47 protein-coding genes, 1 pseudogene and 1 riboswitch are annotated in these 57,671 nt (G+C 35.0%); of the genes and pseudogenes, 16 read left to right on the top strand and 32 right to left on the bottom strand.

Features of this window, described 5'->3' with window-relative positions; genetic code table 11:
- Positions 1–194: 194 nt before the first annotated feature.
- On the bottom strand, positions 195–395 hold the full coding sequence (locus FHP05_RS09810; protein WP_147667576.1) for an alpha/beta-type small acid-soluble spore protein: 201 nt from the start codon (positions 393–395) through the stop codon (positions 195–197).
- A 144-nt stretch (positions 396–539) separates the two neighbouring features.
- Complete coding sequence (gene fumC / locus FHP05_RS09805) at positions 540–1,925, bottom strand: class II fumarate hydratase (protein ID WP_147667573.1); 1,386 nt, start codon at positions 1,923–1,925, stop codon at positions 540–542.
- Positions 1,926–2,452: 527 nt separating this feature from the next.
- Here fumC and FHP05_RS09800 point away from each other — a divergent pair.
- A complete protein-coding gene (locus FHP05_RS09800) occupies positions 2,453–3,373 on the top strand; it encodes a zinc dependent phospholipase C family protein (RefSeq protein WP_147667570.1) in 921 nt (306 codons plus the stop codon).
- Between the two features lie 40 nt (positions 3,374–3,413).
- Here the strand turns inward: FHP05_RS09800 and FHP05_RS09795 are convergent, their stop codons facing one another.
- The 4 genes from FHP05_RS09795 to FHP05_RS09780 all read right to left on the bottom strand — a co-directional run bounded on the left by FHP05_RS09795 (position 3,414) and on the right by FHP05_RS09780 (position 6,384).
- On the bottom strand, positions 3,414–4,694 hold the full coding sequence (locus FHP05_RS09795) for an MFS transporter (RefSeq protein WP_147667568.1): 1,281 nt from the start codon (positions 4,692–4,694) through the stop codon (positions 3,414–3,416).
- Between the two features lie 145 nt (positions 4,695–4,839).
- Positions 4,840–5,073: an IDEAL domain-containing protein gene (locus tag FHP05_RS09790; protein WP_147667565.1), complete on the bottom strand. Its 234-nt coding sequence runs from the start codon at positions 5,071–5,073 to the stop codon at positions 4,840–4,842.
- Between the two features lie 292 nt (positions 5,074–5,365).
- Positions 5,366–5,671, bottom strand: a complete 306-nt coding sequence (locus FHP05_RS09785) for an AzlD domain-containing protein (protein WP_147667563.1) — start codon at positions 5,669–5,671, stop codon at positions 5,366–5,368.
- Positions 5,668–6,384, bottom strand: a complete 717-nt coding sequence (locus tag FHP05_RS09780; RefSeq protein ID WP_147667560.1) for an AzlC family ABC transporter permease — start codon at positions 6,382–6,384, stop codon at positions 5,668–5,670. Before FHP05_RS09780 ends, FHP05_RS09785 begins: the two co-directional genes overlap by 4 nt.
- A 400-nt stretch (positions 6,385–6,784) precedes the next feature.
- On the opposite strand from FHP05_RS09780, the gene nhaC reads away from it, so the two are divergent.
- Positions 6,785–8,155, top strand: coding sequence for a Na+/H+ antiporter NhaC (nhaC, locus tag FHP05_RS09775; protein WP_147667557.1), 1,371 nt, complete (start codon positions 6,785–6,787; stop codon positions 8,153–8,155).
- 232 nt (positions 8,156–8,387) lie between these two features.
- On the opposite strand, the gene map is transcribed toward nhaC, so the two are convergent.
- The 4 genes from map to FHP05_RS09755 form a co-directional block, all read right to left on the bottom strand.
- A complete protein-coding gene (map, locus tag FHP05_RS09770; RefSeq protein ID WP_147667554.1) occupies positions 8,388–9,158 on the bottom strand; it encodes a type I methionyl aminopeptidase in 771 nt (256 codons plus the stop codon).
- A 155-nt stretch (positions 9,159–9,313) separates the two neighbouring features.
- A complete protein-coding gene (locus tag FHP05_RS09765) occupies positions 9,314–10,075 on the bottom strand; it encodes a (S)-benzoin forming benzil reductase (RefSeq protein ID WP_147667551.1) in 762 nt (253 codons plus the stop codon).
- Between the two features lie 22 nt (positions 10,076–10,097).
- The gene (locus tag FHP05_RS09760; protein WP_147667548.1) at positions 10,098–11,465 is read right to left on the bottom strand and encodes a dipeptidase; all 1,368 of its coding nucleotides are present in this window, start codon (positions 11,463–11,465) and stop codon (positions 10,098–10,100) included.
- A gap of 89 nt (positions 11,466–11,554) precedes the next feature.
- Positions 11,555–12,238 (bottom strand): YhcN/YlaJ family sporulation lipoprotein, encoded by a 684-nt coding sequence (locus tag FHP05_RS09755; protein ID WP_147667545.1) that lies wholly within the window; start codon positions 12,236–12,238, stop codon positions 11,555–11,557.
- A 170-nt stretch (positions 12,239–12,408) separates the two neighbouring features.
- On the opposite strand from FHP05_RS09755, the gene FHP05_RS09750 reads away from it, so the two are divergent.
- A complete protein-coding gene (locus FHP05_RS09750) occupies positions 12,409–12,654 on the top strand; it encodes a YhdB family protein (protein WP_147667542.1) in 246 nt (81 codons plus the stop codon).
- Between the two features lie 360 nt (positions 12,655–13,014).
- Here FHP05_RS09750 and FHP05_RS09745 read toward each other — a convergent pair whose 3' ends face one another.
- The 3 genes from FHP05_RS09745 to FHP05_RS09735 are packed head-to-tail and all read right to left on the bottom strand — an operon-like array spanning position 13,015 to position 17,615.
- A complete protein-coding gene (locus tag FHP05_RS09745; RefSeq protein WP_147667539.1) occupies positions 13,015–13,824 on the bottom strand; it encodes a S1C family serine protease in 810 nt (269 codons plus the stop codon).
- A gap of 21 nt (positions 13,825–13,845) precedes the next feature.
- Positions 13,846–15,873 carry an ABC transporter ATP-binding protein gene (locus FHP05_RS09740; protein WP_147667537.1) on the bottom strand — a complete coding sequence of 676 codons (2,028 nt, stop codon included), beginning with the start codon at positions 15,871–15,873 and terminating at the stop codon, positions 13,846–13,848.
- Positions 15,870–17,615: an ABC transporter ATP-binding protein gene (locus FHP05_RS09735; RefSeq protein ID WP_147667534.1), complete on the bottom strand. Its 1,746-nt coding sequence runs from the start codon at positions 17,613–17,615 to the stop codon at positions 15,870–15,872. The genes FHP05_RS09740 and FHP05_RS09735 overlap by 4 nt, the downstream gene beginning before the upstream one ends.
- A 293-nt stretch (positions 17,616–17,908) precedes the next feature.
- Between FHP05_RS09735 and FHP05_RS09730 the strand changes: the two genes are divergently transcribed.
- A complete protein-coding gene (locus FHP05_RS09730; protein ID WP_147667532.1) occupies positions 17,909–18,460 on the top strand; it encodes a beta-class carbonic anhydrase in 552 nt (183 codons plus the stop codon).
- Positions 18,461–18,532: 72 nt separating this feature from the next.
- Here FHP05_RS09730 and FHP05_RS09725 read toward each other — a convergent pair whose 3' ends face one another.
- Entirely contained in the window at positions 18,533–18,799 is a 267-nt protein-coding gene (locus tag FHP05_RS09725) for a CBS domain-containing protein (RefSeq protein ID WP_230973979.1), read from the bottom strand.
- Between the two features lie 296 nt (positions 18,800–19,095).
- Between FHP05_RS09725 and FHP05_RS09720 the strand changes: the two genes are divergently transcribed.
- Both FHP05_RS09720 and FHP05_RS09715 read left to right on the top strand, forming a co-directional pair.
- Positions 19,096–19,539 (top strand): MarR family winged helix-turn-helix transcriptional regulator, encoded by a 444-nt coding sequence (locus tag FHP05_RS09720; protein WP_147667529.1) that lies wholly within the window; start codon positions 19,096–19,098, stop codon positions 19,537–19,539.
- Between the two features lie 45 nt (positions 19,540–19,584).
- Positions 19,585–22,770, top strand: a complete 3,186-nt coding sequence (locus tag FHP05_RS09715; RefSeq protein WP_147667526.1) for an MMPL family transporter — start codon at positions 19,585–19,587, stop codon at positions 22,768–22,770.
- 36 nt (positions 22,771–22,806) lie between these two features.
- Here the strand turns inward: FHP05_RS09715 and FHP05_RS09710 are convergent, their stop codons facing one another.
- Complete coding sequence (locus tag FHP05_RS09710) at positions 22,807–23,883, bottom strand: undecaprenyldiphospho-muramoylpentapeptide beta-N-acetylglucosaminyltransferase (protein ID WP_147667523.1); 1,077 nt, start codon at positions 23,881–23,883, stop codon at positions 22,807–22,809.
- Between the two features lie 134 nt (positions 23,884–24,017).
- On the opposite strand from FHP05_RS09710, the gene FHP05_RS09705 reads away from it, so the two are divergent.
- Positions 24,018–25,385 carry an MATE family efflux transporter gene (locus FHP05_RS09705; RefSeq protein WP_147667522.1) on the top strand — a complete coding sequence of 456 codons (1,368 nt, stop codon included), beginning with the start codon at positions 24,018–24,020 and terminating at the stop codon, positions 25,383–25,385.
- A 27-nt stretch (positions 25,386–25,412) separates the two neighbouring features.
- Here the strand turns inward: FHP05_RS09705 and FHP05_RS09700 are convergent, their stop codons facing one another.
- The 7 genes from FHP05_RS09700 to FHP05_RS09670 form a co-directional block, all read right to left on the bottom strand.
- Positions 25,413–26,702, bottom strand: a complete 1,290-nt coding sequence (locus FHP05_RS09700; RefSeq protein WP_147667520.1) for an NCS2 family permease — start codon at positions 26,700–26,702, stop codon at positions 25,413–25,415.
- 814 nt (positions 26,703–27,516) lie between these two features.
- Entirely contained in the window at positions 27,517–28,770 is a 1,254-nt protein-coding gene (gene odhB / locus FHP05_RS09695; RefSeq protein ID WP_147667517.1) for a 2-oxoglutarate dehydrogenase complex dihydrolipoyllysine-residue succinyltransferase, read from the bottom strand.
- Positions 28,767–31,619: a 2-oxoglutarate dehydrogenase E1 component gene (locus FHP05_RS09690; RefSeq protein ID WP_147667514.1), complete on the bottom strand. Its 2,853-nt coding sequence runs from the start codon at positions 31,617–31,619 to the stop codon at positions 28,767–28,769. The genes odhB and FHP05_RS09690 overlap by 4 nt, the downstream gene beginning before the upstream one ends.
- 606 nt (positions 31,620–32,225) lie before the next feature.
- Complete coding sequence (gene trmL / locus FHP05_RS09685) at positions 32,226–32,699, bottom strand: tRNA (uridine(34)/cytosine(34)/5-carboxymethylaminomethyluridine(34)-2'-O)-methyltransferase TrmL (protein ID WP_147667512.1); 474 nt, start codon at positions 32,697–32,699, stop codon at positions 32,226–32,228.
- A gap of 54 nt (positions 32,700–32,753) precedes the next feature.
- Positions 32,754–33,617 (bottom strand): amidase domain-containing protein, encoded by an 864-nt coding sequence (locus FHP05_RS09680; RefSeq protein WP_147667509.1) that lies wholly within the window; start codon positions 33,615–33,617, stop codon positions 32,754–32,756.
- A 50-nt stretch (positions 33,618–33,667) separates the two neighbouring features.
- Positions 33,668–34,213 (bottom strand): methylated-DNA--[protein]-cysteine S-methyltransferase, encoded by a 546-nt coding sequence (locus tag FHP05_RS09675; protein ID WP_147667508.1) that lies wholly within the window; start codon positions 34,211–34,213, stop codon positions 33,668–33,670.
- A gap of 458 nt (positions 34,214–34,671) precedes the next feature.
- On the bottom strand, positions 34,672–35,361 hold the full coding sequence (locus tag FHP05_RS09670) for a Crp/Fnr family transcriptional regulator (protein ID WP_147667506.1): 690 nt from the start codon (positions 35,359–35,361) through the stop codon (positions 34,672–34,674).
- Between the two features lie 175 nt (positions 35,362–35,536).
- Here FHP05_RS09670 and dat point away from each other — a divergent pair, with 175 nt between their 5' ends.
- Positions 35,537–36,406, top strand: a complete 870-nt coding sequence (gene dat / locus FHP05_RS09665; protein WP_147667503.1) for a D-amino-acid transaminase — start codon at positions 35,537–35,539, stop codon at positions 36,404–36,406.
- Between the two features lie 274 nt (positions 36,407–36,680).
- Positions 36,681–38,678 (top strand): S9 family peptidase, encoded by a 1,998-nt coding sequence (locus FHP05_RS09660; protein ID WP_147667500.1) that lies wholly within the window; start codon positions 36,681–36,683, stop codon positions 38,676–38,678.
- A gap of 226 nt (positions 38,679–38,904) precedes the next feature.
- Here FHP05_RS09660 and FHP05_RS09655 read toward each other — a convergent pair whose 3' ends face one another.
- The 8 genes and pseudogenes from FHP05_RS09655 to FHP05_RS09620 all read right to left on the bottom strand — a co-directional run bounded on the left by FHP05_RS09655 (position 38,905) and on the right by FHP05_RS09620 (position 49,365).
- Positions 38,905–39,867, bottom strand: coding sequence for an alpha/beta hydrolase (locus FHP05_RS09655; protein ID WP_147667497.1), 963 nt, complete (start codon positions 39,865–39,867; stop codon positions 38,905–38,907).
- A gap of 525 nt (positions 39,868–40,392) precedes the next feature.
- Positions 40,393–42,705, bottom strand: a complete 2,313-nt coding sequence (locus tag FHP05_RS09650) for a YhgE/Pip domain-containing protein (RefSeq protein ID WP_191126313.1) — start codon at positions 42,703–42,705, stop codon at positions 40,393–40,395.
- A 324-nt stretch (positions 42,706–43,029) separates the two neighbouring features.
- Positions 43,030–44,133 carry an ABC transporter permease gene (locus tag FHP05_RS09645; protein WP_147667494.1) on the bottom strand — a complete coding sequence of 368 codons (1,104 nt, stop codon included), beginning with the start codon at positions 44,131–44,133 and terminating at the stop codon, positions 43,030–43,032.
- On the bottom strand, positions 44,130–45,392 hold the full coding sequence (locus tag FHP05_RS09640) for an ABC transporter permease (RefSeq protein ID WP_147667492.1): 1,263 nt from the start codon (positions 45,390–45,392) through the stop codon (positions 44,130–44,132). The genes FHP05_RS09645 and FHP05_RS09640 overlap by 4 nt, the downstream gene beginning before the upstream one ends.
- Before the next feature lie 17 nt (positions 45,393–45,409).
- Positions 45,410–46,342, bottom strand: a complete 933-nt coding sequence (locus tag FHP05_RS09635; protein WP_147667489.1) for an ABC transporter ATP-binding protein — start codon at positions 46,340–46,342, stop codon at positions 45,410–45,412.
- Positions 46,343–46,524: 182 nt separating this feature from the next.
- Positions 46,525–47,355 (bottom strand): cytochrome c oxidase assembly protein, encoded by an 831-nt coding sequence (locus FHP05_RS09630; protein ID WP_191126312.1) that lies wholly within the window; start codon positions 47,353–47,355, stop codon positions 46,525–46,527.
- 254 nt (positions 47,356–47,609) lie between these two features.
- Positions 47,610–48,246: pseudogene (locus tag FHP05_RS09625) on the bottom strand (response regulator transcription factor).
- A gap of 45 nt (positions 48,247–48,291) precedes the next feature.
- Complete coding sequence (locus FHP05_RS09620; protein WP_230973984.1) at positions 48,292–49,365, bottom strand: sensor histidine kinase; 1,074 nt, start codon at positions 49,363–49,365, stop codon at positions 48,292–48,294.
- A gap of 313 nt (positions 49,366–49,678) precedes the next feature.
- Here FHP05_RS09620 and FHP05_RS09615 point away from each other — a divergent pair, with 313 nt between their 5' ends.
- From FHP05_RS09615 to FHP05_RS09595, 5 genes are all read left to right on the top strand, one after another.
- The gene (locus FHP05_RS09615) at positions 49,679–50,791 is read left to right on the top strand and encodes an SDR family oxidoreductase (protein ID WP_147667481.1); all 1,113 of its coding nucleotides are present in this window, start codon (positions 49,679–49,681) and stop codon (positions 50,789–50,791) included.
- A 64-nt stretch (positions 50,792–50,855) separates the two neighbouring features.
- Positions 50,856–51,485, top strand: a complete 630-nt coding sequence (locus FHP05_RS09610; RefSeq protein WP_230973983.1) for a pentapeptide repeat-containing protein — start codon at positions 50,856–50,858, stop codon at positions 51,483–51,485.
- A gap of 631 nt (positions 51,486–52,116) precedes the next feature.
- The gene (locus FHP05_RS09605; protein WP_147667476.1) at positions 52,117–52,407 is read left to right on the top strand and encodes a hypothetical protein; all 291 of its coding nucleotides are present in this window, start codon (positions 52,117–52,119) and stop codon (positions 52,405–52,407) included.
- 76 nt (positions 52,408–52,483) lie between these two features.
- On the top strand, positions 52,484–53,020 hold the full coding sequence (locus tag FHP05_RS09600; protein WP_147667474.1) for a hypothetical protein: 537 nt from the start codon (positions 52,484–52,486) through the stop codon (positions 53,018–53,020).
- Positions 53,017–54,648 carry a carbon starvation CstA family protein gene (locus tag FHP05_RS09595; RefSeq protein WP_147667471.1) on the top strand — a complete coding sequence of 544 codons (1,632 nt, stop codon included), beginning with the start codon at positions 53,017–53,019 and terminating at the stop codon, positions 54,646–54,648. The genes FHP05_RS09600 and FHP05_RS09595 overlap by 4 nt, the downstream gene beginning before the upstream one ends.
- A gap of 228 nt (positions 54,649–54,876) precedes the next feature.
- On the opposite strand, the gene FHP05_RS09590 is transcribed toward FHP05_RS09595, so the two are convergent.
- Positions 54,877–55,473, bottom strand: coding sequence for a lysophospholipid acyltransferase family protein (locus FHP05_RS09590; protein WP_230973982.1), 597 nt, complete (start codon positions 55,471–55,473; stop codon positions 54,877–54,879).
- Positions 55,474–55,691: 218 nt separating this feature from the next.
- Positions 55,692–55,736, top strand: a riboswitch (PreQ1 riboswitch).
- Between the two features lie 7 nt (positions 55,737–55,743).
- Between FHP05_RS09590 and FHP05_RS09585 the strand changes: the two genes are divergently transcribed.
- Both FHP05_RS09585 and FHP05_RS09580 read left to right on the top strand, forming a co-directional pair.
- Positions 55,744–56,229, top strand: a complete 486-nt coding sequence (locus FHP05_RS09585) for a QueT transporter family protein (protein WP_147667465.1) — start codon at positions 55,744–55,746, stop codon at positions 56,227–56,229.
- 422 nt (positions 56,230–56,651) lie between these two features.
- Positions 56,652–57,245, top strand: a complete 594-nt coding sequence (locus FHP05_RS09580) for a hypothetical protein (protein WP_147667463.1) — start codon at positions 56,652–56,654, stop codon at positions 57,243–57,245.
- A gap of 148 nt (positions 57,246–57,393) precedes the next feature.
- On the opposite strand, the gene FHP05_RS15465 is transcribed toward FHP05_RS09580, so the two are convergent.
- Positions 57,394–57,671: hypothetical protein (locus FHP05_RS15465; protein ID WP_210766933.1), on the bottom strand; the 278-nt coding region annotated here is incomplete at its 5' end.

Here is a 57,671-nt window from a genome sequence, read left to right as displayed (position 1 = left end):
TCAACAGCTTAAAATTTTTTTATACTGTAACAGTTTTAAAGAATAACAAAACAAAAGTCTTACAGCCAGTTAATACGCGATAAATTATGTATTTGATTTTTTTAAAAAACATAAGAGTAACAGAAAGAAGGAAAGTCCGCTGACTTTCCTTCTTATTATGAAAGAGGTACATCCCTCTTAGAATCCATCTTATTTTATTGTGATTGGCCACCCATTTGTTGTTGTGCAGTCTGAACTAAACGCTTTGTAATTTCTCCACCCACAGAACCATTTGAACGAGAAGTTGAATCTGCTCCAAGGTTTACACCAAATTCTTGAGCAATTTCAACTTTCATTTGATCGATTGCTTGCTGTACACCAGGAACAACTAATTGATTTGAATTATTGCTTGGCATGTTGTTCACCTCCTGTACCCTTATTGTTGACTAGATAGAAAAACTTATCATAAAAAAACGTTGGTAATTTGTGTATAGTTTGCTAAAATTTTAAACTCATTAAAAAAGCCGAAGAACAATCACGTTCTTCGGCAGAAATCATTTTTATTTCGGCTGTGTCATTTCTTTTGGAACAACATATTCATCAAATTGTTCTTCTGTTAGTAAACCTAATTCAACAGCCGTTTCTTTTAATGTTGCATTATTTTCATAAGCTGTTTTGGCAATTTTAGCCGCATTTTCGTAGCCAATATGTGGATTTAATGCAGTTACAAGCATTAAAGAATCATTTAAGTTTTTCTCGATTTGCTCATGATTTGGTTCGATTCCACGAACACATCGTTCGTCAAATGAACGCATCGAATCACCTAATAATTGACATGATTGCAAGAAATTATAAGCCATAACTGGTTTAAACACATTTAATTCAAAATTACCTTGACTTGCTGCAAAACCAATTGTTGCATCATTTCCCATCACCTGAGCAACAACCATTGTCACTGCCTCAGATTGGGTTGGATTTACTTTTCCTGGCATAATGGAACTTCCTGGTTCATTTGATGGAATTGTAATTTCTCCAATACCACAGCGTGGGCCACTTGCTAACCAACGAACATCGTTAGCAATTTTCATCATGTCAGCTGCTAATGCTTTTAATGCTCCATGTGCATATACTAATTCATCATAACTTGTTAAAGAATGAAATTTATTCGGTGCAGATGTAAATGTTTTTCCTGTTTCGTTACTAATTGCTTCACAAACGAGTTTGGAAAAGTCAGGATGTGCGTTTAATCCTGTTCCAACAGCAGTACCACCGATTGCTAACTCTTTTAGATGATCGGCACTTTCTTTAACCATCATTTCTGACCTTTCTAACATGCGGTGCCAGCCACTAATTTCTTGGCCTAATGTTAATGGTGTAGCGTCTTGCAAATGCGTACGACCAATTTTAACTACATCCATGAACGCTTCCATTTTTTCTTTTACAGTTGCTTTTATTTGTTCAATTGCAGGTAATACTGTATCTTCTAATTTCAACACAGCAGATACATGTAATGCCGTTGGATATGTATCATTCGAACTTTGTGATTTGTTAACATCATCATTTGGATGTAATACTAAATCACTTCCTTGTTCTTTTAGCCAGTCATTTCCAACATGTGCTAATACTTCATTCACGTTCATATTGGATTGTGTACCGCTACCTGTTTGCCATACAACAAGCGGAAAATGCTCATCTAATTTTCCTTCTAATACAAGGTCTGCAGCATGTGCAATTGCTTGTGCTTTTTTCTCTTCTAATAGACCAAGTTTATGATTTGCTTTTGCTGTACTTTTTTTCAAAATAGCAAATGCACGGATTACCTCTTGTGGCATTGTTTCATTTCCAATTGGGAAGTTTTGTTTACTTCTTTGTGTTTGTGCTCCCCAATGCTTATCAGCTGGAACCTTTATTTCCCCTAATGTGTCATGTTCAATACGAAATTCCATTTCTCGTTCCTCCTTATAATTTTACTTTAACTTCCAGTATATATTGTACCAAATTTCTCATATAGATAATAAGATTATATATTCTTCAAATATCTTTACTAAGATTTCTTTTTGAATAGATTATTGTTGGCTCCGAGCCATACACATCAACCTTTAATGTTAGATCGTTTTTAATATTTTCTTCACATACGATATAGTGAAACTTCAATCAGTGGGAAGTTTCCTCATCTCCCACTGATTGTTAGTTGAACAAATCGAGCTTTTACTAGCTGTTGATCCTCCACTTATTATTCTTAAGTAACTCAAATTCTTGATGTGGAGGTCGTACAACCAGTTAATGCGCGGCAATTTTTTAGAAAATAACATCCTAAAAAATGTAGATTGTTACAAAACAAGTAACAATCTACGGAATAGCCAAAATGAGCTTCATAATGTCTTATAATAAGAATAAGATGTATATTGTTCTTTTACAAAAAAATAACGAATGTATTCCACTTACTTGGATGATCATGTAAGGAGAGATAGACATGCCAAATATATGGACACACATCCTTTTCTGTGAAGAGGTTGTCGATTCCATTTCTAAAACACATACACCCTTTTTTCTGAATGAAAGATTCATGAAATTAGGAGCACAGGGACCTGATTTATTCTTTTATTATCAATTTTGGCCATGGATAAAGCATAATCCAGATGAACAGATTGGAACTGTCCTTCACACTAAACATTGTGGACCTTTTATCATGGATTTAATTGATAAAGCAAAAACAATGGATGAACAGATTCAAGCATATGTATTTGGTTTTATAACACATCATATTCTCGATCGAAATACACATCCATACATTCATTACCGTGCAGGATATAAAGGAAATAATCATCAAAGACTTGAAGTAATCATTGATACCTTAATCATGGAAAAATATCATCATTTGAAAACATGGAAATTACCAGTATATAAAGAGATCGATGTTGGCTTTTTCTTACCTAAAGATATTGGGACATTATTAGAAAAAAACATCCAAAAACATTATCCTGATTTGACTTTCAATTTAGTAAAATATATTCAAAAATCATATCGAGATATGAAGTTTGCTCAGAGATTACTGTATGATCCATATGGTTGGAAAAATACAGTATTTAAATCCATCATTTCTGCGTATTCCCACCGTCCGGTAACAGATGATAAAGACTACCTAAACTTAAACCACCACACTTGGTATCACCCCGCTACAAAAGAACCGTCTACTAAAAGTTTTATTGATCTTTATAATAAAAGTAAAGTAGAGGCCTGTGATATCATGGCAAATGTAATAAAGTACTGGGTAGAACCAAATGAATCTTTAAAAACACAGCTAACATTAATGATTGGGAATATATCTTATGATACTGGAAAAGACCTTGCATTAAATGTAGTGAATCAATATAGTGATTCTTTAATTGAATAGAAAAATCAGGCTATGTAGGGTTAGCCTGATTTTCTTATTTTTAAGATGCTTTAGTTTCTCCCTGTGCTTCTTTTATTCCTTGATCAATATTGACAAACTTCAATAAGATAATACCGGCAATAAAAAAGAAAACGAGTGAAATGATTCCCAATCTACTGGAACCAGTTAATTGCCCAACTAAAGCAAATAAGAATGGTCCAAATACAGCAGAAAACTTCGATGAAATTCCGTAAAACCCAAAGAATTCAGCATGTTTATTCGCTGGAACCATCCTTCCATAAATGGACCGACTTAAAGACTGTGCTCCACCTTGAACAAAGCCAACACAAATAGCTAAAATATAAAAATGAAATGCAGAGGACATGAAATACCCTAAAACAACGATTGCTAAATACGCATATAATGAAATCGTTAATGCTGATTTCGCCGACAACTTTTTAGCTAACCAGCCAAAAAAGAAAGTACATGGAATTCCAATAAATTGAGTAATTAAAAGTGCAGCTATTAAATCATTCGTACCGATATTAATATCTTTTCCGTAAATTGTTGCCATTTTAATAATGGTTGATATCCCATCGTTATATAACCAAAAAGCAAGTAAAAATAATAATAATTGCTTATATTGCTTAATCTCTTTAAATGTATTCGCTACCCTTGAAAAGCCAATGGAAACATAAGATTGATTTCTTTTGACAACAGTTTTTTTCTCTTCACGGATATTTTTAAATAACGGAATAGAGAAAATAAACCACCAAACACCGACAGAAGCAAATGAAACTTGACTCGCAACTGTTGCATTTGGAATACCAAACCAATCATGTTTTAAAATCATTAATAAATTGATGGCAAGTAAAATTCCTCCACCAATATAACCCCAAGCAAATCCGTGGCTAGAGACACGGTCCATCTCATCTCCTTCTGCAATTTCCGGGAGAAAAGCATCATAGAACACATTTCCTCCAGAAAAACCAATCGTACCAATGATTAGAAGAACCGAGGCAAATATGTAGTCCCCTTCACCTACAAAAGCTAATAAAATACTTGCTATCACTCCCATATAGCAAAAGAAACGTAAGAATTTCTTTTTAGCATGCGAAAAGTCACTAATGGCTCCTAAAATTGGACCTAATATCGCTACAATTAATGCAGCAATCGATTGGGAATAGCCCCAATAACTTGTTGCTAAACTACTATCCAAACCCTTTGCCGCAACATCATAATAAAAAGTAGGGAGAACAGCGGCCATGATTGTCGTAGCAAAAGCTGAATTACCAAAATCATACAGAATCCAACTAAAGGTACCTTTCTTTTTCTTCTTCATTTTTTATTAGCCTCCTTACTTGTAGCATAGCAGAAGTAGGCATCGTTTTTTGTAAAATTCTTGTAAAGAAGGTGAACTTTTTCCAGTAAGGCGCGTTAAATAGAGTCTTATCATCATCTGATAAGACCCTATCAGCGTACATACTCTATTCCCAAACAAATTGTCGATATGCTTCACTGTATTTTTTAAATGCTTCATGATCTTTCTTTTCAATGGACTCATTAATGGCATCGACTAATTGTTCTTTATTCCACTGGAAACATAATTCATCTAAAATAAGTCGGGACGTAAGCATGATTTCATAGGAAACTTCTCGTTTAGCTTGAATAACCTTCCCCTGGTGTCGCTTAAAACGATATACCACCTTCTCTTTATTCATGGAACGTACCCCCTTGTTCCTAATATCTACCTCGGTTTAGTAATAAAAGTGTAAAAATGTCCATCTTACTAAAATAGATATTATCTTTTATCTATTATCCCAAATTTTTTGAATAATTGCAATGATTTTTTAATTATTTTTCAAAATTTTTTATATCGATAAAGTGAAACTTCAATCAGTGGGATTTTTCTTCATCTCCCACTGATTGTTAGTTGAACAAATCGGGCCTTTACTGGCTGTTTATCCTCCGCTTATAATTCTTAAAGTATCTCGAATTCCTGATATGGAGATCTTACAGCCAGTTAATCTGCGATAAAATAAAGACGGTCAAAATCGCCCCAATCACTATTAAAATAATATTTAAATTCATTAAAGATAAAAGAATGGCAATGACTCCACCAACAAGTCCGATGATTGGTTTGTCTGGTATGACATATAATATTGCAGGAAAGATTAACGCTCCTAAGGCTGCATATGGTATCGCATTTAAAAACCGATTGACCCAATCTTTAAATATTAAATGATCAACAATAAATGCTGGAATGATACGTGGAATCATCGTAACAAGGGCCATGCCAAGGATGATAAGAAAAATCATATATTCCCTTCTTTCTGTATGAATACACCACTTAGCCCACCAATAATGGTGCCAATGACAATAGACCATCCGCTACTTAACAGAAATACTTCACTACAAATGGTATTTGTAATCATCGCAACAAGGGCAATCAGTCCGAGTTTTAATTCTTTTTTAATCGGAGGAATAATTAAACCGATAAACATCGCATAAAGAGCAATTCCCATACTTTGACTTAATTTCTCCGGAATAATATTCCCAAGTAAACCACCTAAAAAGGATCCACCAATCCAAGAAAGATAAGCAGTAATTAATAAAGTGAGATAAAATATATCACCTTTTTCTTTCTTTGCTTCTTCTGTATACATAGAAGAAACAGCAAATGTTTCATCTGTTAATCCAAGGGTTAATGGTACTTTTACGCGAAGTGGAATCATCCGCAATTGATTCATGAAAGAAAAACTCATGACAAAATGACGAAAATTTAATATAAACGTAGCCAAGATGATTTCCGTCGCACTGACACCTAAACCAATCATATTCACTGCCATAAATTGACTGGCTCCAGCATAGACAAATATGCTCATACTTGTTAACTCAAATAAGGATAAACCAGTCTGTTTTGCTAAGACACCAAATGTAATCGCAACTGGTAAATAACCAATAACAATTGGAAATCCTGCTTTTATTCCTTGTTTCATCATGGAATTGGACTGGGTTTTGGTTGGTGTCATTGGATGTTTTCCCCTTTCCTTCGAATAATCAAACATATATTTAGAGTAAATTTCCATATATTATAGCAGATTGTTTGAAAATTTAAAAGATTATTTTCACAAGTAACGGTTGACACATTTCCAAAAACGGTGTATATTTATTTCTAATATTTAATTGTATATACATATCCTGAAATACAGAGTACATGCATGTCGGAGCAGCAGGTAGAGACAAGACGGATGGTGCAAGTCTTGGCAGGCATAAATGGAAGTACATATTTCATGTGTAGGATAAACCAGTGAAGTGGCTATTGAAATTTTTTCATTAGCAATCAGGGTGGTACCGCGGAGCAAGCTTCGTCCCTTTTATGGGATGAGGCTTTTTTTATATTAAAAATTAAAAAATAAAGGGGGAATATGAATGTTTCCAATCCAAGTGAAACACAAGCCACATGTTTTAGAAGCAATTTTAATATTCATTTTTTTAGTAGGGATGATAAGTTACTATATTATCGGGATTGGGACTGCCCCACATATTCCGATTTTATTAGGAATCTTTTTATTATTTCTCTACGGGCTATTAAAGAAAATACCTTTTCAAGATTTACATGGTGGTATGCTTGAAGGAGCTAGAAATAGTTTAGGTGCATTATTCTTATTTATTTTAATTGGAGTATTAATGAGTAGTTGGATTATTAGTGGGACCATTCCAGCATTAATTGATTGGGGCTTTTCCATTGTTAGTGGGCACTTTTTCTATGCGATTGTTTTTTCTGTTACAGCAATTATTGGCGTATCACTCGGTAGCTCTTTAACAACGACCGCAACAATTGGTGTTGCTTTTATTGGAATTGGGCATGCAATGGATGCCTCTCTTGCTATTACAGCTGGAGCCATCGTATCGGGAGCTTTTTTTGGAGATAAAATGTCCCCATTATCCGATACAACCAACCTTGCTTCGACGATTGTTGAAGTAGATTTATTTGAACATATTAAACATATTAGTTTAACAACTATTCCAGCATTTATTATTTCATTTATCTTGTTTGCAATTCTTTCACCAGAATCTACTGACTCCGTTGTGGGGTCAAATGATTATTTACAAGCATTACAAGCAACAGGACTAATCCATTGGACATCGTGGATTCCATTAATTGTATTAATCATCTGTGTTATATTCAAAATACCGGCATTTCTTGCCATTGCCATTAGTAGTATTGTTGCTACAGGTTTAGCTATATGGACAAGCGGAATTGCATTTAAAGATATTTGGGGGATTTGGTTTGATGGTTATACAGCTACTACAAGTTTTGAACCAGTGAATGAACTGCTATCAAAAGGCGGAATTAATAGTATGTTGTTTACGATTTCACTTGTGGTTCTTGCCCTTGGTTTTGGAGGATTATTATTTGTAACCGGTGTAATTCCTTCCATTTTATCGAGTCTACAAGCTAAATTACAAAAGGTCCGTTCCATCATTGTCTCTACCGCACTTACAGCAATTGGAATTAATGTTTTAATTGGAGAACAATATTTATCGATTATGCTAACAGGTGAAACATATAAAAGTTTATATCATAAAGTCGGTTTATCGAATAAAGCATTATCTCGGACACTAGAAGATGCTGGGACAGTCATTAACCCGCTTGTTCCATGGAGTGTTTGTGGGGTCTTTATTGCCGATGTACTTAGTGTTCCAGTATTAACCTACTTACCATTTGCATTCTTCTGTTTATTAAGTCCTGTTATTACAATAATCTTTGGCGGAAAAACGAAGCATGCTAAATTATAAAGTGAAACTTCAATCAGTGGGAGTTTTCTTCTTCTCCCACTGATTGTTAGTTGAACGAATCGGGCCTTTACTGGCTGTTGATCCTCCACTTATTATTCTTCAGTATCTCCAATTCTTGATGTGGAGGGCTTACAGCCAGTTAATCTGCGATAAAGTGAAACTTCAATCAGTGGGAGCTTCACAGTCAAAAAAAATGGTTCAGATGGTCTTTTTTATCCATCTGAACCATTTTTTATGCAATCGGTGGGACATCACGGTCTTGATCAGTTAAAATAATTGGGTCACCTTTTGTGATCACAAGTGTATGTTCATATTGTGCGGAACGACCTTTATCGATGGTTCTTGCCGTCCAACCATTTTTATCCATTTTACTTTCCCATGCACCTTCATTTAACATCGGTTCAATCGTAATTGTCATTCCCTCTTTTAAGCGTATACCTTTTCCTTTCAAACCGAAATGCGGGACATGTGGTTCTTCATGGATAGTCGGTCCAATTCCGTGTCCAGTAAAATCACGTACAACAGAAAATCCTTCTCCCTCTGCATAAGTTTGGATGGCGTGACCGATATCGCCTAGACGATTTCCGTGGCGAGCCTGTTCCATACCTTTATACAATGCTTTTTTCGTTACTTCCATTAATCGTTTCCCTTTTTCATCTACATCTCCAACTGCATATGTCCAAGCAGAATCAGCAAGTGCCCCATTTAAATTAACGACCATATCAATGGTTACAATATCCCCATCTTTTAATGGTTCACTGCGAGGGAATCCGTGGCATATTTCATCATTGATAGATGCACATGTTGCATATTTATAACCTTGATAGCCTTTTTGCTCAGCAGTTGCTCCATGTTTTGCTAAAAAGTCATCAACAAATTGTTCAATTTCCATAGTGGAAATACCAGGTTTTATCATTTTAGCAATTTCTTTATGTGTTAAAACGAGCAAATCTGCTGCTTTTTGCATTTTTTCAATTTCACGTTTGCTTTTTCTCGTAATCATCGTTTACTTCCTTTCCTTACTATCTATTAACAGCATTTCTATAATTATTATCTTATTACGAAATCAACTAAAAGTTTACCATAGATCGATGCATCTTGCATGTCTTCTTGTTTAAGTTAAAAATCTGCCCGTCAGCAGGCAGATTTTTTCCGAACTTATAAATAGTCTCTTGCATAATAAATTCTACCGTTTTCAATTTCTTTTTCTGCGTGTAGAATTTGCATCAAAGCCTTGGCAATTTCTTCCGGTTTCCTTAGTTTTTGTTCTTCTTTATACTGTTTAAATGTCGTAATATCAGCAAATTGTTCCGGGGAACTGGAACGAATTTCTACCTGCATGTTTGTATCCATTACCCCTGGACTAAATGCGATAATTTTATGATTTGTTTTTAAATGTGCTTGCTCTAATCCTACCGTTTTCGTATACATATTGATGGCAGCTTTTGTACTACAGTATGCACTCCAACCGTAGATAGCCCGTTCTGCTGCTCCTGATGTGATCATCGAACAAATGAGTGTTCCATCCATTTTATTTAGCTCGTTTAAACATTGATTCGTAAAAACCATTGGTGCCGTAACATTGACTTGGACATGTTCAGCTAATAACTCATGGTTTAGTTTGGATGAGTGATGGATAGGATCAATCATTGCAGCATTATTTATTAAATATACACACTTCTTCTGCTTACGATTTATTTCTAAAAAAATATCAATTAACGCTGATTCCATATCTTCCAAATCACGTAAATCACATCTTACATGATGATATGTTGTGCCAAATTTTTGTGCCAATTGATCTAGTTTCTTGTTTTCATTTCTTGCTACACCTATAACAGGAATTGTTTGTTCTAAAAATTTAGATGCAATTGCTTCTCCTAATCCCCGTGAGGTACCAGTTATAACGGCAATTTTCTCCATTTAGAAACATCTCTCCTTTGTTCTAGTTACGAAATGAATCCCAGTAATAAACGATTGTTTCCATTCCTTTATCAAAACTATTTAATGGAAAGCTTTCATTTGGAGAATGGAGTCTGTCTTCTGGTGTACTAAATCCTAATAAAACAATCGGGATATTATAAATCGCATCAAGCCATTCTACAACAGGGATGGAGCCTCCCATTCGAGCATAGACAACATCTTTACCAAATGCTTTTTTATAACTTTCTGCTGCTTGTAAAATAAGCTCATGGTTTGGTTCTACCTTATATGCTTTTGCAGAAAACTCTTCTTTCTTTACTTCTACCGTTACACCTGTTGGAGCAACTTTGTGGATATGTTCTTCCATTAATTGTTGAATTTTTTCAGGATCTTGTCCTGGTACTAAACGGCAAGTAATTTTCGCAGTAGCACTTGAAGGAATAATTGTTTTTGTTCCTTCTCCTTGATACCCACCATAAATTCCATTCACCTCAAATGTTGGTCTTGCCATCGTATGCTCTTCGGCAGTATAACCTTTTTCAGGGGTTGTAGCAGGAACACCTGTTGAAGTAACATAATCTTCTCCTTCTACTTTTCCTATCAACTCACGTTCCTTTTCAGATAATTGTTCTGCACCATCGTAAAATCCATCAACTGTGATCACTTCATCCTCATTTTTAATCGATGTTAGAATATGCGCTAGTGCCATAATTGGATTTCGAACCGCACCACCATACATACCAGAATGGAGATCCCGATTTGGACCATTCACTGTAATTTCAAATCCAGTGGAACCTTTTAATCCATAAATAATTGTCGGTTGATTGTCTTGAACCATACCTGTATCTGAAATGACAACAAAATCTGCAGCAAATTGTTCTTTTTTCTCATGTAGAATTTGATGTAAATTTTCACTACCGATTTCTTCTTCCCCTTCAATACACAGCTTTACATTGAGTGGAATTTTACCTTCTGTTTTCATAAATGCCTCGAAAACAGCTAAATGCATAAACACTTGCCCTTTATCATCACTTGCACCACGGGCATAAATACGCCCATTTCGTAATTCTGGTTGGAATGGTTCACTATCCCATTCTTCTAAAGGGTCTGCTGGTTGCACATCATAGTGCCCATAGAATAATACGGTCGGTGCTTTTGGTCCTGCTTGATTGTATTCAGCATAAACAATTGGATGTTTTTTGGTTTCTTGTAGTTCAACCTTATCAAAACCAATTTCATTTAAATATGTAACTATAAATTGCCCTGCTTCTCGGACTTGTTCTTGATAGTTTCGATCAGTACTTACACTTGGAATTGATAGGAATTTAGTAAGTTTTTCCAATAAATGATCTCGATTTGTTTGTAAATAGTCTAATACTTTCTGTGACATAAAATCCCTCCATTACCATTGAATATATCCATATTTTATCACAAAAAAGCGAGCACCGTGAAAAAGTACTCGCTTTTTTTGAAGTCTGGTTATTTATTTTGTGGGAATAAGCGTTCAACCATATTCCCGAATTGATCGAAGAATCCACGGATTGGACGACCATTATCGACATCGTCTACATAATTATTTGTTAAATCAAAGAAGTCAGGGTTTGTTGATACAAACACATTATCAATATCATTATCAACAGCTTTAACAATATCGGAAATTTCGTCTTTGACATCATCGGTTAACTCTTGGCCTTGATCATTTCCATTGTCACGATTATTATTACGATCGTTATCACGGGCATTGTTGTTTCCGTTGTTTTCGTTGTTTCTATCCCCGTTCTGATCATCGTTATCTAATTGCGCAGCGACATACGCATTATTTTCTGTTGTTACAACATACGCTCGATCGATTTCTGCAATTTTATCCGTAATTCTATCTGCTGCTTCCTCGGCAACTTCATAGCGGTTATCATTATCAGCGACTTGGTTATTATCGCCGTTACGATCGTTATCGCGCTCATTATCATTACTTCTTACATTATCCCTTTCTAAATTTCCACCGATATTATAATTACGATCATCTGTCATACCGGTATTGTTATCATTATAACGAGTTTGCTCCACATTTGGATCTGCATCTCTGTCTCGTGCTGCATCATCATTCATATTACATGCGCTTAATAATGTTAATGCTGCTGCAACAGTCAATATTTTTCGTTTCATTTATTTTGACATCCTCCTTTACCATTTTGCTTTTAGTATGTTTCCCTCTAAATGATTTATTCTCAAAATAAATACCTTTAATTGGCATACACATCATTTTTACATTGCAAATATATTATAGAAAGCAGGTAAAGATAAAGATACCCTTACGTTAAGGAGGGGATGTTTAAATGGATGTATCTATACCGGATTATGACAGAGCACTGTATTATATGTTGTGCGGAGAATGGGACAATCTGCTTGTATTAATGGTACGTACAAACGATGATATTTTATCAAAACGAATCCAAGATTTCTTACATGCCTTTCACTACGCATCAGACAAACAAACAATCGTAGTTTCACATGATAACCTCTTATATTATTTAGATCATGCCATGAAATATACAACACCTTCCACATATTTAAATATATAAGGCTTGTAAAACTTTTGGTTAAATAAAGGAATGCCTTTTAACAGGCATTCCCTCTTATTGTTTCTTATAAAGTGAAACTTCAATCAGTGGAAGCTTTCTTCTTCCACTGATTGTTAGTTGAACGAATCGGGCCTTTACTGGCTGTTGACCCTCCACTTATAATTCTTGAATAGCTCAAATTCTTGAGGTGGAGGTCTTACAGCCAGTTAATCAGCGATAAAGTGAAACTTCAATCAGTGGAAGCTTTCTTCTTCCACTGATTGTTAGTTGAACGAATCGGGCCTTTACTGGCTGTTGACCCTCCTCTTATAATTCTTGAATATCTCAAATTCTTGAGGTGGAGGTCTTACAGCCAGTTAATCAGCGGTAAAAATAATCAATTGGAATAAACAGTCCAACATTGCCGTGTTGTTCATGATCAAGTGTAGCGAACACAACACCAATGACTTCTTTCTTCCCGTTAATAATGGGACTGCCACTGTTTCCCCGATAAACCGGAGCATCAATCATGACAACAGGGTCATCCCAACCATCTAGTTGTATATATTCTAACACCTCGCCTTCATTGGCAATCCCTTGAAAACGAAGTGGATTTCCGATGAAGGTTATTTTTTCCTTTTCTGTAAAAGTTGTTTTATCTGCAAGTGTTAGATAGGGAAGATTTTCCCCTTCTCTTACTTGTAAAATCGCTAAATCAATTTCTGGATAGGTTTCTATGACATCTGCTCGGAATAAACCATGTTTTGAAAAAGCTACCGTTACTTGTTCTTCATTGTCTACCACGTGATCATTCGTTATAATTGTCCCTTTTTCATCAATTGAAAAACCAGTTCCACGGCTATCCTCTGTTTCAATCACAACAACGCCCTTTTTATAGGTTTTAATTGTATCGTCTGTCGATAATTTTGCAGAGGTGATTAAAAAATCGATTGCTGGAATAGAAAATGTTTGTGGTAGTAACGCCATCACATGAAATGCTAATGCAAAAGCAATCAGCCAAAACATCCATTTTGGAAATGGGCGTTTTGACTGTTTATTGTTTTTTTCCTCTTGTTCTTTTTCTAATGCTTCTTTTTGTGCTTCTTTCACAAGTCGATACATTTCCTCGTCATCGATTTCTTCATATAAATCGGTATCAATGATATCTTGTTTATGTTGTTCATCATTCATATGAAACCACCATCATTTTCTTTACATGACTTGTTGTACTCCCTTTTGTTGCATGCGATACATTTCTTCATAGATTCCTTTTCGTGCAATTAATGCCTCATGATTTCCTGTTTCTTTTATCATACCACGTTCTAGCACAATAATCTTGTCTGCGTTTCGTATGGTTGATAAGCGGTGGGCAATGACAAGTGTTGTTCTTCCTTCTTGCAAGACATGTAATGCATCTTGGATTAGATTCTCTGATTCAGTATCAATGTTTGCTGTTGCTTCATCTAAAACTAAAATGGTTGGATCAAAAGCTAATGCACGTGCAAAAGAAATTAATTGGCGTTCACCTAATGAAAATGTTGTTCCCCCTTCTGTTACAGTGGCATCATACTTTTTCGGTAATTTTTCAATAAATTGATCTGCACCAACTGCCTTTAATGCATTGATTGCTCCATCTTTCGAAATACGCTTATCATTCATTGTTACATTCGTTAAAATCGTCCCAGAAAACAGAAATGGATCTTGTAAAACAATTCCCATATGACTTCGTACTTGTTGACGTGACAGTTGTTGAATTGGTTGGTTGTCAATGGAAATTTCCCCTTCTTGTGGATCATAAAAACGAAATAACAAATTCATTAACGAACTTTTACCAGAACCCGTATGTCCGACAAAGGCAACTGTCTCTCCAGCTTGAACTGAAAAGGTAATATTTTTTAGCACATCATCTTCTTCATAAGCAAAAGATACATCTTCAAACGAAATATCTCCCTTGTAGCGTACAATTGCTTCATGATTCACCGTTTCTGCTTCCTCATCCATGACTTCGAACACGCGTGTTCCTGCTACTCTTGCTTGCTCGATTAATGGGAGTTGATTGACGATATTCGTAATTGGTTCAAAAAGCCGTGTTAAATAATCAATCAGTGCATAGAATAATCCAATTGACACAACACTTCCAGGTTCCAAAGAAAATGATCCCATATGCCAAATGAGAATAGCAAACGTAATATTACGAAAAAATGTCACTAAATTATAGGAAGCAAGTGCATTTAATTTCAGTAATTTTCGCTGATAGGTAAAGTGCTGCTCATTTAATTGTTCAAATTCCACTTTTGTTTGTTTCTCTTTTTGAAATGCTTGAATAATTGGCATTCCTTGAATTGATTCGTTAATATTTCCATTTATTTTACTAATCGTTGAACGAATGACACGATTATATTTAGACCCATATTTTTTATACAGCTTCATCCATACATATAATAAAGGAATGACAAATAGACAAATGAGGGCAATCTTCACATCTAAGATAAATAACGCAATGAAAATTCCTAGAATATAGACAAAACTAGTGACAATGATTGATAGAACCCGCTCATATAGATCCCGGATTGCTTCTGTATCATTGGTCACCCGCGCAACAATACTCCCTGCTGGTTTTGTCACAAAATAACGAATTGGTAATTTTTGAATATGGGAAAATAGATCATTACGCATTTCCTTTACAATTTGATTGGAAGCTTTTTGCAAAATATATGTTTGATAAAATTGAAATATCGCTGCAATCAATAGAAATAACACATATATACCAAGGAGCTTAAAAATAGGCCATTTTTCTGGCTTCACAAACATGGCAAGTTCTGACAGACTTAATTTATCCCCAGATATTTCCACACTTTCCCCGGTATTCTGAATGATTATTTGTTGATTTTCTACTGACCTTTTTCCACTTAATGGAGCTTCTCCATTGATAAGATAATAATTTTTATCAACTTGTAATAAGGTGTGTGTCCCTATGACTTCATCCTCTTTTGTAATTCGGTCACCACGTTTATAATAATGTTCTTGAAATGTCACGGTAAATCTGTCTTGATTTCTTTCTACCTCATACCAAAGCCCCTCAATTCCAACAATATGATCATCAATAATCTTTTTTGCAATAAGTGGACCAGCTAATTGAAAGGCAGTGGCAATCATTAAACAAATAATCCCAATGATAATTCCTTTTTTAAATGGGAGGGCATAACGAAATAAACGCTTTTCCGTTGATTGTTTCCTCATGAAGTGCTTCCCTCCTCCATTTGCTGTAATTCATATTGTTCTTTATACCAACCATTATTTTCGATTAAATTTTCATGTGTTCCTTGTTCCATTATTTTCCCGTCTTCTAAAACAATAATCTGGTTCGCATGACGTACAGCAGAAAGACGATGGGAAGCAATGAATGTTGTTTTGCCTTGTCTTGTTTTCCTTAAATGATTCATAATATTTGCCTCTGTTTTGCCATCTACAGCAGACATAGCATCATCTAAAATTAATATTTCTGGATTTTTTATAAATGCTCGAGCTAAGGAAACACGTTGTTTTTGTCCCCCAGATAAGGTCACACCACTTTCCCCTATTTCCGTATCTAATCCATTTGGAAGCTCTTTAATATCGTTTAAAAAGTGAGCAAGCTCCATCACTTGGAAAATTTCCTCATCTGTTGCTTTTTCTTTTCCAAATTGAATGTTTTCTCGAATGTTTTTAGAAAATAATATTTGTTCTTGTGGGACATATGCAATAGATTGACGCAGTTCTTCCAAGTCAAGGTCCTTTATTGGAACATCAGAAAAAGCAATTGTTCCCTCCACTCTCGGATATTGACGTAATAACAATTTAAACAAGGTCGATTTTCCTGCACCAGTTTTCCCGACGATTCCAATCGTATCCCCTTTGTTCACTGTAATTGAAACATTTTCAATGCTTGGCTGCTTACTGCCAGGGTATGTGAAAGTCACTTTATCAAAAGAAATCGTGTTCACATCGGTAAGCATGATCGGATTCTCCCTATTTTTAACATCTGCTTGATAATGGAGAATGTCATTTACACGATCTAATGATGCATTCCCACGTTGCATCACATTAATTAATTCGCCAACAGCAAACATTGGCCAAATAAGCATTCCTAAATACACATTAAAACTAACCAAATCACCTAATGAAATAGCTTGATTAAACACAAGAAATGCTCCATAACCAATCCCAATCGTATAAGATAAACCGACAAGAATTTGGATAGTTGGTTCAAACAATGCATCAATTTTAGCAACTGCCATATTCTTCTCATAGACTTCATCTGTCTTATTTCTAAAACGGTCTTTCGCTTCATCTTCTTGCACAAATGCTCGAACAACACGAATACCACGAACAGATTCTAATACTCCTGTATTCATTTCTCCAAATGCTGCTTGAGCTTCTGTGAATCGATTGTGTATGACAGAACCATATTTATTCATGATGAATGCCATGATTGGTAATGGAATTAATGCTGCAACAGTTAATTTCCAGCTAATGGTAAACCCCATCACAGCAATAATCATCAGCATAAAGGTAGTAGAATCAACTAATGTCAACACTCCAAAACCTGCTGTTAAGGCAATGGCTTTTAAATCATTCGTACTTCTGGCCATTAATTCTCCTGTCTTATTTTTTTCAAAAAAAGGTGGCGACATTTTTAGAAAATGGGCGATTAGTTTACTACGCAGCCATTTCTCTAAAATAACAGCACCACTAAATAATGTATAATCCCAAAAAAACGACACGGTATAATGAACAAATGCTAATAGGAGATAACCAACAATCAGTATGGTTAATAATTTCATTGTTAATGTATCGTATTGAATTTGATCAATAAAAAAACCGGCTAATTTGGGAGGGATTAAGGAAAGCAAACTAGCAAAAATTAAAGCGATAATCGCAAATAAATACCGCTTCCAATAATATTTAAAAAACCAATCTAATTTCTTAAAAACAGAAAACATGTCTTTCCTCCTTACATGAAAGTATCCATCCGGACACCTTTATCACACAATCTTGATCGATAAAGTGAAACTTCAATCAGTGTAAGATCATTTCACATTTGTAATCACCTTTTTCTTAATCTTTAGCAATTATATTATTCTGAATTTTTAAAGTCAATATAATTCCGTAAATATTATTTATCTTACACCTTTTGCATAAATAAATGAGTTTTTAATAGTTTTACGGGAAAAGGAATAGTATACTAAAATAGATAAGATTTTATAAGACACTTTTTGAGTTGGAGGAAAAACAAATGCATTTAAATGACATGCTCGAATATAATAAGAAATTTGTAGATGGAAAACAATATGAAGCCTATGAAACAGATAGTATACCAAACAAGCGAATGGTTATCTTTACTTGTATGGAGTCAAGACTTGTTGAACTCCTTCCAAAAGCATTAAATATTCAAAATGGTGATGTTAAAATGGTGAAAAACGCTGGTGCAATTATCCGGAAACCATTTGATTCCATTATGAAAGGTATTTTAGTTGCTGTTCATGAATTACAAGCGGAAGAAGTAACCGTCATTGGCCATCATGATTGTGGTATGTCACATACCGTTCCAAGTGAATTAAAGCAAAAAATGATTGATGATGGGATTGAAGCAGATTTGATTCAATCGTTGGAACATGCTGGCATTGATTTTGAAGAAGAATTTCATGGATTTGACCATGTGGAAGATTCTGTGATGCAGAGTGTATCGATTATTCGGAATCACCCACTCCTTCCAAAACATATTAAAGTACACGGACTAGTGATTGATCCGAAAACAGGGAAAGTAGATGTTGTAACAAGAGAATAGAAATAGAAAAGCAGGAAACCTTCTAGAAGATTTCCTGCTTTATTCATTAGTCATGGTATACTTCACTTTCTTCTATTCTATGTCTTCTGAAACTAGACCTGCTAACACGTGAACACGTAAAATAATACCTAATAATTTTTCATCTTGATCAACAACAGCTAAAGGATATCTTGATTCGATTGCTTTTGGGATCAAATCATTAATATATTCCTCTTTATCTACCTTCATATAATCATGACAAATTATATTTTCCAATGATTGTTTTTGTTTTACACCATTAATCGCATCATCAATTGTCACAATTCCCTGTATTTTTCTTTGTCTATTTACGACAAACATAAAAGATGAAATCGATTTTTGTCTAATGCATAAAACCTCATGTCACTTGCTACATCTTTTATATCCTGATATAGTTTAATTATTCACCCCGTGAACTATTTACTATCTGAATCATTTTTCGCATAATAAAGTAAAACTTCAATCAGTGGGAGTTTTCTTCATCTCCCACTGATTGTAAGTTGAACGAATCGGGCCTTTACTTACTGTTGATCCTCCACTTATAATTCTTGAGTATCTCGATTTCTTGATGTGGAGATCTTACAGTCAGTTAATATGCGATAAAAGGAGCTATTTATATGGAATTTAAGGAACTTATTAATCGCTATCAAATTGGTATTAGTACAGTTTACCGGAAAGTTAATCAGATTATGAAAGAAAAGGTACATGAAGATATTACAACAGACCAATTTGCAACACTTCAATATATCTATCAGCAAGAAGCTTGTACAAGTACAGACATTGCTCATGCGTTTGGGGTTGGAAAAAGTGCGATCACCAACCAAGTTAATCGATTACATAAGAAAGGTCTGATTATAAGGAATCAAGATGAAACAGATCGAAGGAATATTTTCTTACATGTCACAGCAGATGGGAAGGAAATAGTAGAATTTACTGAGAAGGAACTGACTATCGCACTAACACCACTTCTGTCTCAATTTAAAGAAGAAGAAATCTATTCCTTTATTCATTCATTAGAGAGATTGGCCAATCTATTAGAAGGAAAAGATTTCAATCAATAAGGAAGATAATAGGGGATTTTAAAATAGAAAGAGAGGAAATACATAATGAAACAAATTTTACGTTTCCGATGGGCGGTTGTAGTTATATGGATACTTTTTGCTGTTGGATTGTTTTTCTTAGCTCCCAATTTACAAGAACTTGTACGTGAAAAAGGACAGATTACCACTCCAGAAGGTTCCCCTTCCGAACAAGCTAATGAACTCTTATCTCAAATGAATGCAGATCATGATGAAGATACGTCAAGTGCTGTTATTGTCTTTCATGAGAATGATAAACTAACAGGGGCACAAGTAGATGAAGTAAAACAGACAATCGATCGCTTAGAAAAACAAAAAGACTCATTAGCTATTTCCGATATCCTTGATTTTAGAGAACATGATGAAATCCGGTCCCAAACCGTTTCTAAAGATGGAACAACCATCCTCGTTCCTTTTAATGTTTCTTTTAAAAATCAAGAGGTAGAACAATCAAAGGAAGACATTTATAAAACATTAGAAAATACAAGTGTTACCCATTATTTGACTGGAGAGGACTATATTAACCAAGATATTATTACCAATTCAGAAGAAGGTTTAAAGAAAACGGAAATCATCACTGTTGGATTAATTCTTGTGATTCTCTTTTTGGTTTTCAAATCATTTATTGCACCATTTATTCCGTTATTAACCGTGGGAATTAGTTACCTCGCTGCTCAAGGAATTGTTTCTATTTTAGCAGATACCATCAATTTCCCACTATCTACCTACACACAAATATTTATGGTAGCAGTCATGTTTGGAATTGGAACGGATTACTGTATTTTAATGATTAGTCGTTTTAAAGAAGAATTAATTATCCATGAATCACCACAAGAAGCGGTTATTGCTACTTACAGAGGTGCTGGAAAGACAATATTTTATGCAGCAATCGCTGTATTAATCGGTTTTTCTACCATTGGCCTTTCCACATTTTCATTGTATAAATCTGCAGTTGCTGTAGCTATTGGTGTTTTAGTTGTATTAATTGCTTTATTTACCCTCGTTCCTGTTTTCCTTATGCTTCTAGGAAAACGATTATTCTGGCCTTTTAACAAAAAGGTAGAACATAAAGAAAGTAAAATCTGGGGAGCTGCTGGTAAATTTTCTTGGACACGACCTGGATGGGCACTACTAATTGTTCTTATTATTGTAGTTCCCGCAATTGTCTCCTATGATGGTGTCAAATCCTACAACAATCTAGATGAGATTGGTGATGATTACTTAACAGTAAAAGGATTCAATATTATCTCTGATCACTTCGGTCCAGGCCAAGCAATGCCTGTAACGGTCGTCATGGAAACCGATGAAAAAATTGATTCAAGGCAGGACTATCAAGCTATTGAAACCATTAGTGCAGAGATCAATAAGCTAGACGGGGTGGATGAAGTTCGTAGTGCAACACGCCCAAGTGGAACTATAATAGAGGAATTTTTAGTTGATGAACAAACACAAATTGCCGAAAGCGGCTTGGAAGAAGCAACAGATGGATTAAAGGAAATTCAAGATGGCCTAAAAGAAGCTTCCACTGAAATAGATAGTGCCAAACCACAGTTAAATGATGCAACAGACGGAGTAGATTCTCTCATGTCTGGCACAAATGAAGCAAGAAATGGTGTTACTGAATTGAAAAATGCCCTTTCTACCATCCAGGAAGGAATTCAATCTGGTGCTAGTGGTGCTGGTGAAGTAAAAACAAATTTAGAAACAATCACAAATAGCCTCAACGAGATTATTAAAAATAATAAGGAATTACTGAAAGGATATGAAGCGATTGCTTCTGGATTACGAGATGTTGGCTCATTAGACATCAATACAGACCAGTTAGGTGACCCAAAAGATTTGGATGAAATGATTGGGGCATTACAAATAGCAAAAGACCAAGTAGATCAACTCTATCAAATTGCTATAAAGGAAAATCCAGAATTACAGCAAGATAAAGCATACAACACAGCATACGGAACAGCAGTTGGAAACATTGAAGGAACAATGGAAGCTGTTGAACTCACCAAAAAACAATTACAAACCTTTCAAACAGAGTTAGGTAAACTCGGTCAAGTAGGTAACCAATTAAACAAAGAAGTCATTACACCACTAGAAAAATTAAATAGTGGTTTCAAAGAAGTAATTAATGGTGAAGAACAACTTCTAAACGGGTTAAATCAATTATTAGCTGGTGTAACGGAATTAGAACCAGGGTTAAACGAGGCAAGCAAGGCCCAAAAACAAGTAACCAAAGAGATGTCCCCCCTTGCCGATGGACTTTCTGAAATCTACGGTGGACAAAAAGAGCTAAAAAAAGCATTTAGTGATATGCACGAGGAGCTTAATGAGTTAACAGATGGCCTAACGGACGGTGCAGATGGCCTTGAGCAAGTTCAAGATGGATTAACAGAACTGAAAGATTTCCTAGGAGACTTCAACAGTCCTGAATCACAACCACTTGTTTATATACCAGAGGAAGCATTAGAAAATGATGATTTTATCGATGCAACAAAAATTTATATGAATGAGGATAAAACCATTATAAAATGGGATGTTGTTCTAGAAATGAACCCATATTCTACTGATGCATTACAGATGGTTGAAGAAGTAAAAAATAAAACAACGGAAGCCTCGGATGAATCTATTTTTAAAGACAGTGATCCGAAACTAGGTGGCGTAACAAGCACGAATTATGATTTACAAAATATTTCTGATGAAGATTATACAAGAACAGCTATTCTCATGTTAATTGGAATCTTTATCATTCTGATAGTCCTTTTACGTTCACTTGTCATGCCAATTTATTTAATTGGTTCATTAGTAATCACCTATATTACATCCATGGCATTTGCAGAGTTTATTTTTGTTAATCTAGCTGGTTTTGATGGATTAACATGGGCTGTTCCTTTCTTTGCTTTTGTGATGTTGATTGCACTTGGAATCGACTATAGTATTTTCCTAATGGATCGTTTCCGTGAATATCAGGACATGGAGATAAAAGAAGGTTTATTAAAAGCAATGAAAAACATGGGAACTGTCATTATTTCAGCAGCAATTATACTTGGTGGAACATTTTCAGCTATGCTTCCATCTGGTGTACTGTCCATCTTACAAATTGCTACCGTAGTTTTAACTGGACTATTCCTGTATGCCTTTGTGATATTACCATTATTTATTCCAATCATGGTACGCTTATTTGGAAAAGTGAATTGGTGGCCATTTAAAAAATAAACAAAAATAACGTCCGGAATCCCGGGCGTTATTTTTCTATCTGTCCTTCCTATTTTCTTTAATAATTTCAATCACTCTATCCCGTGTTTTTTCACTTTGATATGTTTTTTGATGTTGTTTATAAAATGTAGCTTCCTCTTTTAATTGAGACAAATGTTGGATCAATGTTTCTTCTGTTAAATCTTCTTCCTCTAGTACAAGGGCATAATTTTTCTTGCGAAAGGAATGAGCATTAACAATCTGATCTCCCCTACTTGCTTCTCTTGAAAGTGGGATAAGTAGCATTGGTATTTGTAAGGCTAGAAACTCAAATATTGCATTTGCCCCTGCCCGTGATAAAACAAAATCGGTTGCTGCTAATAGATGATTTAAATCATCCTGTACGTATTCAAATTGAATATAGCCTTGTTTCTGAATTGAATCATCTTTTTTCCCATGTCCACAAATATGGATGATTTGAAAAAGAGGTAACAGTTTCGGTAAGCTATTTCTTACAGCTTGATTGATCTTTTCGGAACCACCACTTCCACCCATAATAAGGAGGACTGGTTTTTCAGCGGTAAATCCACATATGTCTAGTCCTGTTTTTTTATTACCTTGAAAAAGTTCATCACGAATAACCGCACCAACATGTTCTGCCTTCTTTTCAGGTAAATATGCCATTGTTTCAGAGAATGTAGCTAATATCTTTTTAGCAAAAGGAAAGGCTAGCTTATTTGCTAAACCTGGCGTATAATCAGATTCGTGAATCACTGCTGGGACACGGCGCAAACGTGAGGCAAAAATAACAGGGACAGAAACAAAGCCACCTTTTGAGAAAATAATTTGTGGTTTTCTACTGCCAATGATTCGCCACGCTTGAAATGTACCTTTTAATACTTTAAATGGATCTTTTATATTTTCAATCGACATATACCGTCGTAATTTACCAGTAGAAATTGGATAATATGTAACACCATCTAAAGGTTCAATTAGTTTTCGTTCAATTCCATTTTCAGATCCAATATAATCAATTTCCCATCCCTCTCGTTGGAATACTGGGATGAGAGCTAAATTAACAATCACATGACCGGCTGTTCCACCACCGGTAAATAAGATTCGTTTCTTTTTCATAACGCGCTTCCCCTTTTCTTCATACCCTAAACATATATTATACATGTTTTTTCACGTATTGTAAGATAGGGTTGAAAACTTTTTTAATCATTTACTTTATCATATTAAAAATCAATGGGAAAAGGAAGAATTTCATGTATGAGACATCAACACTACAAGAAAAGATAAAGTTATTTTTCTATATTTTAATACCTATTTTAGTTACACAAGTAGGCATGTATTTGATGAACTTTTTTGATACGATTATGTCTGGTCAAGCTGGTGCTACTGATTTAGCTGGTGTGGCTATCGGCTCTAGCCTGTGGGTGCCAATTTTTGCAGGAATTAATGGTATCTTATTAGCAGTAACACCGATTATTGCCCAATTAGTTGGTGCAAAGAAAGAGTCAGAAGTACCGAAGAAAATGCAGCAAGCCCTTTATTTAGCAACTGTTTTGGCCTTGATTGTAATGGTCGCTATTTTCTTTATCGTGGAACCAATTTTAAATCAAATGGATTTAGAAGCTGAAGTAAGCAGAATAGCAAAATATTATTTACTTGCATTAATTACAGGTGTTGTTCCATTATTTATTTTTAATACTTTACGAAATTTCATTGATGCACATGGAAAAACACGAATATCCATGACGATTATCCTTATTTCCCTCCCTCTTAATATTTTATTTAATTATATTTTTATTTTTGGGAAATTTGGTATTCCTGCTTTTGGTGGAATTGGTTCTGGTATTGCCACTGCAATTACTTATTGGCTTGTTTGTTTCATCGCCATTGCTGTTGTTACAAACATCCGCCCTTTTCATTCGTATCAAATTTTCTCCAATTGGATGAAACCTGTTTTTTCAGAATGGCTTGCACAGCTTAAAATCGGTGTACCAATTGGTTTTGCAATATTCTTTGAAACGAGTATTTTTTCAGCGGTGACATTGTTTATGAGTGTGTATAGCACCTACACCATTGCAGCACATACGGCAGCAATGAATTTTGCTTCATTATTATATATGATTCCACTTAGTGTTGGTATGACACTTACCATTGCAATTGGTTTTGAAGTTGGAGCAAAACGCTTAGACCATGCACGTACATATGGATATTTAGGAATCAGTGGTGGAGTGTTTATTGCTATATTTGCGGGGCTTGTTTTATATATATTTGATGAGCCAGTTGCGCGACTATATAATTCCAATCCAGAAGTAGTAAAGCTTACAACTCAATTTATTTCCTATGCAATTATTTATCAATTTGCCGATGCTTTTGGTGCCCCACTGCAAGGGGTGTTACGTGGTTATAAAGATGTAAATACTACATTAATCATAGCCCTTGTATCTTATTGGTTGATTGGTCTACCTACTGGATGGATATTAGCAAACTATACAAGTCTTTCACCATTTGGATATTGGGTTGGAATTATTGTTGGACTAAGTACTGGTGCAATTGCTCTTTTATTCCGTCTTCTCTATATTCAAAAACATGCAAGAACAAAAATAAAAAAAGCAAGCAACTAACCGTGATTAGTGCTTGCCTTTTCTTATTTAAAACATTGGAAAGAAAATCATTTGAATGAAAAACAGAAGTCCGAATAAATAGATCAACCAGTGTACTTCTTTTCCTTTTCCACTCATAAATTTAATAAACGGATATAATATAAATCCAACCGCAATTCCTGTAGAAATACTTGAAGTTAATGGCATGATTAAAATAATCGCAAAAGCTGGGAATGCTTCATCAAATTCTTTCCATTTAATATTTGCTAAACCAGACATCATAAAACAACCAACAATAATTAGAACCGGAGCCGTGATTGCTGGTAAATTGGAAATGGCTTGAATGATCGGTGTGAAGAAAATCGATAATCCAAACAATACGGCAACAACTAAAGAAGTCAAGCCGGTTCTACCACCTGCAGCCACCCCAGATGTTGATTCAACATATGCAGTTGATGGACTTGAACCAAACATCGCACCAATTGTTGTGGCAGATGCATCAGCTAAAAAGGCTGATTTTGCTCGCGGAAGTTTTCCATCTTTCATAAAACCACCTTGTTCCGCAACACCAATCAATGTCCCTGTTGTATCAAACATCGTTACTAATAAAAATGCAAAAACAACAGCATACAGGCCGTGGCTAAATACCCCCGCAATATCCAAATCAAAAAACACAGGCATTGGAGGAAGAGATGCTACTTTCGTAATCTCTAATTGACCTGTAAAATAGCCAATTACCCCTGTAATTAGCATACCAAGAAATAATGCTCCTTTAACATTCCTAGCTAACAAGATTAAGGTAATTAATAATCCAGTAACAGATAATAATGTAACAGGGTCAGAGAGATTTCCTAAACCAATTAAATTCGCCTCATTTGGACCAATTATCCCAGACATTTTCAAACCTAAAAATGCAATAAATAAGCCAATTCCAGATGTGATCCCATATTTTAATGGACCTGGAATGGCATAGATAATCATTTCACGTAAATTTGTAAAACTAATAAGTAAAAATAATATACCAGCTAAAAATACCGTACCAAATACAATTTGATAAGATAAATCGTTGGCTAATACAACACTAGTGAAATAGGCATTTAACCCCATTCCAGGTGCAATTGCAATCGGATAATTTGCAAATAACGCCATAATTAATGTTCCGACAATAGCAGAAATAACGGTTGCCATGAACACTTGTTCAAATGGCACCCCTGCAGCAGATAAAATCGCTGGGTTGACAAAAATAATATATGCCATTGTCATAAAGGTTGTTGTTCCTGCAACTAATTCTGTTTGAACGGTTGTTTGGTTTTCTTTAAGCTTAAAATATTTTCCCATGCTAACCACCTTAAATCCGAATAATATGTACAACATGACATATAATATTCGTTTTTTGCGTGAATTGCAAGTGAAATCCTCAGGTGCGGTGCGATTTTTTGTTTGTTTTGATAGATTTTTAATTGTGGCTGTATTAGGGAATATTCGTTACTCGTTTTCCAGTTTCTCCCAATTACGGGCACGAATATGAGCTATTCGTTACTCATTTTCTAGTTTTCCCATATTACGGGCACGAATATGAGCTATTCGTTACTCGTTTTCTAGTTTCCACATATTTCGGGCACGAATATGAGCTATTCGTTACTCGTTTTCTAGTTTCCACATATTTCGGGCACGATTATGAGCTATTCGTTACTCGTTTTCCAGTTTTCCCATATTTCGGGCACGATTATGAGCTATTCGTTACTCGTTTTCCAGTTTTCCCATATTTCGGGCACGATTATGAGCTATTCGTTACTCATTTTCTAGTTTTCCCATATTTCGGGCACGATTATGAGCTATTCGTTACTCGTTTTCCAGTTTTCCCATATTTCGGGCACGATTATGGGCTATTCGTTACTCGTTTTCCAGTTTTCCCATATTTCGGGCACGATTATGAGCTATTCGTTACTCGTTTTCTAGTTTCTCCCAATTACGGGCATGAATCCGGAATAACTACATCTGGTTTGCATTTTTTATATCAATCTGGCTGGAATTATTTTATATCACCTGCCAAGAGCATTTGCCTACGAAGGTTTATCCTATCAACTGACCAAAGCATTCCATAAAAAAACTTCGTCCTACTTACTGGACGAAGTTTTCTATCTAATTAGACTCAGCCTTCTAATAATAGATCATATGGATCTTCTAGCATTTCTTTAATACGTACTAGGAAACGAACTGCTTCACTTCCGTCAACGATACGGTGGTCATAGGATAATGCAAGATACATCATTGGACGTACTTCAATGGAACCATCAGGCATTGCCATTGGTCGTTTTTGAATTGTGTGCATTCCTAGGATACCAACTTGTGGTGCGTTTAGGATTGGTGTAGACATCATTGAACCGAATACTCCACCATTTGTGATTGTAAATGATCCGCCTTGTAATTCTTTTAGACCAAGTTTATTATCACGTGCTTTAACAGCTAATTCTTTAATTTCCTTTTCCACTCCAGCGAAGTCTAACCGGTCTGCGTCACGAACAACTGGAACAACAAGTCCTTCTTTTGCTGCTACTGCAATACCAATGTCATAGAACTGTTTAATAATTAGTTCGTCACCTTGAATTTCAGCATTTAGTAGTGGGAATTCTTTTAACGCACCTACAACTGCTTTAGTAAAGAATGACATGAAACCAAGTTTTAGACCATGTTTTTCAACAAATTTTTCTTGACGTTCTTTACGTAAATTCATGATGTTTGTTAAGTCTACTTCATTGAATGTTGTCAACATTGCTGCTGTATGTTGTACCTCTACAAGACGTTTAGCAATTGTTTGACGACGGCGTGACATTTTTTCACGAATAACTGGTTTATCAAATTCTGTTTTTTCTGCTGCTTTTGGTGCTGCTTTTTTAGCAGGTGCTTTCTTTTCAGTTGCACCTTTTGCAGCTGCGTCTACATCTTCTGGGCGAATACGGCCTAATGGGTCACGTGGACTTACTTTAGCCAAATCAATACCTAATTCACGTGCACGTTTTCTAGCTGCAGGAGATGCAATTACATCTAGTTTAGATGCTTCATCTTCTTCAGCAGATGCAGGTGCTGCTTCTACTTTTTCTTCTTTCTTAGGTTCTTCTTTTACTTCTTCTTTTGGTGCTTCTTCTTTAGCAGGTGCTGCGCCAGCTTCTGCGTTTTCATCGATTTTGGCAATCACATCGCCAACTTCAACGTCTTCATCTTCACCAACTAAAATTTCTGTAATCACACCAGCGTAGTCTGTATTTACTTCTACGTTTACTTTATCTGTTTCTAATTCTAAAACAGGGTCACCTTTTTCTACTTTGTCGCCTTCTTTCACAAGCCATTCGGAAATGGTACCTTCCGTAATCGATTCTGCTAATTCTGGTACGATGATTTCTTTCATTTGGATTCTCCTCCTATTGTTGGGTTGATTGCTTGCTCTACTATTTGTCTTTGTTCTAATTTATGGACATCTGGATCACCTACAGCTGGTGATGAACGATCAGGACGTCCAACATAGCGAAGTGTTTGACCGTCTTTAAGCAAGTCTCTTAAATGTTCACTGACAAAGCTCCAAGCCCCCATATTTCTTGGCTCTTCTTGTACCCATACAATTTCTTCAAGATTTGGTAGCTGTTTTAATTCTTTTTCTAGCTCTTTTTTAGGGAATGGGTAAATTTGTTCAAGACGAAGAGCACGTAACCAATCCAGTTTCTCTTCTGTTTTTTCAAGTTCTTGTTCAATATCTACCATAACTTTCCCACTACCAATTAGTAAACGTTTTGCATTTTTCTTACTTACTTTTAAATTCGGCTGATTTCGAATTGTTTCAAAATGACCATTCGCAAATTCTTCAGCTGATGATGCAATTCGTTGGTTACGAAGCAAGCTCTTCGGTGTCATTAAAATCAATGGACGAGCCTGTTCGCTTCCTTTTAGTGCTGCTTGACGACGCATTAAATGGAAGAACTGTGCGGTTGATGTAACATTTGCAACAAACCAGTTGTTTTCCGCTGACAATTGTAAATAACGTTCCAAACGTGCACTAGAGTGTTCTGGTCCTTGGCCTTCATATCCATGTGGAAGTAAAATGACCATATTGGACACATCATTCCATTTTGCTCTAGCTGATGAAATAAATTGGTCAAAAATAACTTGAGCAACGTTTGCGAAATCACCAAATTGCGCTTCCCAAATAACAAGTGTTTCTGGTGAATGAATACTATATCCATATTCAAACCCTAAGACACCTGCTTCTGACAAGGCACTATTACCAATATAGAAGGATGCTTTTGCTTCTTCCAATCCATGCATTGGGCAATACGTTTCCCCAGTTTCTGAATCATGTAGTACAAGATGTCGGTGAGCAAATGTTCCACGCTCGGAGTCCTGTCCCATAATCCGAATTGGAATTCCATCTTTTAAAATGGATGCATATGTTAGTGCCTCAGCAGCACCCCAGTCTGCTTTATTTCCTTCATCTAAGGCATTTTTACGACGTTTTAAAATACGTTTTAATCCTTTAAACTGATTAAAGCCTTCTGGACGTTCTAATAAACCTTCATTTAAAGCATGTAATGTTTCCAAAGGTATAGCAGTTTCTACTTCTTCTAAATCTGCCTTTAAAACAGCTGGCATTTCAGGTTCCACTGGTTTAATATCGTCTTCTTTCATGTTGTCATAAATTTCACGAAGGTTAGCTTCAGTTTTTTCTTTTATTGCTTTAAATTCTTCTTTATTTACAATACCAGCTTCTTCTAATTTTTCTGCAAAAACAGTTGCAGCTGTTGGGTGTTCATCAATGTTTCTATATAAAGTTGGTTGTGTTGCTCTTGGTTCATCCATTTCATTGTGACCGTAACGACGGTAACCAACTAGATCGATTAAAAAGTCTTTATTGAATTTCTGACGGTAATCATATGCCAATTTAACGGCAGCAACACAAGCAACTGGATCATCTGCATTCACATGAATAATCGGAATTTCGAATCCTTTTGCTAAATCACTTGCATATCTTGTAGAACGACCATCTTGTTGATTTGTTGTGTATCCTACAAGGTTGTTTGCAATTATATGGATACTTCCGCCTGTTGTATAATGTGGGATGTTACTTAAATTCAATGTTTCCGCAACAATTCCCTCACCAATAAAAGCTGCGTCCCCATGAATCAATACTGGAATCGCTTTATTCATATCTTGTTTTGTTGTGCCACGTTCTGAACGATCTTCTTGTGCAGCACGAGCGAAACCATTGACAATTGGGTTGACAAATTCCAAGTGGGATGGGTTATGTGCCATCGTAATTCGTGTTGTTGTTTCATCTCCACCCTCTACATCTTTCACCGCACCAAAGTGGTATTTCACATCACCACTCCAGCCATAATTGATTCCTCTTGAGCCTTCAGAAGGTACAAGTTCTTTATTTGGTGAATGAACGAATTCAGAGAAAATAGCATCTAGTGGTTTTCCTAAAACATGTGCTAATACACTTAAACGACCACGGTGTGCCATTCCCATCATAATATTTTCAACTTTATCTTGGTTCGCATATTTCACGATGTGGTCTAACATCGGAACCATTGCTTCTAATCCTTCTATTGAAAAGCGTTTTTGCCCAACGAATGTTTTTTGTAAAAAGTGTTCAAAACCTTCTACTTGAGAAAGACGCTCTAAGAGTTGCACTTTTTCTTCCTTTGATAGTTCAAGTTGATGTTGTCCGGATTCAATTTGCTCTAATAACCATTGACGTTCTTCATCACTATTTACATGATCATATTCATATGTGATGGTGCCAGAATACAATTTTTTTAATTCGTGAACAACGTCTAACCCATTTCGAACATGACTTGGAGACTTTTGCCAAAGCCATTCTGCTGGGATATTCTTTAAATCTTGCTCTGTTAAGGCGTAATTTTTAGGATCTACTAAATTTGATTGACGATCTCTTTCACGACCAACCGGATAGATATCTGCTTCTAAATTTCCGTAGCGACGTATAGCATCTACTAATTTCATTGCAGATGTTAATTTCTTTACATCATCGATTGATGTCCCTGTTGTGTCTCTTTGCACCATGTTGTCATCTTGGTACATCCATTCAGGGGCTCCATGTTTTTCGAATAATTCCTTGATGGAAGGGTCAACATTTGTTGCATCTTCCAAATATAATTCATATTGTTCTTCAATATACCCCATGTTTGGTCCATGAAATCTTCCCCAGAATCTTAGTGTAGATTCATCACTTTGTGCCACATCCTATACCCCCATTAGAAGTTAACTTTCACCGTAATGTTACGGCTTTCACGCTCCATAGTCTATTATAGATATAGAGTGTATCTTCATCAACTAATATACCTTATTTTATTTAGGGATACAATCATTACAAAAAATGCATATTAGTCTTTTTATTCTAAATAAAAGCTCTTTTGTTTAACCTAGGAAATTTTCCGTTAAAAACAGCATAATACCGACTGAATTCTCAACCAGACTCTTATCCCTCCAAAAAAAGTCATTTTATCACTTCTAGTTCACAAGTGGAGCTTTTTCCGTTATAATAGAAATGAAGAATTAGGTATTTTTAAAGTGATTCCAGTTGAAGCGATTCATACATAGTTTTAAAGGAGGATATACAAATGAAAATAGTTTTACTAATGGGAGTTATTGTTGTATTTCTAATCTCCATCTTTACATCTGGCTATGAAGCAAAACCTGGAGTACCAAAAGATAATCAATAATAGTAAAAACCGCCTTTAACATAGATGGCGGTTTTTATTATTGGGTGTCTTCTTAAAAAACCGTTGTCTTGAAAAAACATCTACATAAGCAGATAAGCAGTTAGTTTATGCTAAAATATCCCTATCAATCCACACCAGGGAAGCCTTGTTGGCGTAATGCTTCATAAATAATAATCGCTGCTGTGTTCGATAAGTTCAGTGAACGAACATGATCATTCATATGAATGCGTAAACAGTACTTTTCTTTCCCTTTTAATAATTCTCTAGGAATTCCTTTTGATTCTTTTCCAAATACAAAAAACAATTCCTCATCCGGATTACTATAATCATAATCTGTATAATATTTCGTTCCAAAGTTTTCTATATAATAAAAAATTCCTGTTGAATATTTCTTGTATAAATCTTCCATGGAATCATGTTCTACAATATCGACTTTTTCCCAGTAATCCAGTCCTGCCCGTCGAACCATTTTCTCATCTAATGAAAAACCAAGTGGATGAACAAGATGTAATGTAGTATTGGTCGCTAAACAAGTTCTACCAATATTTCCTGTGTTTGCAGGTATTTCTGGTTCAAATAAAACGATGTGTAAACCCACTTGATCGCCTCCCTCTATCTACAACTTTTTTTAAAAAATAACCTTTTTATTATATCATGATTCGGTTAGATGGAAAAATTTATATTTTATATTTGGAGTCCATGCAGTTGAATCTTCATATGACCAATAACGATGTCTGCTATTATCTGTATGTGCATTGACAAGTGGCATACCATCCGCATCCTTCGCAACAACAATTGTTGTATGGTCAAAACGCCCATCCCCTCTAAAATCATAACAAATCACATCACCTGGAATTAATTGTTCAGCTGTTGTAACTTCCACCCCTTTAATTCCCTTTGTTGCACCACTTAAATACCAGCGTAAGCTATGTGCAACTGCCCAACTAAAGCTCCAATTATTTCCTCCATACCACCAGCCACGCTCCCGATTTGGACTCCCCCACATTGGTGCTCCACCAGCATATATACATTGAGAGACGAAATTCGTACAATCTACATCAAATGTTCGAAAATCTGGATGATAACTATTCCACCATTGTTCTGCATATTGAACAGCTTTCATGCGATCATAGGTAAACCTTTCTCTTTCTCCATCCCTTTTTTCTATTAAGTCCAATGTCTCACTATTTTCTTGTTCTATATTTTTGTTTTTCAATTCTTCATGGGATATGACTGCACCATTTTCTGTTTTATATTGATATGGAATAACTATCTCCTCGATATAAAAATCTTCCCTTTGCTTCATTAAAAATGCAACATGAAGTAAATAATGGTATGTTTCGTACTGTCGTTCTTTAAAGTGATGAAACATATGCCCTTTTCCTGTTATTTTCACAATTTCTACCTGACGTTTTTTACATAATTCTAATTTCCTCTCGAACCATTGCGGTCTCTTCTGATCGTTCATATCATTCAAATCAAGACGTAATAACCAGTCTTTTTTTAATTCTTCCATAAAAAAATCCCCTCCATTATAACTATATGGAAAGGGGATAGAATTAATGGTTATTTATCTGTTTCATTTAAAACATTTTTATATGTTTGTTCATGGTTTAATAAAAATTTCTTTTTATCTAGTCCACCATTGTAACCAATTAACTTTCCATTGGAGCCAATTACGCGATGGCATGGAATAACAATGGAAAACGGGTTCTTATTTACAGCCCGTCCAATCGCACGTACTGCAGCTGGGTTATCAATCATTTCTCCAATTTCTTTATATGTTTTTGTTTCCCCATATGGTATTCCATCACTTAACTTTTCCCACACCATTTTTTGAAAATCCGTTCCATATATTGTTTTTTCAAATGTAAATGTTTTTCTTTCTCCTTTAAAATACTCTTTCAGCTGGTCGATTACTTCGATACATGTTTCAGGATAATGTAAAAAATGGATTTTTTTAAAATATCGATTTGCCCATTTTAAAAGCTTTTTTTCAAGTTCTTCTAATGTTCCATAGTCAATTCGTAGCATTGAATTTCCATCATTTATAATTAATAAAGGGCCAATTGGCGACTCGAATTCCGCATAGTATAAAGTTGTCTCTTCCACAGATGTCCACTCCCTATGTTAAATAGACTTTTTAAGTGCTATTTTTATCTTTCAAATCTAGTATTTTCCGTTTACATATGTTGGATCATTAAATTATATTTATTGTTTTTTCACAAAATTCATTTGGTAATGTTTGTGAAGACAAATCACAAGTTATTCTAATTCCACAACAATCCTTTTTTTAAAAAGTTGCTAGTAAAAACCATCTAGCTATTTAAACTGTTTCATTTGTTCATTTTGTTTTTTAAACCTAAGAAGTTACTATTAAAATGGGCCAACATCCCCATCCCATTTTTCATTATATAGACCATTTCTTATTTCCTTCTATCACTATATTTTACGAAACTATGTAACAGATATCAATGGGGATATACAATTCGTAAATAAAACGTAATTAAAACGTAAAATAAAAAGCCCCCTTCATAAATCTCGTTACAAAGGGGGCTTAAAAAAGTTCCTTAAAGTATACAATTTTTAACGGAACATGAATAACAACCTAGTAAATTATTTAAATACTCGACATCTTTAATAATATAATTTTTATTACTATTTGATATAATTCCTTTTTCTTTCCATTTATTCACAATCCGGCTAACCGTTTCTCTGGAAACACCGATATGTTTACTTACGTCATTTAATTTAATGGCTTCCATAATCGAAATACCTTCTGATGAAACAACACCATACATATTGGAATAGCGAATGAAGACAGAAGCAATGGCACCTTCTGTTCCGAATGCAAGATAATCACGAATTTTTGCTTTACTCATTTCTAATTCTTCAGCAATCCATTTCGTAAATTTAATTCCAATCATCCCATCTTCTTTCATTAATTGAAGGATGTCCTTTTTTTGAATAACTGATAGTTTACAGCGCTTTGTTGCAATTGCTGTATTGGAATATTTCTTTCCAGCGAAAACACCAATTTCACCAAATGCATTTTGCTGTCTTCTCAAAAATACAGTAATATCTTTATTTTCATCCACTGTTTTATAAAGTCTCACTTCGCCAGAGTGAATAAAATATAAATGATTAGCAGAGTCACCTTCTCTATAGACAAATTGCCCTTTATCTACAATAAATAATTTAGTTTTAGAAAGAATTTTTTCGCGTTCATATGGGTCAAATCGTTGTAATATTGCCACCATTTATGTTCACCCTCTCCTATCCTACTTCAACTATACCACCGAATAGTCATTCGATTTGTCACAAATTAACGAACCTTTTGCACATGACATCCCTTGTTCGGAATACACTATAACAAGCTTATTTACATTCTAAATATATCCATATATAATAGCCTATAAGTAAAGGGGGATTACGATGGGAGTTTATCCAGTAGTATTATCACAAACAAAATTCGTTCACCGTGATAGTCTGAAATATCCATTTGAAGAAAGGGGTCTTCAATTTGGAGATGGTGTTTATGAAGTTATTCGTATTTATCAAGGGGAATATTATTTACTAGAAGAGCATGTAGATCGACTTTTTCGTTCTTTAAAAGCCATTAAAATTAAAATACCATATTCAAAAGTGGAGATAACCAATCTGCTACTTGATCTTTTAAAACGAAATAAAGTGACAGAAGATGGTAAGGTATATTTACAAGTAACAAGGGGTTCAGCAGCACGAGATCATGCTTTTCCAGAACATACAACTGCAAATATATATGCTTATATCACAAAGCAACATCGTAACATCGAGAACATTCAACATGGTGTTTGTGCCATTACACAAGCCGATATCCGTTGGGAAAAATGCTTTATTAAAAGTTTAAATCTTTTGCCAAATGTGATGGCAAAGCAAGTAGCAAAAGAAGCAGGTTGTTATGAAGCTATTCTGCATAAAAATGGACGGGTTACGGAATGCAGCTCATCCAATGTTTATCTTGTGAAAGATGGAAGTATTTATACCCATCCTACAACCGAAAATATCTTACACGGCTGTGTCCGTATGGCAGTAGAAAGATTTGTTAAAAACCTTGAAATCCCATTTATCGAAAAAGCATTTACACTAGATGATATCGATGAGGCTGATGAATTATTTTTAACAAGTAGTACATCAGAAGTTCTTCCAATCATACAGGTAGACGGGAAAATGATTGCTGATGGACAGCCCGGACCAATTAGTAATAAACTACAAAAAGCATATGAGCAAGATGCAAATATTCATACCGAAGTGATTAAAAAGTGATAAAGTGAAACTTCAATCAGTGGGAGTCTTCTTCATCTAGCACTGATTGTTAGTTGAACGAATCGGGCCTTTACTGGCTGTTAATCCTTGACTTATATTTCTTAAGTATTTCGAATTCTTGAAGTAGAGGTCTTACAGCCAGTTAATCCGCGATAAAATATTCTTAGACTACCCTACCATTTCAGGGTAGTTTTTTATTTTTTAATTGATTCGTAACCCGAAATAGATTACACTAATAGAAACATTACAAAAAATACAAAAATGGAGGAATTATATGTCTAAAGAAAAACGCCCTATTCAACCAGAAGATTTTATAAAGCTATCCATCTACAGTGATCCACAATATACCCATCGTAATGCATTTTTCTATGTATCTACCAAAATTAATGATAAAGGAAAATATGAATCACATCTTTATAAACAAGTATTAACCGAAGAAAAGCCAACAAGATGGACATTTAGTGGTCAAAAAAATAATCATCCCCGTGTTTCACCAGACGGAAAATACCTTGTTTTTCAATCAGACCGTTCTGGAACCATGCAAATTTGGCTTATGTCACTTGCTGGCGGAGAGGCAAAGCAAATTACCACATTTCCATATGGAGCTACTAGTCCAGAATGGTCAAAAGACGGAAAAACCATTCTTTTCACTGCTCGATTGGAAGCTGATGATGATATTTATGAACTAAAGGAATTAACAAAAGAAGATAAAGAAAAGATAAAACAAGAAAAAGCGGAAAAACCACTTATTGTTAATCGACTAAAATATAAATCGGATGCACAAGGATTTCATGATGATAAAAATGTACATATTATTCGTTATGAACTGGAACAAGATTCTTTCGCACAGTTAACCTCGGGAAAACTTGATTACTATTATCAAGATATCTCACCAGATGGCGAAACTCTCCTCTTTGCAGCTAATTTAAATAAAACGGCAGACAGAGAGTTATATCTTGACCTTTATACATTAAATATGAAAACAAAAGAGATTCATAAACTTACAAATAACAAAGGTCAATACTATGATGCTCATTTCTCACCTGATGGAAAACAAATCGTCTGCTACGGAAATACATTTCAATATGATGGTGCAACATTAAACGAATTGATTGTCTTTGATGTGAAAACCGGTAAAGAAAGATGGCTTTCGAAAAAATGGGATGTACAGCTAGGGGATTTAATGATTGGAGATACACAATTAGGCGAATCCTTTACAGGTCCTGTCTGGTCTAATGATGGGAGTAAAATTTTCTTCCTTGGTACCGAACATGGCGCAACTCATCTATTCGAAACAGATTTAACTGGAAATCGAAAAATAGTTTACACGGATAATCACCATATTTTCAGCTTTGATTATGACCAAAATACAGACTCATTTATCATGGGAATAAGCACTCCAGTAAATCCTTGTAATTTCTATCATTTGCAGGACGGGAAAGTAAGGCAAATAACTAAAGCAAATGAGAAATATGTAAATGAAGTTCATTTAAGTAAACCGGAAGAAATCAATTTCCAAGCTGATGATGGATGGGATATCCAGGGATGGCTTCTTCGTCCATACGGATTTCAAAAAGGGAAAAAGTATCCCCTCATATTAGAAGTTCATGGCGGTCCGCACGCTATGTACGGGCAAACCTATTTCCATGAACTACAATTGCTTGCTGCGAAAGGCTATGTCGTTCTATATACGAATCCACGAGGGTCACACGGATATGGGCAACAATTCGTTGATGCATGCCGTGGGGATTATGGTGGGAAAGATTATACGGATTTGATGAATGCAGTAGATTATGTGCTTGCAAACTATTCATTCATTGATCAAGATCGAATGGGAGTTACTGGTGGGAGCTATGGTGGATTTATGACCAATTGGATTGTCGGTCATACAAACCGCTTCAAAGCAGCCGTTACCCAACGTTCGATAAGTAACTGGCTTAGCTTTTATGGGGTGAGTGATATCGGGTTCTTCTTTACGAAATGGGAGCACGGCTATCATTTATTAGATGACCCAGTGAAATTATGGAATTTCTCCCCATTAAAATACGCGAAAAATATAGAAACCCCATTACTTATTTTACATGGTGAATTAGATTTCCGTTGCCCAATTGAACAAGGCGAACAACTATTTATTACATTAAAACATTTACAAAAAGAAGTAGAATTCGTTCGTTTCCCAAATGCAAACCATGAATTAAGTCGTAGTGGAGATCCAAATATGCGAATAGAACGATTAAATCATATTTTACGCTGGTTTAAAAAGTATATATAAAGTGAAACTTCAATCAGTGGGAGTTTTCTTCATCTCTCACTGATTGTTAGTTGAACGAATCGGGCCTTTACTGGCTGTTGATCCTCTGCTTATTATTCTTAAAGTAGCTCGAATTTTTGATATGGAGGTCTTACAGCCAGTTAATACGCGATAAAGTAAAATCCCTTTAAGGTAGACTGATTTAAAATTAAAAATCAGCTTCGCCTTAAAGGGAGCTTTTATGACATCATTTTCCTATGGTTTCTTGTAAGAATACTTTTAATTTCTGGATATAGGTATCTTTTTCCATTACAAATGCTTCTCCATGATTTGCCCCTGGAACCGTCCAAATATCGGCAGGACTTGATGTATGTTTATATAATTTTTTAGTCATCTTTGTCGGGACAAATGTATCTGATTCTCCATGAATATATAGAATAGGAACAGCGGCTTTTTCTACTTGAACCAGGCTTGACGCCTCCTTTAAGGAATACTCCGCTCTTATTTTCGTTACAACACTTGTCATATCAAGTAATGGAAAAGCTGGCAGATGAAACATTCGCTTCATTTGATAACTAAATAAATCATAAACATCAGAGTACGGGCTGTCCGCAATAATCCCTTTTACTTGCTGAGGCAATTCTTCTCCACTGGCCATTAAAACTGTTGCCGCTCCCATCGAAAGACCATGATAAATAATTTCCGTATCATCACCAAGTTTTTTAAGGAGTTGATTTGTCCAATCAATAAGGTCTAGCCGATCATGCCAACCAAACCCATAATAATCACCTTCACTTAGACCATGCCCTCTTAAATCTGGCATAAATATGTGGTATCCAAGTTCTTCATAATAATATTGGCCAAATAAACCCATTTGTTTCGCATTCCCTAAATAACCATGGGCGAAAACGACTAATTTATTTGTCGGCTCTTTTGCTTCTAGAAAATATCCGTTCAAAAGTAGATGATCAAATGATTCCATAGACATTGTTTCAAAGTCCTGCTCTTTAACCCAGGCTCGCCAACCACCTTCTAAAAACTCTGTCATCACTTCAGCAGATACTTTCAAATCTTCATTTCCTTCAAGAAATCGCTTTTCTCCACGCTCTATTGCTAAATGATAAAAGTAAAAACTAAGACCAACCATAATGATAAATATAAATCCTACACATCCAAGAAAAAACCGTCCTAATTTTCTTTTTTTACTCATCCCACTCCCCCCTTTACTATTAAGTGAAACTTCAATCAGTGGAAGTTTTCTTCATCTCCCACTGATTGTTAGTTGAACGAATCGGGCTTTTACTGGCTGTTGATCCTCCACTTATAATTCTTGGGTATCTCAAATTCTTGGTGTGGTTACAGCCAGTTAATCTGCGGAAAAGTCTATTATTCTATTATACAAAATAAACAGGGCTCATGGAGATGGTAGTTTTTTCAACTCTGTAAGGCCATCTGTCAAATGTGGTAGTGTTAGTCTACCTATATTTTCTCACTAGCAACAAACTACAAGGTTTAACCTTTGCGGTAAAGTGAAACTTCAATCAGTGGAAGTTTTTTTCTCCCACTGATTGTTAGTTGAACGAATCGGGCTTTTACTGGCTGTTGATCCTACATATATTACTCTGTGAGTAGCTTGGATTCTTGGTGTGGAGGTCTTACAGCCAGTTAATCTGCGGAAAAAACAGAGCCAAAATGGATTGATTCCACCTTAGCTCCCTTTTTAAGATGTAATATTTTAATGAAATAGCCCAGATTCTTTTGATTTTTCCTTGATTTGTTTTGACTGCTTATTAATGATTCCTTTTAGGAAAGCACTAAAGACAATCATAATCACAGCGAAGGCAAATAAGAACAATAAATCATGAATAGCACGTTCCCAAACGATTCCACCTATTGCCTCTCGCATCAGTCCTACAGCATACGTAAACGGTAAAAATGGATTGATTTTTTGGAAGAATTCTGGAAGTAAAACAACAGGATACGTTCCTCCAGACCCAGCAATTTGTAAAACAAGCAGCACAATCGCCATTGCTTTTCCAATATCACCGAAAACAGATACGAAAGAATAGATGATCGTCATAAACACAAGACTGATAAATAACCCGAAAATAACAAACCATACTGGGTTTTGCGCCGTTACACCTATCGGATATAAATCACCGACTGTTACAATGATGGTTTGTAATAAAGAAATCGTCAAAAATGTAAATAGTCGGCCAAAATATGCCTCTCTAAATGTATAATTCTCTAGATGGTGTCCATCTGTTGCAACAATAGAGATTAATAATAATCCTCCTACCCAAATAGCTAGAACCGTATAAAAAGGTGTCATTCCAGTTCCGTAGTTTTCGATTGGAAAGACTTTATTTTCTTCTAACACAACAGGCTCTGCAAAAAAGCTCTCTTCAGCTTCTGGATTGTTTTGTAGGAGCGTAATAATTTCATTAATATCTGCTTCTTCATTTAATTCTCGAATCCGTTTAGCTAATTCATTTACTTTATGATGAACAGCAGGATAACTATTCGAGGCTTTTGTTAATGATTTTTGACCGCTTTCTATTTTTTTCGTTGCCTCAGCCAGCATTTCTTTAACTTTTGGAATTGCCTTGTTAACATCCGTTAAAATATTCTTTGCATTGGCCATCGTTGTCTTCGCTTCTTTTACAGAACGATCTACAGTAGGGATTACTTTTTCATTGAATTCTTTATTAAACTTATCCAAACGTTGTATCGTTGTACCTGTCTTTTCTTTTATCTCTCTAAATGTTTTATCGATATCTTCCTGTTTTTCATCTAATGTGTTAGCTAATTCATTTGTTTTCGTTTGAATTTCTTGCAATTCTTTTTGTAGTGCACGTAATTGTTCAATTGTTTTTTCGACAGATACTTGAGGTGTTTGAGATGGGTCCCTGTTTTCAAGTTGAGAAATCAATCCATCAACTGTTTGCTTTGCATCTTGTTGTCCGGGTGCTTCATTTTGACCTATTTGCTCAGAAATATCTTGTAATTTCTTTTCAACCGTTTCATGTGTAGAATTAATTTGTTCCTGGTTAGCAGGATTTTGTTTGTTTATTTGTTCCAACCCTTGAACAATCGTATCAATGGTTTCAATGGCTTTGGTTAGTTTTCCATTTACATTTTCTACTAATTGTTTACCTTTATCTAAATCAATCTCGGAATTATTGATTTTTACTAAATAATCATCAACGTGTTTCAGTGTTTTATCTACCTTTTGTAGATCATTTGTAATAATTGGATTTAATTCATTCCAACGTTTTTCAGCTTTTTGTAAGACATCATTCGCCTCGTTAATTTGTTGTAAGCTATTTGCTGTAATCTTTTCCACTTCAGGGATGGCCTTTTTCGCCTTACCTAAAACATCTTCTGCCTTGTTGGCATCTTTTTGGCTATCATCTAGTGTTTCTTTAATTCCTGGGAGTTTTTTCTCCAATGTAAACACATACTCTTCAAACTGCTTAATATCCGGTAAATCTTTTTCCAACTCTAGTCCAATATCATTAAACATTTCGAAAATAACACCATTAACAGTGGCAACAAATTGACTGCCAACCTCTTCAACTATCACACTAGCGCCTTTTCCGGTGATTTTCGGTGCGATTGCATTAATCTTCTCATTGACATAATAATCAATGGTAGCCTTTTCCGGAATATCTGTAATTACCGAACCTAGTTTTTCCGAAAAATCCTCTGGTATAATAATAACCGCATAATAATTTCCATATTCTAATTCGTCTAAGGCTTCTTTTCTTTTATCAAAATGCCATTCAAATGAATCATTTTCCTTCAATGTGTCCACAAGGTCATTCCCAACATGGATATCCTCTCCACGTACATCTGCCCCTTTATCCTCATTGACAAGCCCAATCGGAATTTGGTCTGTTTGACTATATGGATCCCAGGAGGCCTTAATATTAAACCATGCGTAAAGAGACGGAAGCAAAATTAAACCACCAATGACAATTGCCACGACCCAATTCGTTGTAATATTTCGGACATCACCTGTAAATATTTTCCAAATATTCTTCATTTGAACCTTCCTATCTTTTTTTGTATATGTATATATTTTAGCATGCCTTATATTCACCGATTTAGCAATAATTAGTCTGTATTTTTTTATAATTAGAAGCGAAGGGTAGAAGTAGAATGAGTTTTTTAATACATATCTTTTTTCTTTTCTTTCCAAATCTGGGCACGATTGAGATATTTCGTTACCTCTTTTCACTTTCTTTCCGATTCCAGGCACGATAAACACTATTTCATTACCTCTTTGACATATGAACACCAATTCCGGAATGATTAGCGTATTATCGCATGAAAAAAACCGGCATCTCTACCAGTTTTTTAAATTCTATCATACATGCCTTTTTTCCATCAAGTGCATACCGATTCCCATCAGTAGTACTCCCATCAGAAGTAAGATACTCACAGGTTTCATAATTTCAATAAAAGTATCTCCATAAATAGTAATTCCATTTAACATATCCATTCCATACTTAATTGGCATGATGTTTGCTAAAAAAAGCATCCCTTTTGATTCAACTACTTCAAGTGGCCAATAGGCACCACCTATCATCGCCATCCCAATTGCAATAAATGGCATGATTGCATTAAACTGTTGTACCGTTTTTACAAAAGAAAGTACCAATAGGGAAAGGGCTACAATCGTAAAAACATATGGAATAAGCAGGACTAAGATTTCGACCAATTTCCCATGAAAATCAACTTGAAATCCATATCGAAACAACATAAATATCAGTACGACTTGAACATACCCTAAAAAGAAACTGTAGAGTAAATTTGCAGTATACATTTCCGATTTTTTCACTGGTGATAAAATAATCCGATCCCATATTCCTGCTTGTTTTTCCACCAATATTTGTACAACACTATAGGCAATGGTATAGATGACAAAGAATAAGGTCATTCCAAAAATTTTATGCAATTGATCATTATAAATCCATGTATTCTCCCCTTTAAATTGTTCATATGAAATTGAAAAAGGTGCAAAAGCTTCTTTGTCATTTAATGATTTTTTAAAATCCGCTTGAACACTTGAATGGACTTGTGCGAGTAATTGCTCTTGTTTCCATTTTTCCTCATATGCTTCTATTAGTAGTTGGTTTGCGATTAGCGTGTAAAATGATTCCATTCCTTCCACAATCTGAAATTCATTTTCCTTCAAAATAATCGCAAATTCTGCTCTTCCATTTTCGACTTTTTTATATATTTTTTCATGATCGACCCATTCAAAGGAAAAGGCTTCCGATTCCATCAAAGTCTTTCCAATAACAGAATCTTGTAGTTTCTCATTTTCTGCATAGATTGGAACAGATAATTTACTAATATCACCTGTCCCCATCACCAAAACAAACCCGATTGTTAGTCCTGTCATGAGAAGAAATGTCCACGGAGTACGGAAAAATAATTTCAATTTACCAAATAAAATACCATTCATCGTGATTCCCTCCTTTTTGGAAAGGTCATCATGGCAAGCAATAAGAACACCAGTCCAAATCCGATTAAAAAGTATATATAGTTGGACACACTCGCTAAAGAATTACCACGTAATAAATTTAAATAAGCAGAAAGTGCTGCCCCATTTGGTGTGACATTTCCCAAACTACTAATAACATCGGAAAATTGCCCAATTGGAAAGAAACTCCCGCCCAATAATGCCATTACATAAATAATGATGGATGAAAATATCGTTGTAACAACTTCTGAATGAAGGCGATAGTTAATTGACGTTAAAAATACGGTTAATCCACCGATTGCAATACTTAAAGCAAAAGTAAATATCATCATGTCACTTGGATTTGGCCAACTTACTCCAAAGAAAATACGAGAAAAACCGAAAATAATCCCTAATTGCACCAAAGCAAGAATGATACCTGATAAGAAAATACCGAAAAAATACTTCCATCGAGAAACATTCGCTAATAAAATGCGGTCAAAAACTAATAATCTTTTTTCTTCAAATGTGTAAAAACTAATCGTACTAGCAATAAATAAGACATTCATAACAGCCATTGCAACCGTATAGTAATGTTTTGCCTGTACCGGTTTTTCTTGATTTACAGATGTTATTTCCCCAAATACCTCTTCCCCGTCTGATTGTAAAACATGTTCATCCAAATCATAATTAGCACTCAATTGCCCTAAGGCATAATTTTCCTCAAAGCGTTGTAATAATGATTGAACAATCGAAAACCCTAAAGAAGACTCCTTATTTCCATGAACGACAAGCTCCAAATCTATTTCATTCTCTAAAAACATGTTTTGCAGGAAATGATACGTAAAGTCCTCTGGTATTTCAATGACTGCTGTGTAATCTTGTAAAGCGGCTTCTTTGTCTTTTTCTTTTATATACCCGACTTCAATCATTTCCTTCAATGCATCATTACCAAGTACCTCATTTTCTAGCATCTTCATGGGTGCTACATTGTCCATTGACTCTTCTATCTCTGTAATGGAAACTTGCTCTCTTACAGTCTCTTCCATTTCTTTTAAAAAACGAGCTATTTCTTGTTTTTCATCCCCATGATTTAAAATCGCAACACGAATGTCAACATCTGGTGTTTCTTGATTCATTAATCCGGATAAACCAGTACCAAGGATAAAAATCAATACGATAGGTAGACCAAGTAATAACAGTAAATGTAACGGATTACGCCATAATAAGAGCAATTGTTTTTTTACAATAGTCCAAACCATATACCCACTAGCCTCCTTTAATCACGAAGCCCACGGCCAGTAAGATGTAAGAAAACATCTTCCAATGTTGGTACTTCCGTTGTAATTGATTTTAAATTCGTATTCGTCTGTTCCGCATAATGTGTTAACTTGGCAAAGACATCTACTTCTTTTGGCAAAATCAAGGTAATCGTCTTTTCGTGTACAGATAGGCGGTTAACGGACGGATCTTCCTTTAGTAAAGTTAGTAATTCACTTTTTACTTGCTCTACTTCGAGTTGAATCGTTTTTTCCGCTGATAGAATTTGTTTAATTTCATTTGTTGTACCCGAAGCAATTAAACTTCCTTTATCCAAAATATAAATCCGGTCACATAAAAATTCGACCTCTTCCATATAATGACTCGTATATAAAACCGTCATATTCCTTTCTTTATTTAAACGCTTAACCGTCTCTAAAATATAACTTCTTGATTGAGGATCAATCCCAACTGTCGGCTCATCCATAATTAAAAATTCAGGATTATGAAGCATTGCAACACCGATATTTAATCGGCGTTTCATCCCACCGGAGAATGTTTTCACTACTTCTTTTCGTCGTTCGATAAGACCGGTTAATTCGAGTACTTCTGTAATTTTCCCCTGTAGTTGCTTTCCTCGTAGCTGGTAAAGTCTTCCGAAAAACTCCATATTTTCTTGTGCTGTTAAATCTTCATATAACGCAATTTCTTGTGGTACAATCCCAGTAATCTTTCGCAAGGCTTCTGGCCTTTTCAATATACTCTTTCCTTGAAACAACACATCCCCCTCACTCGGTTCAATCAGGGATGATAGCATCGAAATGGCAGTTGATTTCCCTGCCCCATTCGGACCTAATAAACCGACCATTTCTCCTTTTTCTATAAACATATTTAAATTTTTCACAGCATTGTTCTGTTTGTATTTTTTCGTTAAATTGACTAACTCAATCATAAAATTCCCCCATTCTTGTGAAGACGCATATTTCAAAATCTCTTCATGCTTAATTATAGTATAGAAGATAAAATACCATGCAAACACTATCTAGAGTCATTGCTTTTATAAAATAAGAGTGACTAAGGTCATTTTTTCAAAATAAAAAGACCCCCTGCAACAGCAGTGAGTCTCCATTCTTCTTATTTTTTCGTTGCTTTTCTTTTTTCAAAAACTTGCACAAGAAGCATCGTGATTAGGAATACAACAATTCCTCCACCAAGTAAAATTTGTCCACCTACATGTTGTAATTGAACAGGTTTACTTGGTAATAATGATTCATAAAAAGAGGCTGGTAATGGTTCCTCATCGGGTGGAAAACAAGCTTCTAATGCATCCACGAATACCCCTAAATCAGAATAGGTTTCATACATACCTTCTGTTGAAAACATTAAAAATAAACTAACCGGGATTAATGCAAAAATACTTAAACCAACATATAATAATTTTTGCTTTCTTTCAAAGCAAATATCAGTAACAATCGGAATCCAATATAATATCGCAATAAAAAGTAATCCAAACATATAGAAATAATTCGTATAAATATCCATTCTTGCTGCATCGAAAATCGCTGGAACATGTAGCATCGTTAAAAAGGTAAAAAACAAAATAAATGCCACATACGGCTTTGTTAAAATATTGGCGATTTTTTTTGCAATCGGAAATTTCAATGCTTTATGGATGATTTCTGTCTTAAATCCGATAATCAATAGTGGAGGTGCTACAAGTAAAAACAAAATTAATTGAATGATATGTGTACTAAATTGAATCCGTGCAACAATATTTAATGGACTACCAATTGCCATATAGGCAACGAATACTCCAATAATAAAAATAATGGATTTCCACCATGTATGATTTTTCCCAGTTGGTAAAATAAAAAAATAGAGGATTAATGTAAAAAAGGCCAGCAACAATATTCCGCCATTCCATACAGATGATACATGTAATTCATCTAATAAAATTTCAATCAATGAATTCACCTTCTCCCTTTCGTCTTCCATATCTAAGTTTACCGAATAAAACTACTGTGAAACATGTACAAATCTAACAAAATCATGAATTTCTGAAAAAATAGATGATTTTACGTTGCAACAGTGATTTTTTTCATAGATGTTTTTGAATTTTTCCTATATAGAAGGTCTCGTGGGTTGGACTTCATCCATTTACTTTGGTTAATTACTTATTTTCGTCTACACCACTCTGCTTCAAATTTATTTTTCGGTTCTTATGTTAACCCATGTTTCACCGCAAATAATGCTAGTTGAGTGCGGTCACGTAAATTTGTTTTTTTGTAAAATTTGTGTGATTTGATTTTTCACCGTCCCAACAGACAAAAATAACCCCGCTGCAATTTCCTTATTTGTTAACCCTTCTCCAACCAATTGAATAACCTTTAATTCCCGTTCCGTTAATGTAACAGGCAGTTCTTGTTTTGTTTTCTTTTGTTCTAATAGATGTGGCATTACTTTTGCAACAACCTCATCATGTAAAGGCATGGCCCCTTTCATGCAACTATAAACCGCTTCAATTAAGCGATCCGATTCGGCTGTTTTTAATAAAAATCCATTTGCACCATCCCGTAATGTTTCCATTGCATATTGTTCATCATTAAAAGTAGTTAAAATAAGAATTTTTACATGTGGCCATTTTCTTTTCATGATTCTTGTAGCATCAATTCCATTCATTACAGGCATACGAATATCCATCAACACAAGGTCAATGAGATGCTTTTCTACTATATCGATTGCCTCTTCTCCATTCTCTGCTTCATGTGTGACTTGAAGATTATTATCCTGTTCTAAAATAACTTTCAACCCTTGCCTGACAATTGCTTGATCCTCCACTAATAAAATTTTCCACATATATATATTCCTCCTCGGAAGGGGCAATAAGTTCCATTTTCCTTCTTATGTACTAGGCAACATACCACTAACAATAAACATATTTTCTGTTTGATAAATATTCACTTTCCCCTTTAATGATTCTACCCGTTTCCTCATTGTTTTGAGGCCGAATCCGTATTCCCATAAGTTCGTATCAAGGATAGAATTTTGAATGGTAAATGATAGCTGATTATCTGCTGTTGTTCCTAATATCACTTGGACTTCGCGAGCTTCAGCATGGCGCATTGCATTCGTTAACGCTTCCTGTATGACACGGTAAAGCCCGACTCCTACTTCATTTGTTAAAGAAAGATTTAAGACACCACGCTTTAATGTGAATTGCACTTCTAAATGACTTTCTGCCTCTAATTTTCGAATCAGTTGAATAACCGCAGCGATACCCTCATATTCATCCAATTGTAATGCTTGTACTGCTTTTCTTGTTTCTTGCAAACTCTCCGTCACCATTTGCTTTAAATCGCGATACGTATCATTTTTTTCCTGAATGGCAAGCATCTCCAACTTCATCATTAAAGCTGTTAATTGATGACCAACTGAGTCATGAATATCGCGTGCAATCCTTGTTCGTTCTTCTAATCTCGCCGCTTTTTCCGCTTTTAAATGTGTCCGCTTCATCTGTCGATAACGTGTCTTTAATTGGTTATATTTTTCTTGCTGTTCCAGTCTATCATGATGTAAATACTTGAATTGGTAGAGCACATAATAAAGCATGAGATGAAAAAAGATGACCCCATAAATCGCCTCCATTTTTAGAAGGCAGAGCACGAAAACAAACATACTATGAATGATGACATATAAACGAAAATTCCCTTTATCTAAATAAAATACGGCAACAAGGAAAACATATAACAGAAATAAAACCGTATTCGTATATGATGTTGTAAAATAATATCCATGTAATGTAAGTAAACCACCCAAAACACCAAACAGCACCAATAAATGACGCTTTAAAGACAATAAAAACCAAATAGCGAGTGAAATAGCGAAAAACATTAAACTAATATACGTATAATGATGATTCTCTGCTAAAAGCAATACCCAAAAACCACAGAATAAGAACAACTGAAACCAAAACATCCGCACACATATTCCCCCTTTATTTATCACAGATTAACTGGATGCTAACCCTTTCGAATGAAGGTTCGCTTTATATATCATTTTAAGTGGAATATCACAAATAACTACTGATTTTTTGTAGATTTAAGAAATATAAATGATTTGTGTTGGATTTAAGGGATGTTAGTGAAGCAATTATTGACCTGACATAAGCATCTTCACATGAAGATGTATTGTCCATAGTTTGAGCTGCGTGCTCTTCGGCTGAAAATACGTGTCTCTTTTCAAAATGGCCTTCCCACATCGATAAAAAAATACAAAGGAAGAAATAATCATGCAACATGTTTATTTTATAACAGGTTATCCGGGATTTCTGGCATCTGGATTAATTAGACAATTAATAAAAGATTATCGGGAGCAAGTAAAACATATTTATCTTCTCGTTCTCCCTGAAAAAATGAATCGAGCAAAGGAAGATATCTTCCACTTTCAAAAAGCATATCAATTGGACCAAGACTTCACCACCATCATACCAGGTGATATTACAAAAAAACAGCTAGCAATGAATGAAGGAACCATGGCCAAGGTGAACAATCAAGTCACACATGTTTTCCATCTTGCTGCTCTTTATGATTTAGCTGTACCAAAAGAACTAGCCCACCTAACCAATGTTTTAGGAACAAAGCAGGTAAATCAGTGGGTACAGACACTTCCTTCTTTAAAACGTTATGTCTACTTTAGCACGGCCTATGTTTCTGGGACTCGGAAAGGAAAAATTTACGAACATGAACTAAAGAAGAAGCAAAGCTTTCGCAATCATTATGAGCATACTAAATATCTCGCAGAAATAAGTGTACGAAAAGTCATGAACATTGTTCCGACAACCATTATTCGCGCATCCATTGTTATTGGAAATTCGCAAACAGGGTTTATTCCGAAATTCGATGGTCTTTATTTTTTATTGAATTTTTATGATAAAATACATTTCCCCTCCCTCATCCCCTATTTCGGCGATAGCCAAGTGAAAGTGGAGGGAAATTTTGTTCCATCTGATTTTGTTTTACAAGCAACGAGTTTTCTCGTGATGCAAGAAGAAAGTATTGAAAAAACATATCATCTAACAGATCCAAATCCATATACAATGCGTGATATCCAAACTATGATTGCAGAAGTCTTTTTAGGGAAAAGACCAAAAAGAAACATCCCTATCCCCCTAACAAAAGCGCTACTCCAAGAAAAAATGATAAGCAAATGGATTAAGGTAGAAAAGGAGGCAATGGATTATTTCACCATTCCTTCATCTTATGATTGCTCTGAAACCCTCAAAGATTTGAGTGGCACAGGAATCACCTGCCCTGATTTGAAAAATGTGCTTCCACCAATGGTTGATTTTTATCGTAAATATAAAGATGATCACCAGAAGCAAATCGATGTATTCAGACAATAACCATGGAAGAACAGCCATTGGTATGGTAAAATTCCAGAAAAAGGGGGAGAAACCGTTGAAGAAAATGAAAACCATCCAGCTTCCAAGACTGCCTAATGAATTATCAAAACAAACATTCCAACCATCTGAAAATCCCTATTATGCAAGGTGTGTGTTTGAAAGTGATTCAATTAAAAATATCACGATGCCCTCCATTTATTTCCAACAAGTTAAATTTAAACAGATACATTTTGAAAACATTTCATTTCCCAATATCGATTTAATGGACGTTGTCTTTGATCATTGTGATTTATCAAATATTGATTTCAGTGGTGGAAGGATGCATCGCGTACAATTTATAAATTGTAAAATGCTCGGGGCAAATTTTTCAGAAACAACACTAGAAAATGTCGCCATTGATACATGTCAAGCAGGATTAAGTTCTTATGGATTTTCTAGATTCAAACAAATCGGATTCAGAGATAGTTTTCTGGAAAACAGTGATTTCTATGAATGCCAATTTAAAAATGTCCATTTTCAAGAATGCCAATTGAACGGAGCAAATTTTTCCAACACCCCATTAAACAATATCGACTTAAGCACCAACAGATTCGAACGTTTAACTGTTACATGGAACACATTAAATGGATGTACCGTCTCCAATGAGCAAGCTATCGGATTCTCCAAATTACTCGGATTAAAGATAAAAGAATAGACGTGATTTCAGCTTAGAGCCTTTTGCCAGTAACACGAGGATGGGAGGTGTTGGGTTGATATTGTGCGACTTTAAAGTAGAATTATACAACTGCTAGTTTATAATTATACAACCTTGTTTAAATTGTGTGAGCTCTATTTCATATCAACAAACCCTATTCCTCTTTTCACTTACCATCCCCAATAATATAGCCAAGCTATCTACAAGATACTGCCCAGTAACCTCTTGTAAAATCTCTTCAAAATTTTCTTAATTTTCTCTACTCCATACATTACTTTAAAAGTAAAACCCCAATCAGCGGGGTTTTTTCATCTTCCATCGATTCTTAGCACCACATGGGTATGACAATAAAGGCCCTTAAACGAATTGGGCGTTTGACTCGCCACCCGTCCCCACCTATCATTCTTGATTCTCTTGAACTCTTGAAGCAGGAAGTATTACAGCCAGTTAACCTACGATAAAAAATTTTAAGCAATGGGGTTGAACTTTTCAAAATTATTATATATTATTGTTAATATTAACTTTTCAGTATATTGTATTTATTATAGCAATTGAATAATATATTGTAATGAAGGATAGAAAATCTTTCTACGCTTTTTTTACAAAATATCAATGAAAGAGAGGTGACACCATGGAAATTTCTGTTTCATTGGATGAAAAAGTTAGAGAATTAATCAAAAGAAAAGGTAATGTTCTAACTGTTTCTAGGCTTGATTTAAATGATTGTTGTGTCCCAACAGACGAATTATGGACGGAATACAAAGCACCTGAAAATCTCAATCATTACTACGTTGTAAAAGATCATAGCTGTCATTTTTTTATCCAAAGGGGACTGAATTTTAGGAATAATCAAGTCGAATTAAAAACTTTTGGTATCAAACCCTTTAAAACTATTCGTGTCGAAGGGTTAATCAGATTTTAATTCCACATCTACTTTCACTTATGAAGAGCCAAGTTAGTGAAGAGAATCTATCAATCGCATTGGAGGCTGAACAATAATGGTTAAAGATAACGTACTACATACATTTATCAACGACTTGGCAAATCTATACACACCTTACTTTGACGTATATAGAAATGAGCAACTGGATGGATTGCCATTATCATTCTTAGCTCAATACCGCCGTCGGGATGAACGCTATATGTTATCCAAAAAAATAAAAATATATGGCATTGAAAATCAACAAATCATTTTTGCAACAGCTTGCGAAAAGGCAATCACTTCAAATTTCTTAAAAGATTTCTATGAAAAAATTGAGACCAATCTTGATAATTACATCATTAAACATGAAGAACATATGTCTACCATTATTTTAGGAATGATTGTGACAAATCATGATATAGATCAAAAGGTTCTTAAGGACGCCAAAAAATTTCGGAAAATTAAATTTTTGAAGTTTGGATTACATGGATGGGCGGAAATATATTTAGCAATTGTGAATCCAAAAAAGAAAAACATTATTATTCACTCAAAAGGAAAGCAATTCGTATCTGGGGTAGACAACTTTTTAAAGGGGGAAAATGTAGCACAATGACACTTATTTCTTTATTACTAATCGTTGGCGTTATTTTTATCATCGCATATTTCACATACGGAAGATTTCTTGAGAAAAAAATGGGTGTTGATCCAAACCGCAAAACACCAGCTGTCGAGATGGCAGACGGTGTTGACTATGTAGAAGCAAAAAAGCCTGTTCTCTTGGGCCATCACTTCGCAACCATTGCAGGAGGAGGTCCGATTGTTGGTCCAGTATCTGCTGCTGTGTTTGGATGGATTCCTGCTGTTATTTGGATTGTACTTGGTAGTATTTTCATTGGTGGTGTGCATGACTATACAGCTCTCCAGGCATCCATTAGGCATAAAGCACAGTCAATTGGTACAATTATTAAAGAATACATCGGAAAGCGTGGCCAAACGTTATTCTTAGCATTTTCAGTTGCTACTCTCATTTTAATTGTTGGTGTATTTATTATTTTAGTTCGTGATACATTTGTAAATGTACCAGAAGCTGCAACATCTTCTTTACTCTTTATTGGACTCGCTGTTTTATTTGGTATTTTAGTCAATCAATTACGGATGAATTTCCTACTAGCAAGTGCATTAGGTGTCATCGCAATGTTTGTTGCTGTTTGGTTTGGAAATGTTTTTCCGTTACATTTAAGTGGTACGACATGGGTAATCATTTTACTTGCCTATTCTTATATTGCATCTGTTTTACCTGTATGGATTTTGTTACAACCACGTGATTATTTGAACTCATTTTTACTGTATGGAATGATTCTTGGGGCTGTCATTGGAATTATCTTCGCAAACCCTGTGATGAAAATGGATGGATATACAGGATTTTACAATGAAACGTTAGGATATATGTTTCCTATTTTATTCATTACCATTGCCTGTGGAGCCGTATCTGGGTTCCATTCCCTAGTATCTTCTGGGACAACAGCCAAACAACTTGATAATGAAAAAAACGGAAAATTCATTACTTACGGTGGGATGTTACTGGAAGGATTTCTAGCTGTCATCGCGATTGGTTCTGTAGGGTATTTAACACAAGCCGAATTTACGACAAAGCTTGCAGAACTTGGTGGTCCAATTCCCACATTCTCTGCTGGTGTAGGATTTTTAATGAGTCATTTCGGAATTCCAGAGGTTGTCGGAACAACTTTTGTTGCCTTAGTCGCATCCGCTTTCTTAATGACAACATTAGACTCAGCAACCCGCTTAGGAAAATATGCCGTACAAGAATTTGCTGAAGGAAAATCAAAATTCTTTTCCAATCAACATATCGCAACATTGATCATCGTAATCGGTGCAGGTGCATTAGCTGTTTCAGGAACATGGAATAAGGTGTGGCCACTATTTGGTTCCGCAAACCAAATGCTCGGTGCCATTGCGTTACTCGCTGTAAGTGCTTGGTTGATGAAAAAAGGTGTTAATGCTTGGTTTACTATCATCCCAATGATTTTAATGTTTATTATTACACTTTCCGCTTTAAGTGTCTTAATCTATGAAAATATCTTTACCGGAGGATCACCAAACTACTTCCTTGCTATTTCAGCATTTGCATTACTTGTATTATGTATTTTCCTCATTTTTGAAGCGTGGAATTCGTTCACAAAAACAAAAGGGGATAAGGACAATCCTGTAAAAGCTTCGTAATCATCAACGAGAAAAAGAATAAACTGTTGGGTAGCAAATCTCCTAACAGTTTATTCTTTTTTATTTCGCTGTGATTTTTTCTAAAAAAAATGATAATATGTGGTGTGCAGTCCAAGGTCTGGGATGTGTGTTTGTCGCTTGGGGATGTGCGGACCAACGCCATTCTAAACAACCGATCTTTCTTCAATCATCACCAGGCTCCAATCCTACCAAGCGCATAAACTCTTCCTAGGTATGCTCTCGTAATTCCGTTTGTAATACTTTCATTTTTCCTTCTAATTCATGCATCATTTGGTTGATTCTTTCTTTTTTTGGGAGGTCTTTTTCCATATATATCGGCTCACCAAATATAATAGATGGCTTTTTTCTTTTGAATAAATCTTTAAAATTATTTGGTCCAATATATGCTGCTGGAACAATTGGTGCATTAGCGAGATTTGCAATTGTCACTGCTCCCCTTTTTAATGGAACATCCTCTGTTGTTCTTGTTCCACTTGGAAAAATCCCAACTACCTTTCCTTCTTTTATTAAATTTCGTGGTATTTTTATCGCACTTGGTCCGGGATTTTCACGGTTAACTGGAAAAGCATTTAATTGTTCCATAAGCCATTTGGTAAAGGCTGTTTCAAACAGTTCTTTCTTCGCCATAAAATGTAGTTTTGTTGGGAACACAGAAATTCCAAGCCACAATATATCTACCCATCCTGTATGCGTACATGCGATAACATATCCATCTGATTTAGGTAAATTTTCCTTTCCGTTTACTTTTATCCGACCAAACATGCTTAAAATAATGTTTAACAATCTAGCAGCAAAATTATATATCATGATCAATCATCCTTATTTATATTGTTACCTCCATTTTATCACATGGGATTGATACCTGGTACTATTTTTTATACAAATGCGCATTTGTATTTGTTTTCTTTTATTATTCCCTTCTTTTTTATCACAAAACAATACAATAGCATTACCATTTTCCCCTATATCCTGATTTCTGTTCCTATGTTATAATATATCTCATGAATTTTACATTCAAAATTCATAACGTGGTTCGAAACCATCCCACGCAAAAAAACTAAGGAGCGTATAAAAATGAAAACAAAAGTACTTGCCATCAATGGGGTAATTGCTGCACTATATATAGCGATTTCCACCTTGATTATTCCGATTGCATTCGGTCCGATTCAATTTCGGATTCCTGAAATTTTTAACCATTTAATTGTATTTAATAAAAAATACTTCTTTGGAATTGTAGTAGGTGTATTTATCACCAACTTATTTTCGGAACTAGGTAGTTTGGATTTAATTTTTGGACTAGCTCATTCGATTTTATCTTTATTAATCATTATCCTACTATCCCGTGTGATTAAAAATAAGTGGATTCTCTTATTTGCGAACACATTTGTTTTTACATTTAATATGTTCATCATTGCATATGAGTTAAACATTGCTTTTAAACTTCCATTTTTATTAACTTGGTTGACAACTGCAGCTGGTGAATTTATCATTATGGCGATTGGAATGCCGCTGATGTATGCAATGGATAAGAAAATCAATTTCAAAAAATTAATTGATTAAAATAGACATGCCATTATCTTGATAAAAATGGCATGTTTTTTTATTTTAAGGAAGCTCTCCAGCGAATATAATCCCATTCCATAACGAGCTTATTTGTCGAATCTTTATATAAAATTGGTTAATATGTAGAAAAATGATATGATTTATAGTAATTATTTCCATAATAAGTTTTCCATTACATGTAAAAATCTTAATTTGTGGACAAAAAAACTTGGTATATCTGTAGAAATACTGATATACCCACTTATTTCCCGGTATAACGATGTCATAGCTTATTTAACAATCTCCCTTGAAATAAAGTGAAACTTCAATCGGTGGGAGTTTTCTTCCCTTTACTGGCTATTGATCCTCCACTTATAATTCTTGATGTGGAGGTCTTACAATCAGTTAATCTGCGATAAAATAAAATAGGAGGCATCACCATGAAGCGATTTACATTTGGAATGATCATACTTATTTTGCTTTTGACAACCGCCTGTTCTAATGATGAAAAAGGCGATGCAAATATCACTGAAACAGATATTAATGAATTTGAAAGTCACTTAACAGATTTGCTGACAGATGTTTCATTTTTATATGAAGTCGACATCGAAAATGATGACATCCATTTAATGGAATTAACAATTGACTATTACGAAAAAGGAGCATTTAAAGAAGAAATCTCTTACTTCCGCTCCAGTATTAGTGAAAAGGACAAAAAGGAACCATTACGAATTTTCGTTGCAAGGCAACAATCCGAGGACGAAACAGAACAATGGATTAGTTCAATCATGAGTAAAAATGGATATACTAGCACTGTTGCTGGACCATTTCCAGTAACCGAATATGCATCTACTGCGCATAATCAAACCAATTTACCACTAGCGATTAATATTGGAGAGGAAAAAATTATAGGTGTGTTTGTGCGAACAAATAAAAATTCCTCTACCTCAATCAATGAAATTAAATCAAAAGAAGATTTAAAAGCAGCAACCGATTATGAAGAAGCATATGTCATTAAATTAAAAATTAAATAATTTAACTTTATAGTAACTTTCATATGCATGTTATAAGGTTATGACTGAATTTCCATCTTCAATCAATGGGGGTATTTTTATCCCCCATTGATTGTTAGTACCACATAATTATTTACATATGCTATTTCAAAAAATAAGTAATTGGATACTATAACATTTTTCTAAGCTCTGTTGTTAAAGCAGTAGCTTTTTTTGATTGAATTCCATTGAAGATAGCACCAAAGAGGAAAATGAACATAGGATAATAATGCAAAAAGGCAAGATAATCACTATCTTGCCAAATTCTATAATCATTATTTGAGGAGCATTCCTGTAATGAAGATATTTGAGGGAATTTGAGGTTTGCATAAAAAAGAGCTCTCCTGGTATAGTACAAGGTGTCAATGCGCATTGACCCTGAAATTATAGATACCAAGGAGAGGACTC

It is taken from the genome of Cerasibacillus terrae, from assembly GCF_008039555.1.
GTDB classification, from domain to species: Bacteria; Bacillota; Bacilli; order Bacillales; family Amphibacillaceae; genus Cerasibacillus; species Cerasibacillus terrae.
The sequence above is the reverse complement of the archived record's forward strand: the minus strand, read 5'-3'. Positions and strand labels throughout refer to the sequence as shown.

Bases quoted from the DNA above. Each gene is read 5' to 3' on its own strand.
- FHP05_RS09810 (WP_147667576.1), bottom strand. From the start codon at position 395: ATGCCAAGCAATAATTCAAATCAATTAGTTGTTCCTGGTGTACAGCAA.
- fumC (WP_147667573.1), bottom strand. From the start codon at position 1,925: ATGGAATTTCGTATTGAACATGACACATTAGGGGAAATAAAGGTTCCA.
- FHP05_RS09800 (WP_147667570.1), top strand. From the start codon at position 2,453: ATGCCAAATATATGGACACACATCCTTTTCTGTGAAGAGGTTGTCGAT.
- FHP05_RS09795 (WP_147667568.1), bottom strand. From the start codon at position 4,694: ATGAAGAAGAAAAAGAAAGGTACCTTTAGTTGGATTCTGTATGATTTT.
- FHP05_RS09790 (WP_147667565.1), bottom strand. From the start codon at position 5,073: ATGAATAAAGAGAAGGTGGTATATCGTTTTAAGCGACACCAGGGGAAG.
- FHP05_RS09785 (WP_147667563.1), bottom strand. From the start codon at position 5,671: ATGATTTTTCTTATCATCCTTGGCATGGCCCTTGTTACGATGATTCCA.
- FHP05_RS09780 (WP_147667560.1), bottom strand. From the start codon at position 6,384: ATGACACCAACCAAAACCCAGTCCAATTCCATGATGAAACAAGGAATA.
- nhaC (WP_147667557.1), top strand. From the start codon at position 6,785: ATGTTTCCAATCCAAGTGAAACACAAGCCACATGTTTTAGAAGCAATT.
- map (WP_147667554.1), bottom strand. From the start codon at position 9,158: ATGATTACGAGAAAAAGCAAACGTGAAATTGAAAAAATGCAAAAAGCA.
- FHP05_RS09765 (WP_147667551.1), bottom strand. From the start codon at position 10,075: ATGGAGAAAATTGCCGTTATAACTGGTACCTCACGGGGATTAGGAGAA.
- FHP05_RS09760 (WP_147667548.1), bottom strand. From the start codon at position 11,465: ATGTCACAGAAAGTATTAGACTATTTACAAACAAATCGAGATCATTTA.
- FHP05_RS09755 (WP_147667545.1), bottom strand. From the start codon at position 12,238: ATGAAACGAAAAATATTGACTGTTGCAGCAGCATTAACATTATTAAGC.
- FHP05_RS09750 (WP_147667542.1), top strand. From the start codon at position 12,409: ATGGATGTATCTATACCGGATTATGACAGAGCACTGTATTATATGTTG.
- FHP05_RS09745 (WP_147667539.1), bottom strand. From the start codon at position 13,824: ATGAATGATGAACAACATAAACAAGATATCATTGATACCGATTTATAT.
- FHP05_RS09740 (WP_147667537.1), bottom strand. From the start codon at position 15,873: ATGAGGAAACAATCAACGGAAAAGCGTTTATTTCGTTATGCCCTCCCA.
- FHP05_RS09735 (WP_147667534.1), bottom strand. From the start codon at position 17,615: ATGTTTTCTGTTTTTAAGAAATTAGATTGGTTTTTTAAATATTATTGG.
- FHP05_RS09730 (WP_147667532.1), top strand. From the start codon at position 17,909: ATGCATTTAAATGACATGCTCGAATATAATAAGAAATTTGTAGATGGA.
- FHP05_RS09725 (WP_230973979.1), bottom strand. From the start codon at position 18,799: ATGTTTGTCGTAAATAGACAAAGAAAAATACAGGGAATTGTGACAATT.
- FHP05_RS09720 (WP_147667529.1), top strand. From the start codon at position 19,096: ATGGAATTTAAGGAACTTATTAATCGCTATCAAATTGGTATTAGTACA.
- FHP05_RS09715 (WP_147667526.1), top strand. From the start codon at position 19,585: ATGAAACAAATTTTACGTTTCCGATGGGCGGTTGTAGTTATATGGATA.
- FHP05_RS09710 (WP_147667523.1), bottom strand. From the start codon at position 23,883: ATGAAAAAGAAACGAATCTTATTTACCGGTGGTGGAACAGCCGGTCAT.
- FHP05_RS09705 (WP_147667522.1), top strand. From the start codon at position 24,018: ATGTATGAGACATCAACACTACAAGAAAAGATAAAGTTATTTTTCTAT.
- FHP05_RS09700 (WP_147667520.1), bottom strand. From the start codon at position 26,702: ATGGGAAAATATTTTAAGCTTAAAGAAAACCAAACAACCGTTCAAACA.
- odhB (WP_147667517.1), bottom strand. From the start codon at position 28,770: ATGAAAGAAATCATCGTACCAGAATTAGCAGAATCGATTACGGAAGGT.
- FHP05_RS09680 (WP_147667509.1), bottom strand. From the start codon at position 33,617: ATGGAAGAATTAAAAAAAGACTGGTTATTACGTCTTGATTTGAATGAT.
- FHP05_RS09670 (WP_147667506.1), bottom strand. From the start codon at position 35,361: ATGGTGGCAATATTACAACGATTTGACCCATATGAACGCGAAAAAATT.
- dat (WP_147667503.1), top strand. From the start codon at position 35,537: ATGGGAGTTTATCCAGTAGTATTATCACAAACAAAATTCGTTCACCGT.
- FHP05_RS09660 (WP_147667500.1), top strand. From the start codon at position 36,681: ATGTCTAAAGAAAAACGCCCTATTCAACCAGAAGATTTTATAAAGCTA.
- FHP05_RS09655 (WP_147667497.1), bottom strand. From the start codon at position 39,867: ATGAGTAAAAAAAGAAAATTAGGACGGTTTTTTCTTGGATGTGTAGGA.
- FHP05_RS09650 (WP_191126313.1), bottom strand. From the start codon at position 42,705: ATGAAGAATATTTGGAAAATATTTACAGGTGATGTCCGAAATATTACA.
- FHP05_RS09645 (WP_147667494.1), bottom strand. From the start codon at position 44,133: ATGAATGGTATTTTATTTGGTAAATTGAAATTATTTTTCCGTACTCCG.
- FHP05_RS09640 (WP_147667492.1), bottom strand. From the start codon at position 45,392: ATGGTTTGGACTATTGTAAAAAAACAATTGCTCTTATTATGGCGTAAT.
- FHP05_RS09635 (WP_147667489.1), bottom strand. From the start codon at position 46,342: ATGATTGAGTTAGTCAATTTAACGAAAAAATACAAACAGAACAATGCT.
- FHP05_RS09620 (WP_230973984.1), bottom strand. From the start codon at position 49,365: ATGTTTTGGTTTCAGTTGTTCTTATTCTGTGGTTTTTGGGTATTGCTT.
- FHP05_RS09615 (WP_147667481.1), top strand. From the start codon at position 49,679: ATGCAACATGTTTATTTTATAACAGGTTATCCGGGATTTCTGGCATCT.
- FHP05_RS09610 (WP_230973983.1), top strand. From the start codon at position 50,856: ATGAAAACCATCCAGCTTCCAAGACTGCCTAATGAATTATCAAAACAA.
- FHP05_RS09605 (WP_147667476.1), top strand. From the start codon at position 52,117: ATGGAAATTTCTGTTTCATTGGATGAAAAAGTTAGAGAATTAATCAAA.
- FHP05_RS09600 (WP_147667474.1), top strand. From the start codon at position 52,484: ATGGTTAAAGATAACGTACTACATACATTTATCAACGACTTGGCAAAT.
- FHP05_RS09595 (WP_147667471.1), top strand. From the start codon at position 53,017: ATGACACTTATTTCTTTATTACTAATCGTTGGCGTTATTTTTATCATC.
- FHP05_RS09585 (WP_147667465.1), top strand. From the start codon at position 55,744: ATGAAAACAAAAGTACTTGCCATCAATGGGGTAATTGCTGCACTATAT.
- FHP05_RS09580 (WP_147667463.1), top strand. From the start codon at position 56,652: ATGAAGCGATTTACATTTGGAATGATCATACTTATTTTGCTTTTGACA.